Below are 55,830 nucleotides of genomic sequence, written 5' to 3' on the forward strand. Positions count from 1 at the left end.
ATTCGCGCGCCGGCAGGACCTCAGTGTCGATCCTGTAGATCTGGGCGAGTTGGTGAGGGAGATGACCGATCTCCTTAATCGATCAGTCGGCACGGGCATCGTGATCGAAATTCGCATTCCCGAGCGAATGGATCCGGTACTCGCTGACTCCAACCAACTGGAGCTAGCCCTTCTCAACCTCGTGGTGAATGCCCGGGATGCTATGCCCAACGGCGGGACGATCCGCATAGCGCTTCAGGTTGAGAACTTGGCGAATCAGGAGGGCGAACTCGCGGCGGGTCGGTACGGCGTGCTCTCCGTTGCCGACGAGGGCCACGGCATGGATGACGACACGCTGCAAAAGGCGATAGAGCCGTTCTTCTCGACCAAGGAACTTGGCAAGGGAACGGGCTTGGGCTTGTCGATGATTCATGGCCTCGCGCTTCAGCTTCAAGGAGCACTGCGGCTCACCAGCACGCCAGGGAAAGGCACCAGAGCCGAACTCTGGATTCCGGTTTCGGACGACAGCCCTGTCGTGTCCAAGGACACGGAGGTCGCGGAACCGGACCAAAAGGTAGGACCGCTACGCGTTCTTCTCGTGGACGATGATTTCTTGATCGCCATGAGTTCGGTCGACATGCTCGTCGATCTGGGCCACGAGGTGGTCGAGGCGCATTCTGGAAAGGAGGCACTCGCCCATCTTAAGGACGATGGGCGCTTCGACCTGCTCATCACGGATTATTCTATGCCGGAAATGACGGGGGGAGACCTCGCAAATGCCGCGCGCGACCTATTTCCCGATCTTCCAATTCTCATTGCATCGGGATATGCCGAGCTGCCACCCGGCATCGATTTCGACGTGGCGAGACTCGCAAAGCCCTACAGTCAGCAACAACTCGCCGTGGAAATCGAGAGTGTCCTCAGGGGTCTAATTTAGACCAACGCGGTAGGTGATGAATGGCTTTGGCACAGTGCCGATCGTGACGTCCTCTTGTTAGACGCCCCCCAACTTGGGTGGCGCGCCATTGCTTCTACTTGATCAAGCTCAAGCGACTGCAGGCGATTTGACAAGTGACGGGTGCCGGCCGTGACGAACATTCTCACCGCCATCGCTATTTCAAATAATTCCGCCTCGTCGCTGACGCCGCCACGAAACTCATCCATCAGAAAGCTGCCAAGGGATCGGCAAGCGAAGCAGCCATACAACTGGAAAACCAGAATTCCGCTCGATATGTCAAAGTTCCTTTCCATTGAGCCTTCAGAGGCGCACAATGTGATCATCGCTGGACTTTAAGAAGGGCTCCGGCGGCTGGAAGATCAAAATGCGCTTTCGCCCCACTGGAGGAGATTGCGCCATGTTCGTTCCGCGGCAATCCGGATACATACTTCCTGAAGATTTCACTGTAATTTCCACGGTCTATGAGAAGGTCTTGAGTGCGCGCGCGATAAGCCGCCAAAGCGACGAGGGAGAGTGGCTGGCCCGATACACCCTCGAATTGTTCATGACCGGCACGCGTGATGCGCGGGAACTCGAAACGCATTTGAAGGAGTTCAGCCTCACGATGAGGGGCAGCGGCAACTCCAGCGTAGTAGATTTGTTGCCTGATTTGTCGGCATGGGCGCGGAGCCTGACTACCTCGCCGAGTGAGGCGACTGCTCTGACTGAACAAACGCTCGAATACGCCATCGACCATGTAGAAGAATTTATTGCGACCTCGGATGTCAGAAGGTGGTTGGTTGGCCTGATGGTGGAGCTCCGCCTGGGGCGTCGACCGCGGTAGAGATCAATTGAGCTGGTAAACGTCGTCCTTATCGTTTCGCTCGCCGACCCTCTTAGATGACGGATGTGCAGCGTGCGGTCATGGGTCCATGCTCGGTAGGGGTTCGGAGAAAATGGCGCCCCTTCGTTTCAGCAACTGGCGGGCGCTTCGCCGGCATCGCGTCGAGAAGCTCGCGAAGCTGCACGGTTTCCCTTTTGTTCCATCCGGCACCGTAGCCGCCAGCCTACACGAGTTCCGCGCCCTTCTTTGCCGCCAGCAGGAGTCGGCCAATGGCGCCAGTTACTGTCGCGCCCCATAGCCGACGATCACCAGGTGTCGCGAGGCACGCATTTGATCTTCTGACGCTCCGGCCGGCGCCCCGATCGATAGGGCGCGTCCCCCTGCTTGGCTTGATCCCTTCGAGCCCGTGTTCGCACGCGACGCGGAAGAACGCGACGCCGTAGGCGTGCACTTCCTCCGAGAAGCGGATCGCGCCAGTCCTCCCAGATACGATCGGTTTCGAGCAGTTGCTGTCGTTCGGCAAGTGGCATCATCCCGAGATAGATACGGAAGAACGAAGGCAAAGAAGATGATTTCGGCGGCATCGTGCCGGCTCGGATGCCTGCCAACCGCGCGTTGAAGCAGGCCGAAGTGGGAGCGGCCCTGGCCGTCGAGAACAACCGCCTCGCCATCAAGGATCATCGTCGCCGAGCTCGCGCGCCTCGGCGACGATCCTGCCGACTTTTTCGTCCAGTGGTAACCGCCACGGGTGATTGCCATCACGTTGGCCGCTTCAACATGGCGAGCCGATAGCCGTCCCACCTCCAAGGCGTCCTAGCGGCGGCCAGTCGACCAGGGTTGCACCGCGGCGTTGCAGGGTCAAAAGGAGGAGGCAAGTGCCTGGGCCTCGTTTAGCCGATCCGAGCCAGACTATGGTCTGGGCAGCCGGCAAGACCTAAGTTTAAGTACATGCGACTGAAGTCTGACCCTGGAACGGTAATTCCCCAAGAACGTTTGCAAAGTGTTCCCTCTTTGAGAGCAGGGAATTCAAAACAGATGGAGACGTACATGAAGAAGGTTGTCAGTTCTGCCCTTGCAGGTTTGTTTCTGCTTGGGGCTTCCGGCTTTGGTTTTGCTCAAACCGTCCTAGTCACGCCAGAGCAGGAAACGGTCGTTCGCGAATATGTGAAGAAGAAACCCCTCGCTTCCATCAATCTTCCGGGCGTTGAGCTTAATGTGGGCTCCGCACTCCCCGAGACGGTGGAATTGCACACCCTTGATGCGCCGGACATCAAATATCGCTATGTGGTCATCGATAATCGCACCGTGCTGGTAGATCCAGGCACTCGCAAGATCGTTCGCGTGATCGAATGACTGAAAGCACGTCCCTTCCTTTCGGGGAAGGGACGGCACTTTGCAGCTACCGAAGTAAGAACGGCGATAAGAGATGAGATCGAGGAGATGGTCTGCATGGACTTTAGTCCCATAATCGGTCCGCAAAGGTCTTAATCCGTAGTCGTCCTATATCATCGCGTTACTTTAGCTTCAGCCTGTGGGCAATCCATCCAGTGCTCCATAGGCCGACAACGGCGCCGGGGCAGCCTACCCGCCCTTCGGTTCGTTCTGGTGTCGTTGCCGACAGGAGGATCGACAATGTACGAACCATACTGCTACGGCGAGCCACCGCGAAAATTTTCTACAGGATTTCCCATCGGTATCCTGCTCTTGGCGATGGTTGTCATCGGAGCCTATCTGTTCGTGGGCAGCACGCTCTCGAACGATCCTCAACAAACCAGTGCCATTGTTCTTCCGACACCCGCCCCAACGTCAAAATAGCCTTGAGCTGCAGCGAGGGAGCAACCATGAGATTGATGCATTTAGGTCGAGCCCGTCTGGGGATGGCTTTACCCCGGTATCGCCCTCAGCTGCGTCAAGCCAGAGAACCTTGCCTCCTAGATCTTTTCGAGGCGTACGCGCTCGCCGCGACGACGCTCGACGACCTGATGCAGGAGTACCCGGCGCGCGTAGAGCTGATCAGCGAATACAGACAGGTGTGCTCGGACCTGCAGGCAGAGGTCGTCGTCCTCCTCACGCTCACAGATGAGCGACTATTTTCATAAGATTGAGGGCGCCCGCCTCTTGCAAGTATATTTTCGATTGGAAATGTGGATTCAATTGTCTTTAGCGAACGAGAAGCGCCGATGAAGTTCCGCCTCTTCGCAGGTGCAAGTTTTTTCTTGCTTGGGGAACGCAAGACTATCTTTGACGAAGCGTCCCAGCAGATTTTCCAACTCAATGAGTTGAGCGCCTTTCTTACCTGCCTCCTCGCCGAGCCCGCCCGGGCGCATCAGTTGGAAGACGCCCTGGTGGCACGGGGCCTAAGCCGAGCGCGTGCGCACGCGTCGGTGCAAGACTACCTGGCGTATTTGTCACGATGGAATCTGCTGGAGATCATGTTTGATGAGCACGAGGGCAATCCACTAGACACCCAGACATTTGATTTCGAAGGTACTGCCGTATCGCTCGCCTTCTATGATCAAGAGCTTCGCGACCTCGTTGTCCCGATTTTCGCCCACAATAGGGCAGATCCTGCTACCTCACACACGGCTGCGTACGACGTCGCGCGTTTTGGCAAGCGCGTATGCATCAGCCGACATCGTTCGTCGGGCATGATTGTTGCTGGCTTGGAGGTTGCCCCAGCGATCAAGGCGCTCGTGACAGACGAAATTCTTGCTAACCTTGGCCTGAATGTCGCACTTCACGCGGCATTGCTCGTCAAGAACGGCAAAGGCCTCTTGATCTGTGGCGCGGCGGGGGCCGGCAAGACGACACTCGCCATGGCATTGCTCGCGGCAGGTTTCACCTACGGCGGAGATGATATCGCGCTTATGGACGAAGATGGCCTGCTCGTGGGAGTGCCCTTCTCGCCCGCGTTGAAGCAGGGGTCTTGGGGGCTGCTCGGCCACATGTCGGATGCAATTCTGGCAGCGCCAATCCATAGGCGGCTCGACAATAAGCGTGTGCGCTATCCGACAGGGCTGCCCTATGCTGCAGACGAGCGGGTTCAGCCTGCAGCTGTCGTGCTGATCCGCCGTCGTCGCTCCGGGCGGCCAGTCGAGGTTTGCGACGTTGAGCCCATACGTGCCCTTGCGGAACTACTGGCCGGTGCGCACACGCCAGAGCGTCGCCTCGCCTTGCCGCAGTTTCAGCGGCTCCTCGATATGGTTTCACAGGCGCGCACCGTCGAGCTGACCTACTCTTCCCTCGATAGAGCCGTGGAGACATTGAGGCGCCTTCATGACAGGCAATAGCTGGCGCGATCTGGTTACGCTCGCCTCCTGCCTCAACGGGCAGATACCGAAAGAGGCGAACTGGGACGGGATCGTAGCCCTTGCGAACAGGAGCCTGACGATCACCTCACTTGCAGGCGTGGTGAAGGACGCCAAACCCCACTTGCCGGAGGATCTCTCTAACTATCTGTCGATGATATACCGGCGAAACACTGAGCGAAATTGCAGACTGAAGGCTCAGCTGGGCGAGGCGGCCGCATCTCTGAACGAGATCGGTATAGAGCCCGTCGTGCTGAAGGGAACGGCCATCCTTGCGAGTGCGGCCCCTGAAGCGCTTGGGGCACGGCTCCTGACCGATTTGGACATTCTTGTCCGCCCCCAGGATATGCGAGATGCATCAAAAGCACTGTGCCGTCAGGGATATGAGGTCGCGCTATCTTCCGGTGAAGGTTCCTGGCCAGGGAACGCGGAATATCATCTCCCGGTCGTCCTGATCCGTCCAACGGATGTCGGAAGCATTGATCTTCAGTGTCGACCGAAAGGGCCGGCCTCCTTCGGCGACGCGGAATGGCTTTATGGCGATAGTTGCGTGGTCGTTATTGGCGAAGGCCGTGTGCGCGTTCCAACGGCGTTTGCGCAGATCATTCTTTTAATTCTTCACGATCAGTTTCAAGATGGTGACTATTGGCGCGGGCTACTCGACCTGCGCCATCTGCTGGACATAGCAACGCTTGCCCGCGCGTCATCGGTCGACTGGAACGGACTTAAAGCGCTTTTCGCGAACGGCTATGAGAGGAACGCAGTCGAGACCCAAATCGTAACAGCCGCCGCGCTTTTCGGCCTTGACCGAACGGCTATTGGCGGAGTGGGATCGACGGCCAGGATCCAGTTTGCCCGGCGGCGATTTCAGCTCGGCTGTGGCTACCTGAGGCCTCCGCTCACGCTCCTCACTCTCATGTCGGAAGTTACCCACTATCGTTCCTGGGATCGTTTCGGGGGCGAGCCTTATCCTTCAATGCGCCGGGAGCTTGTGCGAAAGGCTCGCGAATTGCGGCGCAACTTCCGCGCGAAGCCTCCCGGAAAACTGTAGCCGATTGGGGGGACCTGTCGGGTTTGCAACCGAGCATTGACCGTGGGTAGATACGCGGAGTGCACCCCAGTTATATCTAAAGATATATGGATAACTCGTAGCTTTTAATGTAAAAGTAGTTATCTCTAATATAGGTGACATCCGTTGGACGGGTGGGAGGGCAGATGGCCGAAGAAATCAACCAATCACGAAGTGACCACGATCGGCGCGAGTTTCTGAAGGGCTGCGGTCGATTTGCGGTCGTAACCCCACCAGTCGTCACAATGCTTCTGTCAACTAGCCTGACGTCGCAAGCGATTGCCTCTTCCGGTGGTGGCGGTGGCGGCAGCAACGGAAACAATGGGTGGGGTAACGGCCCGAGTTCGACAAATAAAGGAAGCAGCCACGGGCGTGGTGTTTCGCAAGGGGGGCCGGGTGCCGGTCAATCGCAGAGCAGCAGCAAAATGAACGGACGTCCTTAGACCACATTTAGCTCGTCGTGAGTTCATGAGATGAAGCGGCGGTCACGCCGGTTGCCGCCCACGCCGCGGCAGTTGTGGCGCGGGAGTCCCACTTGGCAATCGGACTTTCCAAACGCAGCTTGAAAAGGTGTCTGCAATGAGAACTGGTTGGGCAGCATGCCAATCAGGGGGAATTTTTGTTGGCATATGCATCACCCCCAAGTGAGCGGATCCAAGCGCAGATAGAAGGCAAGGCGTTCACGATCAGGAGCGTCGATCCCCAAACTTGTGAACAGGATATCGAAAGCGCGCTTTGCTTCCGCTGGGGAAGCCCAGTTCTCGTCAGCGTTGGCGATCATCAGCGTCAAATCTGCATAGCGGTCCGCTTTTCCAAGTCGGTCAAGGTCAATCAGACCTGTACATTGCAGAGTTTCGGCGCTTACCATAAAATTCGGCATGCAGGGATCACCATGGCAAACCGTCAATTCGGTGCTTTCTTGCTCGAGACGTACCGTTAGCTCTCGTTCGATCCGAGCTAAGAGATCGGGCTGCGGCGTATGCTTGTCCTCGTCTGGTAAGAAGTCAGGATTAACGGCATTGCGGGAAACCACATCGACAGCGCGTGCCAACATTCCTGACAACCTACGCTCAAACGGGCAGTCCTCTGGCGACAGGCCGTGAACAGCGTTAAGTTGCTCCACCATCGACGGCCATGCCTTGAGCAAGTCGGATCCTGAAAGATCTGCTGCCGGCACTCCGGGGATTGCCGTCATCACCAGGCACGCGCCTTCCTGTTCTTCCCGCCAACTGATTACTTCGGGACAAGCCACACCTCGGCCTTGTAGCCAAATGAGTCGGTCGCGCTCCCCGGCAAGTTCGGTGCGATGAGCTGCAGCAGCAATTTTTGCGTATGCCTGCGCATTGGCACGCTGAAAAACGATATTGCCGGATTCTCCACCTCTGAATGGCAACCAGTTCGAGTGCAATTTTTCAAGAAAGACAAAAGCCAGATCCAACTGAGGCTCCTTTGATTTGACTGTAAATCGCCCCCCTCGACGGGATCACTAGGCACAATTCTCGCGCATGCTGAATCTCGCCACCGAAATACTCTTGCGAAACCTGCCGCTTGAGACCCGACGCTGTACGTCCGGTGCTTTACCATTGGCGTTCACTCTCTAAGAGCCTGGCGGCAGGTTGCTTGACGCAACCATTCGGTCCGGCGTTAAAACCGCCTGCGCTTACGGTACGCTCCAACTCAGCATTGGAAGCGAGATACTGACGTGGCTCATCGCGTGCGAATGACTTTGAAGATAGCGCAATGCTCCTCCGCGCCGTACCCTGCCTCCGCAGCGCTGCGAAAGAGATCAGCAGCAAATTCGGGAAACGCGGAACTGATGTTCAAATCATCCGCAATCTCCACGAGCCGGGAAATGTCCACACCAACTGACCTGATGGTGCTTTGAGGATCAGCGAATCTGCTCCCTGAAATAGCTCTCCCCATGTGGCGCACATCGTCTGCAAACATTGGTGACAGGGCAGCGATAGCTTCGCCAAACTCAGCGACGTCCATTCCTTCTGCCCCGTACATTGCCGCACCATGGCTGAAGCCAATCCAGTGTGCGGCGAAGTAGGAAAGGGCCGCATTGAAGAGAATCTTTGCACGCCCAATGTCTGTTCCGACGTGAGAGAGATTTGGAGCGAGCAGTTTCAAGATTTGCGCGATCGGGGTTAAGACACTTTCTCGCCCGGCGATAACAATGGAGGCGTCAGGTCCACCGATCTGATCGGGCCAGGCCGAAATTGCGCCGTCAAGATAGCTTCCTCCACGGGCCTCGACCCACTGCCCGAGATTGCGCGCTTGTTTCGGCGTGCCCGACGTGAGTTGGACGAGGGTCTTTCCTTCAATCAAATCAGTAGCGTGTGCTTCATCAAGGACGATCGACGTTGCAGCATAGTCTGAGAGGCAGACGATGAGCGTGTTGCTGTCAGCAATAGCAGCGGCTGGCGTTTCCGCCTTCAAGGCGCCGATGCGCTCAAGAGCGTCCGTTTTGCCTTGGCTTCGGTTCCAGACGGTGACGCTTTTGCCGGAAGTCACAAGGGCCTTGGCAAGCGCACTGCCCATATGTCCCAGCCCGATCACGGCTATGTCACTCATCACGTCATCCTTGACTAAGATGCTACATTTTGTAACCTACAGATTGTAGGATCCTGCGCAAGAGGGAAATGTGAAGCTCAAGAGAGATATGCGTCGCGAACAGATGCTCGATGTCGCGATGGAAATCGTCCGCAATCAGGGTGCGGATGAACTGACGCTCGGGACCTTGGCCGGAAAAGCAGGGGTCAGTCGCCCAATTGCTTACGAACACTTTTCTACCCGGGCCGGCCTCTTGGTGGCGCTGTTCAAGCGGTTGGAGGACAACTATGTCCACTGGCTCCGCTCTGCTCTCCGTGAAGCGCCAACTGACCTCACCGCCGTAGCTGACGTCATCAGCGACGCGTATTTCAAGTGCCTTGCCCAGTTTGGTCCAGAAGCTCTCGCAATCTCCGCCGCACTAAAAGGGACAGAGGAGATGGCCGCACAGCAACGGCTCATGCTCAACGTATACGTCGAGCTGATGTGTGACGCGCTTCGGCCGTTCTCCGGCCTAGAAGATGAGCGCTTGCGCCCTTTGTGCGTCGGTCTTCTAGGCGCAGCGGAGGCCCTTGCCTCCGAGGCACAAGCCGGGGCGATATCCCAGCAGATCGCCACGTCCGTATTAACGTCACTCATCGTAAGGGGTGTGGCTGATAGGCCCCACAAAGCTGGGTAACGTTCCTGTCGCAAAGCCCGGGAAAGAACGATGAACTTTGACAAGGTGCCCAGAAGGGCACGCAGGGTCTGCCCGATCCCTGACGCGGCCGGGCAGGTGAGACGTAGGCGCTGCATGAAAGCCGCACGACCATTCCGCAGCGAAGAAGGGGTATCACTTGTTGGAACGCTCCTACGGGTCGTTCCACCGCTCGATCCCGTTACCGTCGGGCGTCGACGCGGACAAAGCCGCCGCCCAGTTCCAGAACGGCGTCCTGACCGTGACGCTTCCAAAAACGGAGGATGCGCTGTCGCGTGTTAGGAAGATCGAGGTGAAGGCGACCTGACATCGACTTCACGGTGGTGAGATGCGGCGGGACACGGTACGACACCGTGTTGATGGCTGCAAACGCTGACATCGGGCCGCCGTGGAGATCCTTTGCCGGCTAGAATGAAATCCAGATGAACGGGCCGCTTATCACCCCTGATTTGGAAGCCCTTGAACACAAGAGACAAAACTATATAGAAGGTGCTCCAGGTGTAGAAGGAGATTTAAAATCAAGAAGTTGGTTCAATTCGCTATTGTCATTTTCCTGGCGGTAGTGGTGATGTTTGGTGGGCGCTGGTACATGTATGTCGCGTTTGGCGAAAGCCCTTATGACGAAGTAGGGATCGCGCTGAACGGCTATATGCCGCTCCCCTTGCGGAGCTGGGGCTGCCATAAAATACAGTCGAGGTTCGAAGGAAAACTTCCGCCTTACGGGTGCAGTGGACCTGATGGACGCAGCTGGCTCTGACTGAAAGTTTGAGCCTACGCGGTGCGGCTCGATCGTGGTCGCGCCGCTTCGACTAGCACGCAGCCGATCGGCATCACGCCCGCTACGCTCACCACCAAGATTGCCGAGCCGAAACCTGTGCGAACTGGCGGCACTGCTCGGTCGACGACCGATCCTGCCGTGAACAAGTAGGCCACGGCCTGAACACCAGCGTACAGGACGCTTAGAATCTGACCTGAAAGCTGTCTGCCGTCGCGCGGGCTTGCTGAACAGCTACGGAGCTGACCCGTCGCCGCTGCGATGCTGGTGCTGCTGTATGACCTCGCTGGCAGAAATTCTATTCGAAACATCCCGAAAGAGAGGCGCTTCTCGGTGGCAACCCCGGGCGGCCTCCATCGCAAATCAACATCCCTGCCTCTATTTTAACTTGCATGGATAACTTTAGTCGCACTAAAGTTTCGTCAGGTCAAGAAGATGCGGAAAGACAACATGAGTTCCAATGATCGGGAGGCGCAGCAGAAGGGCCCTGAGAGGTCCCATCTTTTTCCACCTGCCGTTTCACTAGGGCGTGCGCTTCGCCGGCGACGTAAAGAGATCGGCAAGACGATGAGGCAGGTTGCACGCGAGGCCGGCCTCAGTGAGGGCTTTATCAGCCAGATAGAGCGCGGTCTTTCCACGCCCTCGTTGATCTCGCTTTGCAACCTTGCCTCCAGTTTGGATACCAGTGTTGAGGCTTTTCTGCCGCAAGCGCCGCAGCGCAGCAACTCCATGGTCTCGCATGCTAGCGAGCGGCACAGCTACAGCATTGAGGCGGAAGAACGAGTGTACCAACTATTGCAGCGCGGTTTTCCAGGGGCGAAACTCAATAGTTGTATCACGCATATGCCTCCCGGCTATGTCTCCGATGTGACGCGTCACGAGGGCGAAGACTTCCTCTATGTCATCGAGGGTGAGATGCACTACGAGGTCGGCGATCGCGAGTATCTGCTCACGGCAGGGGACACACTACACTTTCCCGCATCGCTGCCACACAGGGCACGCAATGTCGGTTCCGGCGAGGCGCGGGAACTTTGGGTTGGCACGACGCGGATCATACCGGAGCGGTGATGGGGTCGGAACAGCCACTTCAGTTCTCCCAGAAATTGTCACGAGACCGATTGACAAGAGCCGCCTAAAAACTTTAGCCTGACTAAAGTTCCGGATTGAGTGGTGGAGGTCACTTCAAGGCGGGGCGCTTCGTCGGTGCGGTATCTGCGTCACAGGACCGGGGCGGAAGCGGACAGGCATTTCAAAACAACGCAACGCGGGGCAGGCGGTGACAGGAGAAACCCTTCACGCCTGAAGGAGGAAAAATGCGCGTGAAAAAATTGATCAACGGCGCGGCGCTCGCGCTGGCGTTGGCGACCGGCCAGGCCCTGGCCGAAACGCCGAAGGACACGCTCGTCGTAGCTGATGCCATCGACGATATCATCACGCTTGATCCGGGCGAGGTGTCGGAGGTTGGCGGCGTGCTTACGGCAAATCAGATCTACCAGCCGCTTTTGACTGCAGCGACCGACGATTCTAGCAAGATCATCGGCGTGCTCGCCGAAAGCTGGACGGCGTCGCCGGACGGCAAGACCCATACCTTCAAGATGCGTCCGGGGCTGAAGTTCGCCTCCAGCAATCCGGTGACGGCGAGGGATGCGGAATATTCGCTGCGCCGCGTCGTGCAGATGAAGTCGCGCTCTGCCTTCATCCTCACCCAGTTTGGCTTCACGCCTGAGAACGTCAAGGATCGCATCAAGGCGACTGACGACATGACGCTGGTCATCGAGATCGGCGACACCTATGCGCCGTCGTTCCTCTATTACTGTCTGTCTTCCTATGTCGGCGGCATCGTCGATTCCAAGCTGGTGCAGGAGCACGAGGTCAATGGCGACTTCGGCAATGGCTGGCTGAAGGTTGAGAACTCCGCCGGTTCCGGCCCGTATGTGCTGACGCGCTGGGAGCCCAAGCAGTCGATCATGTTGACCCGCAATCCCAACTATACCGGCGAGACCGGAGGCCTGGAGCGGATCTTCCTTCAGCATGTTCCCGAAAGCGCCGCGCAGCGCCTGTTGCTCGAAAAGGGCGACATCGACATAGCCAACAAACTCGGCCCGGATGATTTCGGCGCTATCGAGGAGAACCCGGACGTCGGCTTCGTCGACGGTCGTTCCGGAACCATCTACTACATGGGCTTGAACGTCAGGAACGAGCACCTGGCCAAGCCCAAGGTCGTGCAGGCGCTGAAGTACCTGGTCGATTACCAGGGCATCGCTGACACGATCTCGCGCGGCACGGTGGAAGTCCACCAGACGCTGGTGCCGAAGGGCTTCCTAGGCGAAATCGACTACAATCCGTACAAGCTCGATATAGAGAAGGCGAAGGCGCTGTTGGGCGAGGCTGGAATTTCGGGTGAGCTCACGCTGGACACGGTTGTCTGGAACACGCCGCCCTACACGGACTTCGCCCAGGCGATCCAGGCGACCATGGCGCAGGCCGGCATCAAGCTGAACCTTGAAGTGGTCGACGGCCAGCAGTGGCTGGAACGCTATCGCTCGTCAAACCTCGACATCTGGCTCGGCCTGTGGGGCCCGGACTATCCCGACCCGCACTCCAACGCCAAGGCCTTTGCCGTGAACAAGCAGGACGCACCGGACGGTTCCGCTGGCCTTGCCGATCGATTTGGCTGGAACGCTGGAAGCCTGTCGCAGGAGGCGATGGCGGCCGTGCGCGAGCAGGATACGGACAAGCGCCGGGTGATGTATGAAACCCTGCAGAAGGCACATACAGACACCTCGCCCTTCCTCTACATGTTCCAGCAGGTCCGAAAGGTCGGCGTGCGCAGTTCGATCAAGGGGGTCGTCCTCGGGCAGACCTTCGCCGACGACCGATACTGGAACGTAACCAAGTAGCCGTTCGAACCCATGTTTCGGCAGCGAACGGGGCTCCGGCGCCGGTCGCGGCCGAGATCAATCGCATTAGATCAAACGGAGTGGTTCGTGCCGGCAGTTCTCATCAACCGGGTTCTCGGTGTCACCGGCCGGATCCTCACGCTTCTCCTCACCGTGGGCATCACGCTCATTGGCCTGGTCGCACTCACCTTTTGCGTCGGCCGCGTTGTGCCGATCGATCCGGTCCTGTCGGTCGTCGGACAGAAGGCAAGCGAGGAGGTCTACCAGCGCGTCTTCCTCGAAATGGGCCTCGACAAGCCGCTCTGGCAGCAGTTCCTCGCCTATGCCGGAAAGCTCGTTCGGGGAGATTTTGGCACGTCTTTCGTCACTAACCGGCCCGTGCTCTCGGATCTTTCCGGCTTCTTTCCCGCGACGCTGGAGCTTGCGACGCTCGGCCTTCTCGCCGGCACGCTCATCGGCGTGCCGGCGGGTGTGGCCGCTGCCTATTGGCACGACAAATGGCCCGACTACGTGATCCGCTTTGTGGGCCTCATTGGCTATTCCGTGCCAATCTTCTGGCTTGGACTGGTCGGCCTCTTCGTCTTTTATTCCCGGCTCGACTGGGTGTCTGGTCCTGGCCAGATCGACGTCTTCTATCAGGGCATCGTCAAACCGGTAACCGGTTCGCTGTTGATCGACTCGCTTCTATCAGGCGAGTGGGAAGTCTTCAGCAATGCCTTGAGCCATATCGTGCTGCCGGCAGCGCTGCTGGGCTACTACAGCCTTGCCTACATCTCGCGCATGACGCGCTCGATGATGCTCGACCAGCTGTCGCGGGAATATGTGCTGACGGCCCGCCTCAAGGGGGCGACTGAATATCGCGCGGTGATGCTGCATGCGCTGCGAAATGCCGCCATACCGCTCGTCACGGTGATCGCACTTTCCTACGGCGGCCTGCTGGAAGGCTCCGTGCTCGTCGAGACGGTCTTTGCCTGGCCGGGCATCGGCAACTACATAGCCTCATCACTCTTCAGGGCCGACATCAACGCCGTGCTGGGCGGCACAGTGCTGGTCGGCGCCGTGTTCATCCTGCTCAACATGGTCTCGGACGTCGTCTACCAGATGCTCGATCCGCGCTCCAACCTTCGCCGCCGGTAGGAGGCCACCATGACCGCCATCAATCTCACCCATGCCGAGACCCGCCGCCAGCTTCGGCGCGCGCGCCTCGGTGAATTCACCAAATTCGCCCGCCGTTTTACCGGTAACCCGCTCGGCATGATCGGCCTTGCCATCCTCGGCGTGCTCATGGCGAGCGCAGTCTTCGCGCCCCTTTTTGCGACCCATGATCCCTACCTGCCCGATCTCGTGCATCGCCTTTCGCCGCCGAACGTTAAGAACTGGCTCGGCACGGACGAGCTGGGTCGTGATATCTTCTCCCGCATGCTCTACGGCGCCCGGCTGACACTGCTCATCGTGGGGCTGGTGGTGGCGACATCTGCACCGATCGGCCTCATCATCGGCGCGGTGGCGGGAACGTCGGGCGGCTGGGTCGATGCGGTGTTCATGCGCATCACCGACGTATTTCTTGCCGTCCCGAAACTGCTGCTGGCGCTTGCTTTTGTTGCCGCGCTCGGGCCTGGCATCGTCAATGCGGCGCTGGCGATCACGCTCACCGCCTGGCCGCCCTATGCGCGGCTGGCGCGGGCTGAAGCACTGATCGTGCGCGACAGTGACTATGTCAACGCCGTCAGGCTGGCCGGCGGGTCAGAGTTCCGCGTCGTCTTTCGCCATATCATGCCGATGTGCCTCTCCTCGGTTATCGTGCGCATGACGCTTGACATGGCCGGCATTATTCTGACGGCCGCTGGTCTCGGCTTCATCGGCCTCGGCGCGCAGCCGCCGCTGCCGGAATGGGGCGCAATGATCTCGACTGGCCGCAAGTTCATCTTCGATCAATGGTGGGTGGCAACGATGCCTGGTCTTGCGATCTTCATCGTTAGCCTCGGCTTCAACCTTCTGGGCGATGCCATGCGCGACCTGCTCGACCCGCACCTGAGGAGGCGTGCATGAGCGAGACGCTTGTCACCGTGGAAAACTTGCGCATCGCCTTTGCCGGCGAGGGCCGCACAATGATCGAGGCGGTCAAGGGCGTCTCCTTCGAAGTCGGCCGGGAAAAGCTCGGCATCGTCGGCGAAAGCGGCTCGGGAAAGAGTCTCTCCAGCCGCGCCCTGATGGGCGTTCTGCCGGAGCATGCGCGCGTCTCGGCTGATGTGATGTCCTTTGACGGCATCAATCTGCTTACGGCTTCGCCGCGCGTACGTCGGCAGTTGCGTGGCAATCGCATGGGCATGATCCTGCAGGATCCGAAATTCTCGCTCAACCCGGTCATGTGTGTCGGCAAGCAAATTGCCGAGGCGATCCGGCTCGGTGCCCGATCGCTGCCGGCAGCAAAGGTGCGCCAGAAAGTGCTTGACGTGTTGGAGGCGGTGCATATCCGCGCGCCGGAGCGCGTCTACGACCTCTATCCACACGAACTCTCTGGCGGCATGGGCCAGCGGGTGATGATCGCCATGATGGTGGTGCGCGAGCCGGAACTGCTGATCGCTGACGAACCCACCTCCGCCCTCGACGTTAGCGTGCAGTTGCAGGTGCTCGAGATCATGGACGAACTGGTCAGGCGCCGCGGCATGGGCCTTGTCTTCATCAGCCACGACCTCAATCTCGTCTCGCGCTTCTGCGACCGGGTCCTGGTCATGTATGCCGGCCGGATCGTCGAGACGCTGGATGCGCGACGCATGCACGAGGCGGTCCATCCCTATACGCGGGGCCTGCTTGCCTGCCTGCCCGCCATCGACGGGCCGCTGACACCACTGCCAACTCTCGCGCGCGACGCAAGCTGGGGAGAGGCTCGCCCATGATCCGCATCGACAATCTCAGCGTCCATTTCGGCAGCGCCGTCGCGGTGCAGAACGTCAGCCTCTCAGTGGAGAGCGGCGAGAGTTTCGGTCTCGTCGGCGAAAGCGGCTCGGGCAAATCGACCGTCTTGCGCGCAGTCATGGGTCTCAATCGCCATTGGACCGGTGATATCCACATCGGCGGTATAGATCGGCGCAAGGGAAGGCGGCGCGACCTCGTGCGCGTGGCGCAGATGGTGTTCCAAGATCCCTATGCCTCGCTTCATCCCCGCTACACGGTCGGCCAGGCCATCGCCGAGCCGATGCTGATCAACCGCATGTCGGATGTGGATGCGCGCACCGTCGAGTTGCTGGAGATGATCGGGCTGACGGCAGCGCACCGGTTTCGCTTCCCGCACGAACTGTCCGGCGGCCAACGCCAGCGCGTGGCGATCGCCCGCGCACTGTCGCTATCCCCAAGGGTGCTCCTGCTCGATGAGCCGACTTCGGCGCTCGACGTTTCGGTCCAGGCTGAAATCCTTAACCTCCTGAACCGCCTTCGTCGTGAACTTAAGCTGACCTTTGTCATCGTCAGCCACGATCTCGCTGTCATCTCCTATATGTGCGATCGATTGATGGTGATGCAGAACGCGCGCGCGGTCGAAACGCTGACGCGCGCGCAATTGCGCGCCGGCGACATGCAGCGCGGCTATACCCGCACACTCTTTCGCGCGAGCCATCGCGATCGTACTTCGGCCGAAGCTGGTTGTTGTGGATGAGCGCTCTGCGGCGCTTTTGCCAAAGCTCGTCCAGAATGTGTTCGTCTCATCCAGGCGTTGGCAGCGGACGGCATTGCCGTAGTGTTGGTCGTTTCGATCCGATTCTTGTGCAGAAGTAAAAGGACTTCACGTTAATAAACGTAACTGCATTTTTGTTAATTAACGTGCTCGCCTAATTAACAATGAGCACGGGGAAGTTGGTTCGAACCCCTTCAGCGCGCAGCAGCGCCTTGCAGGGCCAACGCCGATCCTCTTCGGCATGATCCCGTTATCGTCGCGGCATGACGACAGATGTTATGGTTCGACAGCGCCTAGCAGAGGCGGCTTCCGGCACAGCGAAAACTGCATCCTGTTGCGTGATGAGAGCAACAGCTTTTCCTGTTTCGGGCAGCCAAAGAGAACGTCATTCCTATAATCTATAAAAATTATGTATTTAATGTATTGTTGTCATCAACGTCGTGGAACCGCAAACCATGCCCTATCTGCTCAGCCTTCTCGACAAGAGTCCGGTCGATCCTGGTGGCACGCCGACACAGGCGCTGCATGCGACGGCTAACCTTGCTGCCAAGGCTGAAGAATGGGGCTACCACCGCTTCTGGGTCGCGGAGCACCACAACATCGCCGGTCTCGCGAGTTCCGCACCGGAAATCTTGATCGCTCATCTCCTCGCCAAGACGTCGAAGATCCGTATCGGTTCCGGCGGCGTCATGCTGCAGCACTATAGTGCCTACAAGGTCGCCGAGACGTTCAACCTGCTTGCCAGTCTAGCACCGTCCCGGGTCGATCTCGGTGTCGGCAAGGCACCCGGTGGTTTTCCGTTCTCGACCAGAGCGTTGCAGGCCGGAGTCGATCCGGCATTGCGGCCGAGCTTTCCCGAGCAGCTGGCCGACCTCAACCGCTATTTGCTGGCAGAAGGTAGCGAAGCTTCGGAGCTGTTGGCGACGCCGCTGCCGCCGGTCGCGCCGGACCGTTTCTTGCTGGGAGCAAGCGTCGACAGCGCATTGCTCGCTGCCGAAAAGGGCTGGAAGCTTGTCTTTGCCGGTCACCTCAACGGTGATCCGGAAAACCTGCAGAGAACCTTCGACGCCTATGAGCGCGCGACGAACGGCGATCGGCCGCTTCTTGCTCTCGCAGCTTTCGCAGCCGAAAGCGAACAGCGAGCGCGCGAGCGCGTCGCGGACCTGAAAATCTTCAAGGTGCTGCTTGCAAATGGCCAGAGCGTCAATGTCGGCAGCGAGGAGCAAGCTGCCGAATTCGCCCGCCAGGCCGGAATCGCCGACTACCGCGTCGAGGAGAAGACGCCGAGCGTGCTCACCGGAACTGCGCGGCAGGTTCGCCAGGAACTCGATGATCTGCACCGACGCTACGGCATAAAGGAATTCGTCATCGACACCCCCGCAGTCAGCGTCAGCGAGCGCCTCGCCTCGATCGAACTCATCGCGCGCGAACGGGTTTCTCTCGCCGCCTGAATTTTCCCTGAAGGATCTGCCATGACCAAGAAGAACGTGACTTTCGGTATGATGCTGCAAGGGCCGGGCGGGCACATGAACGCCTGGAAGCATCCAAGCGGCCCGGCGGACGCAAGCGTCAACTTCGACTTCTTCGTCGAAACGGCGCGAAAGGCGGAGGCCGCCGGCATCGCCTTTGCCTTCGTTGCCGATGGCCTCTACATTAACGAGCAGTCGATCCCGCATTTCCTTAACCGCTTCGAGCCGCTGACCATCCTGTCGGCGCTCGCCGCTTCGACGTCTAAGATCGGCCTGGTCGGCACGGTTTCGACCTCCTACAGCGACCCGTTCACCATCGCCCGCCAGTTTGCCTCGCTCGACCTCATTAGCGGTGGCCGTGCCGGTTGGAATGCGGTGACATCGCCGCTCGAAGGCTCCGGCCGCAACTACGGACGCGAACATCCGGAACATGAGCTGCGCTACGAGATCGCCGACGAGTATCTCGATGCGATCAAGGGGCTGTGGGACAGTTGGGACGACGATGCCTTCGTGCGTGACCGGGCAACCGGCGTTTACGCCGACAAGACGAAGCTGCGTCGGCTCAATTACAAGGGACGGTTCTTCCGGATCGAAGGGCCGCTCAACATCGAGCGCTCCAGGCAGGGACAGCCGGTGGTGTTTCAGGCAGGCGCCTCCGATTCCGGCGTCCGGCTTGCGGGCAAGCATGCGGATGCCGTCTTCACCAATGGCGGCCCGATCGACGACGCCAAGACATTCTACAAGCAGGTAAAGCAAAGTGCTGTGGCGCAGGGACGCAGCGCTGCCGAGATCGGCATCTTCCCGGGCATCGGCCCGATCGTTGGGGCTACGGCCGAGGAGGCGGAGGCGAAGTACCGCGCAATCCGCGATCTCGTGACGATCGAGGAGGCGTTGCTCTATCTCGGTCGCTTCTTCGATCATCACGACTTCAGCGCCTATCCGCTGGATGCGCCGTTTCCGGATATCGGGGATATCGGCAAGAACAGTTTTCGGGCGACGACCGACCGCATCAAGAAGACGGCGCGCGAAACCGGAGCGACCCTGCGCGAGATCGCGCTCGATGTCGCAACGCCGAGAACTGCCTTCATCGGCACGGCCGAACATATCGCTAAGGAAATCATCCGCTGGATCGACGAGGAGGCAGCCGACGGCTTCATCCTCGGCTTCCCGGTGATTGCCGAAGGTCTCGCCGATTTCGCCGCGCATGTGCTGCCGATCCTGGAACGTCGTGGCTATTTCAAGCCGAGGCTCGAAGGAGAAACACTGCGCGATCATCTGGGGCTCTCCTATCGCGAGAGCCGCTACGCCGCCCCGGCAGCGGATGTCGCGCGCGGAAGGGCCGTCGGGGCCTGACGGCGTCGGCGGAGACGGGCCCATGAACCTCATCCTCACCGATACCCAGAGATCTGCCGCGGTCGAACGTGGCCTTGCCACCTTCATCGACGAGGTCGTCGCGATAAGACGCGACCTCCACCAGCACCCGGAACTCGCTTTCCAGGAAAAGCGCACCAGCAGCGTGGTCGGCGATCTACTCGCCTCCTGGGGGTATGAGGTCAGCCGCGGTATCGCCGGAACCGGTATCGTCGCCACGCTCCGGGGTGGACAAGGCGAGAAGGCGATCGGCCTGCGCGCGGACATGGACGCGCTACCGATCGAGGAAGCGACCGGGCTAGCCTATGCCAGCCGCCACAAGGGGGTCATGCACGCCTGCGGCCATGATGGGCATACGGCGATCCTGCTCGCCGCTGCCCGGTTTCTCGCGACCGAGGGGCGTTTCGACGGCACGTTGAGGCTGATCTTCCAGCCGGCCGAGGAAATCGGTGCGGGCGCCCGCAAGATGCTGTCGGAGGGCCTGTTCGAACGCTTCCCCGTGGACGCGGTTTTCGGCCTGCACAACTGGCCGGGGGTGACGGCCGGCCGTTTCGGCTTCGTCGCCGGGCCGGCCATGGCCTCTGTCGATCAGGCAAACATTACCATCGTCGGCAAGGGGGGACATGGGGCCGAGCCGCATCTGACCGTCGATCCGGTGCTGGCGACGGCATCGCTGATCACTGCGTTGCAAAGCCTGGTGTCGCGCAATGTTGATCCGCAGGACATGGCCGTCGTCACGGTCGGCTCCATTCACGGTGGCCAGGCATCGAACGTCATACCCGAGAGCGTGTCGCTGAAGCTCACTCTACGCGCCTTCGACGGCGATGTTCGGCGCCTGCTCGGGGAACGTGTCCAGGCACTGGCGCGGGCACAGGCCGAGAGCTTCGGTGCAAAGGCTGAGGTCGACTACAAGCTGGGCTTTCCGGCGCTGGTCAACCACCCGGACGAGACGGCCTTCGCCCGCAACGTGGCGCTCCAGGCTCTTGGCCCCGAGGCGGTCGTCGCCGACTTCAGGCCGCGCACCGCCAGCGAAGACTTCGCATTCTTCCTGGAGGAGAAGGCCGGCAACTACGCCTTCGTCGGCAACGGCGACAGCGCGTCCCTCCACAGCGCTCAATACGACTTCAACGACGCGATCATCGCACCGGCGGCCCGCTACTGGGTTCGGCTGGTGGAAACCTTCCTCGCATGACGACCATGGGATGGCGAAAGACATGAGCGACACGTTTCTCTACACCACACCCCTCGATCCGCGTGCCAAGCCGCTGATCGACGAACTTATCTTTGAGTATGACAGCCGCTACGGCACCTACTTCAGCGAAGAAGGGGCGGCCGCCGAGATGAATCGCTATCCGCCGGAAGCTTTTGCGCCACCGTACGGCAACTTCGTGTTGTTGATCCGCGACGGGCAAGCGATCGGTGGCGGCGCCTTCAAGAACTACGACGACCGCACCGCCGAGTTCAAGCGCATCTGGACGCGGTCGGATTTGCGCCGCCAGGGTCTGGCGCGAAAGGTGCTGCTCGAGCTCGAAGCGCAGGCGGCGCGGCAAGGCTATTCACGCATCTATCTGACGACCGGATTTCGCCAGCCCGAAGCCGTCGGCCTCTACCTTGCAAACGGCTACACCGCGCTCTTTGACGTCAAGGCCGATCCCGAGGTCTACAAGACGCTGCCGTTCGAGAAGGACATCACGCATCTCCTCGTGTCGCTCGAGCTCATCGGCGACACGGCGCCGTCAAAGCCCCAAGCCGTGAACCACATCTAGCACCAACGGCCGCCTCAACAGATTTCAGGAGAGGAATCCATCATGGCAGTTCTGACCGATCTCGCCGGCGTGCCCGGCACCAGGCGGAGCAGCGAGCCGAACCCCGGCTACGCCCACTACCGCATCGTGCCGGCGCGCCACCCGGGGCGTGCGCTCGGGACGCTCTTTGCGGCTCTCGTCATTGCTGGCGTGCTTTATTCGGTCTTGACCAATCCGCGCTGGGGATGGCCGGTCTTCGCGCAGTGGTTTTTTGCCGAACCGGTCCTGGCAGGCCTCGGCCGCACCCTGCTTCTGACGGCGCTTGCAACCGTCTCCGGCTCGCTGCTTGGAACGGCTCTGGCGCTCGCCCGCGTATCGCGGTCGCCGCTGCTGTCGGGTCTTTCCCTCGGCTACATCTGGCTTCTTCGTTCCATCCCGCTGATCGTGCTGCTGCTGGTGCTCAACAATCTCGGCTATCTCTACGAGACGATCAGCATCGGCGTGCCATTTACCGACGCCGTGTGGTTCAACTACCCGACGACGCAGCTTCTCACCCCCTTTGCCGCGGCTTTTCTGGGGCTGACCCTAAACCAGGCTGCCTTCTTCGCCGAGATCGTGCGCGGCGGCATACTGGCCGTCGACCAGGGACAGCATGAGGCGGCAGCAGCACTCGGCCTGCCTCGCCACCGCCAGGCCTTTCGCATCGTGCTCCCGCAGGCCATGCGCTCGATCCTGCCCACGGGCTTCAACGAGATCATCGGTCTGGCGAAGAGTACGTCGATGGTCTACGTCCTGGCGTTGCCCGAGCTCTTTTATACGGTCCAGGTCATCTACCGCCGCAATCTCGAAGTCATCCCGCTGCTGATGGTCGCGACCGTCTGGTACCTGGTTATCATGACCGGGCTGTCGATTGCCCAGCACTACATCGAGCGCTATTTTTCAAAGGGGGCTGTCCGCAATCCGGTGCCCCTGCCGTTCCAGGCGCTGATCGCACGTTTCCGCCGACCGTTGCCGGATGTCGCGCCCCAGACCACTGCCGTGGTCAAGACCGGCTTTCGCGACGTGCAGGCCTTCCGCTCCGGCGGTGCCGTGCATGTGCATGGCATCTCCAAGAGTTTCGGATCTCTCAAGGTTCTGGATGACGTCGAGCTGAACCTTAGGGCAGGCAGCGTCACCGCCATTCTCGGTCCCTCCGGTTCGGGCAAGTCCACGCTGCTTCGAACGATCAATCATCTCGAACGCGTCGACGACGGCTTCATCTCGATCGACGATGAACTCGTCGGCTACAACCAGAAGGGCGATACCCTCTACGAGCTCAAGGAAAAGGACATCCTGAAGCGTCGTGCCGATATCGGCATGGTGTTCCAGAATTTCAATCTTTTCCCCCACTTGACCGTTCTCGAAAACCTGATTGAAGCGCCGCTCTACGTGCGCGGCCTTGGGCGAGACGAGGCGGTACGCATCGCCCAGGAACTGCTCGCTCGCATCGGCTTGAGCGACAAGATCAATGCCTATCCGCGCCAGCTCTCGGGCGGGCAGCAACAGCGCGTCGCGATCGCCCGTGCCTTGGCCCTCAAACCGAAGGTGCTGCTCTTCGACGAGCCGACCTCCGCACTTGATCCGGAACTCGTCGGCGAAGTGCTGGATGTGATCAAGGAACTGTCGCGAACCGGCACGACGCTGGTGATTGTCACCCATGAAGTCGGCTTTGCCCGGGAGGTTGCCGACACCGTGGTCTTCATGGAGGCGGGCCGGGTGCTGGAAGCAGGTCCGCCGGCCGAGATCTTCACGCATGCGAAACATCAGCGCACCCGCGAGTTCCTAGCGCGCGTTCTCTGAGGACCATGGCTGCCTGTCCCATAGGCGAGGCGCGCCGAAATTATCAACCAAGGATTGAAAAGGAGCAGAAAATGAGAATGCTTGACACTGCAAAGTTGCTGCTGGCTGGCGTCGTCACCGCTGCGACGCTCGGTATCGCCACGGCCAATGCCGAGGAAAAGTTTGACCTCAGCCCCGATACCTCCAACCGCATTCGTACCGAAAAGAACGAGGCGGCGGTCAAGGCGATCGCTCCCCACTTCAAGTTCGTGAACCCCGGCAAGTTCACTGTCGCCGTCAACCCATGGGATCCGCCAATTGCGACCTATGCCTCCGACTCCAAGACCGTGGTCGGTGCCGATCCGGATATCGCTTCGCTTCTCGCCGACTCGTTCGGGCTTGAGCTGGAGCTTGTTCCCGTCGCCTGGGCGGGCTGGCCGCTCGGCGTCAGCTCCGGCAAGTACGATGCTGTCATCAGCAACGTCACGGTGACGGAGGAACGCAAGGAGAAGTTCGATTTCTCCACCTACCGCAAGGACGTGCTTGGTTTCTTCGTCAAGTCTGACAGCAAGATCAACGAGATCAAGGAACCGAAAGACGTTGCCGGGCTCAAGGTCATCACCGGTGCCGGCACCAACCAGGAGAAGATCATCCTGGAGTGGGACAGGCAGAACGTCGCCGCCGGGCTGAAGCCGATCGAGGTGCAGTATTACGATGACCGCGCCGCCGGCGACCTGGCGCTTCAATCCGGGCGTGCCGATGTCGAGTTCAATCCCAACGCGACGAGAGCCTATGCCGCTTCGATCAAGAACGACACCAAGGTGGTGGGCATCGCCAGCGGTGGCTGGCCGCTGACCGCCGAAATCGCCGTCACGACGCGAAAAGGGGCGGGCCTTGCTGATGCCGTCACCATCGCGCTCAACGATCTCATCAAGAGCGGCAAATACGGCGAAGTGCTGAAGCGCTGGAGCCTCGGGGCCGAGGCTGTCGACGCGGCTCAGACCAACCCGCCCGGCTTGCCGAAGAGCGGTTCCTGATCCGACCTCAGCGGACCGGTGGCGTTGCCGCCGGTCCGGCTTCCGCACTTCATCCGGAGACCTACAGCATGAACGGCACGTCCCGCCTTCGCACTCTTCTTGCCGCCGCTGCGGCAGCTCTTCTTCATGTCGGCTCGGCGCAGGCCGATGCCGGCTTTGATCTCAGCCCCGAACAGCCCGGTCAAGTCCATGCCGTTCGCAATGAAACCGCGGTCGCGGCCATCCCCGCGGACTTCAAGTTCGTCACGCCAGGCAAGTTCACGGTCGCCGTCAGTCCGGGCGGGCCGCCGCTTGCCACCTATGCGACCGACGCACGCACGGTGATCGGCGCCGATCCGGAATATGCCGGTGCGGTCGCCAACAGCCTGGGCCTCGAGCTTGAGCTTGTCCCCGTCGCCTGGATCGACTGGCCGCTTGGATTGACCTCCGGCAAATACGACGCAGTTATCTCCAATGTCGGCGTCACCGAGCAGCGCAAGGAGAAGTTCGACTTTTCGACCTATCGCCGGGGCCTGCACGGCTTCTTCGTCAAATCCGATAGCGGCATCACTTCGATCAAGGAGCCGAAGGATGCAGCGGGTCTCAGGATCATCGTCGGCGCCGGCACCAACCAGGAGCGCATCCTGCTCAAATGGAGCGACGAGAACGTTGCGGCCGGTCTGAAGCCGCTGGGGTTGCAATACTACGACGACGAGGCGACGAGCCTCGTGGCGCTTGCCTCAGGTCGCGCCGACGTCATCGTTCAGCCGCATGCGCAGCTCGTCTTCATTGCCGCCCGAGACAACAACATCAAGCGTGTCGGTACGCTGAGCGCTGGTTGGCCGGAGCGTTCGGACGTGGCGATCACAACGCGCAAGGGCAGTGGGCTCGCCAACGCTCTGACGATCGCCACCAACGGTCTGATTGCGGATGGCACCTACGGCAAGGTTTTGGAGCGCTGGCACCTCCAGGAGGAAGCTTTGCCGAAATCCGAGACCAATCCACCCGGCCTTCCGAAATTCTAGGGAGCCTTGGCGTGACGCGAAACAAGATATCGATCAGTCATATCGGCTTCCTGAGCCCGGGCAACTACCCGGCGCACGACCCGTTGGATGGGCTGGAGAAGACCTTGGCGCTGCTGCAGTATGGCGAGGCGCTCGGTTTTGCCAGTGCCTGGGTGCGCCAGCGACACCTGGAGCCCGGCATATCGTCGGCGGCCGCTTTTCTTGCTGCCGCGACGCAAAGGACGAGCCGCATTGAGCTTGGCACTGCGGTTATTCCGATCGGCTATGAGAGCCCGTACCGGCTGGCAGAGGATCTCTCGACCGTCGATGTGCTCTCTCGCGGTCGTCTGAACATTGGTCTCAGCGCCGGCCGCCCCTTGCATGTCGATCTGATCGGCGACCTCGTCTTCGATGAGGGCTGGGAGAATTTCGACTTCACGCACGGGCGGGTTTTGCGCTTTGTCGATAATCTGCGCAGCCGACCGATCGGCGACGAAGACACCTTCATCAAGACGCCGTTCGGCCCGCAGCGCCCCCGGCTCCAGCCCCATGCCAAGGGACTGACGGACCGGATCTGGTATGGCGGCGGATCGCTGAAGTCTGCCGGATGGGCAGGGCGCAACGATCTCAACCTCCTAATCGGCAATGTCACGACCGGGGAAGGGACCGACGATTTCTTCGTCGCGCAGCGGCGTCAGCTCGAAACCTATCGCGCGGCGGGCGGTACGGAGAGGAGGGTCGCACTTGGCCGGGTCATTGTTCCGTTGGATGGTGCGGACAAAAAAACGCGCAAGCGCTATCTCGACTACGCGGCCGGGCGCACCGAACGAACGCTGACGCCGCAGGGAGAGCGGCGCACGCTCTATGCCCGCGACCTTGTGGGCACGTGCGACGAGATCCTCGAACGGTTGTTTGCAGACCCGCTCCTGCCGCATGTCCGCGAACTCAGGCTCGAACTTCCCTACGAATTCGAGGACGAGGATTACCGCCAGATCGTCCATGACTTTGTTGCCCGCATCGCTCCGGAGCTCGGATGGTCGCTGGCCGACCAGAAAGCAGCCTAGAAACGGGGGCTCCGATGTGGGGCCTCGCAATACAGGAAAATATGAGTGCCAAAGACGATCGACTACTTCTTCTCCATTGGCTCGCCCTGGTCCTATATCGGATTCGACACCTTCGTCGGCATTGCTAGCCGCAATGGCGCAGAGATCAGGCCGTACTTGACCACTGTCGTCGAAGAGAACGGGGGTATTTTCTCGCGAAATCGACCGGATGTCCGCCGCGCCTATGGGACGCGCGACCTCAAACGGTGGGCCCGTGTGCGCGGCAAGCCGCTCCTCTTGGAAAACCGACCGGTCCTCGCTGACCCGACGCCGTCATCGCTGATCGTGATTGCGGCCCTTGTCGACGGGAAGGACTGGATCGGCCTCACAAGCGCGCTGCAGCATGCCTTCTGGGCTAACGCCCAGGACATCGGCAGTCCGGATGTACGCGAAGAGATTGCGCAGGCCGCGGGTCTTGACGGCGCGGCTCTCGCACGGCGCGAGGCGGATGACGATGTCAAGGCAAAGTGGGCTGAGGATCGTAATCACGCGGTCGCAAGCGGCGTGTTCGGGTTCCCGACCTATCGCTATGATGATGAGCTTTACTGGGGACAGGACAACCTGTCCTTCCTCGAACGCCATCTGGCCGGTGATCGGCCATAGTTTCCCAATCGAGCCTCCTTCCTTCAAAGGCATGCGATCATGAATGACAAAGCAAACGCCGGCGTTAAGCCAGGTCCGCAAACTCAGTTGATCAAGGCTGGATATGATCCGGCCAGCCAGCGCGGATTTATCAATCCACCTGTCGTCCACGGGTCAACGGTGCTTTTTCCAGACGCGCTGACGATGGAAACGCACGGGCAGAAATACACCTATGGCACACGCGGCACGCCGACCACGGACGCGCTGTGCGATGCGATCAACGAACTGGAGGGGGGCGATGGCACGATCCTCGTGCCATCAGGTCTTGCCGCCGTCACGGTGCCGCTGCTTGCCTATCTCTCTCCCGGCGATCATGCGCTGATCGTCGATTCCGTCTATGGAAACGTCCGCCAGTTCTGCGACGTCATGCTGGCACGCCTGAACATCGAAGTGGATTACTACGACCCCTCGCTAGGAGCGGACATCGAGCCCCTTTTCAAGCCGAACACGCGTCTCGTGCACACTGAGGCACCGGGCTCCAACACGTTCGAGATCCAGGACATTCCCGCCATCGCCGCCGTGGCCCACCGTCGCGGCGCGCTCGTTACGATGGATAACACCTGGGCGACACCGCTCTATTTCAGGCCGCTCGACTTCGGGGTCGATGTTTCCATCCAGGCTTCCACCAAATATCCAGCTGGCCACGCCGACATCCTGTTCGGAACGGTGTCGGCGAATGCCGAACACTGGCCGCGCTTGACGGAAGTAAACGGGTTGCTTGGTCTTTGTGCCGCACCCGATGATGCCTACCAGGTCCTTCGAGGCCTGCGGACACTGGGAATCCGACTGCAGCGACACCAGACGAGCGCCTTTGAGATCGCCAACTGGCTTGAAGGTCGCAACGACGTCGCACGCGTACTGCATCCCGGCCTTCCGAGTTTTCCGGGGCACGAGATCTGGAAGCGTGATTTCAAGGGCGCGAGTGGTGTCTTTTCGTTTGTTCTTCGCGCAGAGCATGAAGACAGGTTTAAAGCGAAAGCCCAGGCGTTTTTGGATGCCTTATCGATCTTCGGCTTGGGATATTCCTGGGGCGGATTTGCTTCCCTCGCGCTTCACGTCAATCTTGGCGAGCGCAAGGTGACGCCCGTGCCGACTGACGGGCCGGTCCTGCGCCTTCAAATCGGACTGGAAGATGTCGACGACCTCAAGGCGGATCTGGAGCAGGCACTCGCGGCTGCTCGAGCAGCCTAGCAGGAGTGTTTTCATCGAAATCGTAATCGCCTCCATTTTTGGTGCGTTCAAAGTCGCACAATGTCTCGACCTCCACTTGAACCGCTTCCGCACGTGCCGGCGAGCTCTCTTTATTGGCTGAGATAGAAAAGGTCGAAGGCGCAGAAAATGATCTCGCCGGCATCGTGCAGGCTCGGCTTCTTGTCGACGGCGCGCTGCAGCAACCCGGAATACGAGCGGCCCTGTTGGTCGAGCACGACCGTCTCACCGTCGATGATGAGAGACGCTTACCCGAGCGTGCCCGCCTCGGCGACGATCGATCCGGACTTCTTCGTCCAGTCATTGGCACGCCAAGCAAGCTCGCTCGCAGTTCAGGTCAGCGCAGAGGAACATTCCGCATCCGCGGCCGTTGTTTGCATTGCTGATGATCCACTGCCCAACGGATCAAGGCGGGCCTTCATCGAAATTTTTAAGAATGGAGACCCTTTTGTGTAGCACGGTTGGTATAGCACGCGCGCTCTAGGCCCCGTCGAGAATGACGGGGCCGTTTCGCTTGCCGAATGGCGACTCTAGCGATCTCGCCTGCTTCCCAAGTGCGCCAGGCAAGCCAGCCAGATAGTCCGAACGAGCTGGACATGCTGCAACGCACGTTCGATCGAGTGTGCACCTAGTCCAGCATTGCGCGCTACGGGAGGCGCGCCGAGCAGTTGTCGTGGCATATCGTCGATCAGTTCCGCGAAGGGCTGACTGACGAAGACGCGCTATTTGAGAGCGCGATTTGGTTTGGGCAAAACTCCGACGCCTCGCAATATCACTCAGATGCATAGCGTTCTTACCCGCGCATGAGACCACGCGGTCGCCGATGAGGAACTCGTGACACTCCTGCCCGTTGTCGTTCCGAAAGGAGTACCTAAATGGCCACCAAGGATACCAATGCAAAGCCTGAGCAGGCGAAGCCGAAAGACATCCATCAACCCGCTGATCACAGAAAGCACCGCGACGAGGAGTCGATCGCACCGCCAGCCGTCCAACCTCCTGGCGCCAAGGATACGAGTGAAAAACCGGAGGTGAACCCCGTCACTGGCGTGGCGACCTAGATCCTTCGGGAACGTTTATCTGTTTTGGGAACTGCCTGGCACTTTGGACGTTTCTGCTATGCCGACGACCACACCCCCTGTGGTATCGGCGGGGCTCCATATCGTCCCCCGCAGTGGAGGCCCTGCGCATAGCGCACTCGGTGGCCTCGTCGAGAATGACGGGGTCATTGTGGTGATGGTTCGGCGGCGGCAAGCCTGCCGTTGCATCGATCACTCCCGATTTCTGGGCGTTGACTCTTCCGATTAACCAGAACATTATAAGAACATTCACGGGGATGCGGCCGCCAACCTGAAAACTGAAGACTGAACAAACTCTGGTGCAAACCGGAGAAGGAGAAGACATGCCCGCCCCTCAGGGACAAATCGAGAATGAAGAAGAGGTGGCGGACGAAGCCGCGGCCGCCGTTGCGTGGCACGAGGGCGACAAAGACGCCACGATCCGCACTTTGCTGGACGATTGCCGGCACCTTCGCCAGCAGCTTGTTTTGGCTGAAGGCTCGATGAGTGTTGGTTTTACCCGCGGCTGGCGTCCTCGCCCCGACCGCGAAGCGAGCAACCGGACATGAGCGACGAGGGCACACCAAAAAGGCGACCGAAGGCCCTTGTGTACACCTCTGCGAACACCCGGCCTGCAAAAATGGGGCGGCTTCGGCTTCGCCATCGGTAAAGGACCGCCCAAGTGGTTTTGCTTTGAACGCTGGTCTGAGACGTGGCCACATCCAAGCAAGCCGAGCGCCAGGCGCTCCTTTCGCCACGGCGGATAGGGCACACCGGACCTAACCGGTGCTTTGACGCGGTGGGCGCGCTTCTCGGAATGGTTTTGCGCGCGGATGCGCTTCGATGGCAGCGAAATCCGGAACTTGGGACTCTGGCAGACAAAGTATCGGACACTTCGATTCCGATCGGGTATCCCGACGACACAGTTCGCCCCATCGCGGATATCATGATTGCGACCGATACTGCGAGAATTCCCATCACCGATCCGATATCCGGGACTTTGGTCGGCCTTGTCGCCCGCAAGGACCTGCTTCGCCTCGGGCAGTCCCACAATCCGCTGAACTGGAACGGCGGCCCTATCTTGGAGGACCTTTTCGGGAGATTTGAACAGAGTTGCCGCCGATAAGAGTTCGTCGGGTTCAAATCTGTCAAGGCGGGCTTTCAACGCCGTGTTTGGGTGGCATCGAACAATTAGCAGGAACCTATAATGGTAGCTATGCAAAAAGAAAGCCTCGAGCGGCTTGGCTGAGGCTCAAAGGGAGATGCATGAACGCCATCAGATCGGGTCGGTGGTAGCGTTCATGTCCACCAAACTAAAGCTTTTCCGTGGCCCCTCAATTCCTCTTTCGGATGACTGATCGGTGCCAAAATGCTTAGCTACTGAGAGACTTGACCTGGTCGCAACTATATCGGCAGGAAAGCCCGGGGCTCTGTGAGCCCGACTTCCGCTAAGAACAGCCGGATAAACCGTTCCACGAACGGATTATTTTCTCACTCGGACTTGAAGCCTTGAGCTTCCTTCCAGCCTACAAGTCTTGTGGTGACGCTACTATGCGTGGCGTGCTTGACGGAATGGAGGGAAGCCTCGTGGAGGCATACCGCCTTTCGACTCAGGATCGCAGCCACGATCGGATCGCCGCGATGGTCGCGACCTGTTTGCCGCTCTTTCACGCTGCCGTTGTCCCGTATTCGGACCTAGCCAGATCGCTCGACCGCATCGCAGCCGCCGGCGTACCCATGGCCACGTCAGCAACGCTTCTGGCTATTCTGTCGCCGCTGTTGAAGAGCTCGGGTTATTTGAACGCTTGGGCGCGGTGGTGCTGTCATGAGGAGCGTGTCCTCAAACCTGAGCCTCGACCACCGGCGTGCTTCCGGGCTTCCTCACCTGCATCGGCCGAAAGTTTCCAGGTGTGGAACTGCAGGTCAGAAGCGGCTCGACGTCAGAGATCATCCGCGGACTGGAGGAGGATCCAACCGCGTCTCGCGACGACATCATCGACATTGCCAGATCGCTGGCGCGACCTGGCAGTTGAGGTGCGGGGGCTCATTGGCGATAGAGCGAGGCGGCGTTAAGTCCAATGAAGGTGTTCCATCTCATCGCCCGAAACGATTTGTTGGCACACCGTGGGCGCCCGGCTGCAGCGCGAAGACCGCACCTTCATGTTGGTTGCGGGCAAGATGCTCGACGCCCATCGTGAAGCGCGCCGACGTAACAAATAGGGTTTCGAACCGCGAACCGCCAAAGGTGCAGCTGGTCGGCCATGAACACGGTAGGTCGACAACGCGATCTATCCTACCATCGGGTGCAAATCGGACCACACATCCGCCGCCGGCGACGCGGCAATTCCAGATGAAGCCTTCAGCATCCACACAGGAGCCGTCCGGCAGACCACGTTGAAAACCAGAAAGTATCGTTTGCCTGTCGTTCAACACTATGGCGTGGGCGTCGAGAGAATAGCTGTAGATCGCGTTGTCTTCGGTATCCGCCGTGATGAGCCGACTATCGTCGGTCCAGATCAGGGTATTGGTAATACCAAACCGATCCTCGGAAACCGGACATAATTTTCCTCGCGCGTAGCGGTAGAGCCTCCCGGTCTTTGCAGACATCGCGATCGGCGTGCCATCGGCAGCGATGTTGTCTTGCATCGTGCCTACCCAGAAGGCCCCATCCGGTGCAACGACACCTTCATTCAATCGGTTGCCCGGCACGTCGGGCTCGACTTCCGCCACGAGACGGAGCTCGCCTCCAAACTCCCATAAGGCGATGGATTTCCGCAATCCGACGATAGCGCCGCCGTCGTCGCGAAGGCCAATTGATGTGACGAGGTCCTGGAACCTCCACTTTTCATGATTGCCGGTCCTCGGGCAGAGCCGGTGGATCGATTTTCCGACAATGTCGACCCAGCAAAGCTTGTGCGTTCGATCATCCCAGACCGCACTCTCGCCAACGATGTTTTCCGCCGCGAATGCCACGTCAACTTCGATTTTCATAAGCCCTCCGAGCTGTCCTCAAATTGGTTCTTGACACACAGCTTATCCATAAACTATGACTCGGTTCAATTCAACCTGTCCGACAGGTTTTACCAAACTGGGAGACGAAAATGAGTTTAACTCCAGTTGACGAAGAACAGTTTGCAGGAGGCAATCTCGTCAGCACCGCGATCGGCGCTATCACCCAGCACATTCGGGAGAACGAACTTGGTCCGGGCGATCGACTGCCGAGCGAGGCCACCCTATCGAAGGAACTCAGCGTGTCCCGGTCGGTGGTGCGTGAAGCTTTCAGGTCGCTTGCGACCATGCGGCTGATTGATCTCAATGTCGGAAAGCGTGCCACGGTGGCCCAACTCGACCACGGTGCAATGTCCTTGATGATCGAGCATGGTGTGCATACGGCCCAGATCAACATCAACCAGGTCTATGATGTACGCCGAACCATAGAAATGCGGACATCGACGCTGGCTGCGCTTCGTCGAAGCGACGCGGAAGCCCACACCATCCTTGCCCATGCAAGAGCGATGGAGACAAATTTCGCGGATGCGGACAAGGTTATGGAGAGTGATCTCGCCTTTCACCTGGAGATTGCTCGCGCCTCCAAGAACCCGATCTTCTCGATCATTGTCGGCGCATTCCAGGGGGTCTCCCGCCAGACCTGGCCGATCGGGTGGCGCAGCCGCGCGTCCGACGCCGACCGGCACGCCATGAACCAGATACATATCGACTTGGCCGGAGCAATTCTGGCTGGCGACCCCCAAGCCGCCAGCCAGCTCATGGCCCGCCATTTCGACGAAAGCGCAAAAGCACTGCTCGCGGCTGGAATCGCATAGGGGAAAACCTGATGAAAATTACGAGACTTGAGACGGTCCGCATCGCGGAACGGCCGAACCTGCTTTGGCTGCTGGTCCATACCGACGAGGGGTTGACGGGGCTCGGAGAAACCTTCTTCGGCGCAGAAACAGTCGAGACCTACATCCACGAGTACGTCGCCCCTCGTGTCATCGGGCGAAACCCGCTGCAGATCGATCTTCTCGCATCCGATCTCGTCGGTTATCTCGGGTTTCGCTCGTCCGGCGCCGAGGTGCGTGGAAATTCGGCATTCGACATTGCGCTCTGGGATATCTTCGGAAAGGCGACGGGCCAGCCGATCGCACAGTTGCTCGGCGGCTTCAGCCGCAATGAAATCCGCACCTACAACACCTGTGCGGGCACGGAGTACATCAAGAAGGCAACCGGTCAAACGACCGCAAACTACGATCTGTCGTCCGCCGGCGCCCGCAACTACGACGACCTCAACGGCTTCCTGCATCGCGCCGACGAACTGGCTCTGTCCCTCTTGGAAGAGGGCATTACGGCGATGAAGATTTGGCCGTTTGATATCGCGGCGGAAAAGTCGCGTGGTCAGTATATTTCGATGCCCGACCTGAAATCGGCACTGGTGCCATTCCAGAAGATCCGCGAGGCCGTTGGCGATCGCATGGACATCATGGTCGAGTTCCACTCGATGTGGCAGCTCTTGCCGGCAATGCAGATTGCCAAGGCGCTCGCACCGTACCAGACGTTCTGGCACGAGGATCCCATCAAGATGGACAGCCTCTCCAGCCTCAAGCGTTATGCAGCCGTCTCGCCTGCACCGATCTCCGCATCGGAAACATTGGGTTCGAGGTGGGCTTTCCGAGACCTCCTGGAGACCGACGCCGCTGGCGTGGTCATGCTGGATATCAGCTGGTGTGGCGGCTTGTCGGAGGCGCGCAAGATCGCGGCGATGGCGGAGGCGTGGCACCTTCCGGTGGCCCCCCACGACTGTACAGGTCCCGTCGTTCTTTGCGCATCGACGCATCTGTCACTGAACGCGCCCAACGCGCTGGTCCAGGAGAGCGTGCGGGCCTTCTACAAGACCTGGTATCGCGACCTCGTTACCGCGCTTCCGGAAGTTCGAAACGGGATGATCACGGTTCCGCCGGGGGCCGGTCTCGGCATGGAGCTTAATCCCGACCTCGAAAAGGCATTTACGGTGTCCCGTCGAACTTCGAGCGGGGACTAAGACCGGGTTCTTTCGCAATTCTGCAGCTTAAGGAGGAGCAAGCATGCGAACAGTATTGATTGGGAGTGCATTGGGGTTGGCGCTTTTTGGTTCGACCGCGCTTGGCGCGTCGGCGGAACCGTTGAAGATCGTCTTCACGCATCATTCGTCGGCTTCAAACACATTCTGGCAAGCGGTCAAAAAGGGTTACGATGACGCCTGCGAGAAGATCGGCGCAAGTTGCCAGATGGTGTTTACCCAGACAGAGGGCTCGGTTGAGCAGCAACTCTCGAATATGGAAGCTGCGCTGGCGAGCAAGCCTGACGCCCTTCTGACCTCCATCGTCGATGACAAGGCCTTTGATGACGTCATCGCTCGGGCCACCAAGGACGGCGTGGAGGTCATCGGCGTCAACGTCGACGACAGCGAGGGGGCGAAAGGAAACGCGCGGGTTGCTTTCGTCGGACAGGGTTTCCGGCGCGCCGGATACTCCCTTGGGAAGGCCATGTCCGAGAATTTTCCGAAGGAGGGACCGATCAAAGTGTTGGTCGGAATTTCCGCGCCCGGCCAGAACTGGTCGGAGGCACGCGGGCAGGGCGTCATGGATTTCCTTACGGAATTCAAGGCCGCGAACCCCGGTCGAGAAGTGTCCTGGGAACGGATCGACAGTGGCACGGACCTTGCCGTGACATCAGATCGTGTCGGCGCCTATCTCAATGCGCATCCCGACACCACCGCCTATTTCGATACCGGATTCTGGCATGCCGCGGTGGCAAGAGTTTTGAAGGATCGTGGGGTCGCGCCAGGTCAGGTGCTTCTGGGTGGCTTCGATCTGGTGCCCGAAGTCGTCCAACAAATGCAGACGGGCTATGTTCAGGTCCAGGTCGATCAGCAGCCATACATGCAAGGCTTCATGCCTGTAATGCAGGTCTATCTTGCCAAGAATTTTGGCCTCGCCCCGGCTGACGTCGATACGGGGCAGGGGATCGTCCGCCCGGCTGATGCCGACAACATCATGGACCTTTCAGCACAGGGCCTGCGGTAGACGCGTTTCTGCGAAAATCGGAGGGTTTTCGCAGAAAGAGCCTGTTGATGGAAGCATGTGCTTTGCGCGTCGAACACGGCGCGCAAAGCAATGAATTTGGCCGGCAGGCCCGCGAAATGGGCTGCCCTGCCGCACGGGAGCATGCGATGAAAAGAATGCTGAAAATCTACATGGAGAAGCCGGAACTCGCGGCGCTCCTTCTCCTCTTTCTGCTCGTAGTTCTCTTCCAGATCCGATCGGGAGGCGTCTTCTTGAGCTTTGAAAACCTGCGAGGCTTCTTTGGGATCCTCCCGGAGATGGCGCTGGTTGCCATCGGTGTCACTGTTTTGATGATCTGCGGAGAATTCGATCTTTCTGTCGGCGCCGTTTTCGCGCTGATGCCGATGACGATGGCCGTCTTGATGGCCAGTGGGATCTCGTTCCCGATGGCACTGGTCGCGGGCCTTCTCGTTTGTGTAGCGATAGGACTGCTGAACGGCTATTTGACCATCCGTTTTGCGATCCCAAGCTTTATTACTACGCTTGGCATGATGTTTGTGGCCAGATCGCTTACGGTCGTCATCTCGGGGGGCTTTCCGCCGCTCTTGCCGGCCGATCTTCCCACGTGGCTCTTCACCAGTTTTGTTGGGCCGGGCCAATTGTTTCGTATGTCGTTCATCTGGTTCCTGGTCATTGCCGTTCTGGTGTCGCTGCTCCTTAGCCGGACAAATTTCGGCAACTGGATCAGAGCGACCGGCGGTTTCCTACCGGCTGCCGATGCCCTTGGGATCCCGACTGCGCGCGTCAAAATAGCTTGCTTCATTCTTTGCTCGGTGCTGAGCGGCTTTGCCGGGCTCATTCAGGTGCTTCGCCTCGGGTCGCCGCTGCCTTCGATCGGCGAGGGCATGGAACTCCAAGCGGTTGCCGCGGCTGTCATTGGTGGTACCGCGCTCAATGGCGGTGTTGGGGCCGTCTTCGGCGGCATCATTGGCGTCATTCTCATTCGCGTGATCGACAACGGTCTCATCCTCAGTCAGGTCGACGCCAATTGGTTCAAATTTGCGATCGGCTCGCTGACGATCTTCGCGGTCGTCGCCAACTCGTGGCTTCGAAGGCGGGCAAAATCGATCAAGGTGGAGGTCTGAGCCATGAACGGTCCTATCGTATCCGTCCGGAATCTGCACAAATGGTACTCAGGCGTTCATGCTCTGAGAGGCGTCTCAGTCGAATTCGCACGCAATGAGGCCGTTGGACTGATCGGCGACAACGGCGCCGGCAAGTCCACACTCATCAACATCCTTTCCGGCGTCCAGAAACAGGACGAGGGCAGCATCTTCGTCGAGGGAAAAGAGGCTGCCATATCGAGCCCGCGCGACTCCATGCGGCTCGGGATCGAGACCATCTATCAGTACAACTCCATGGTCCCGACCATGTCTATCGCGCGCAACCTGTTTATTGGTCGCGAGCCGGTGAAATATTCGCTCTTCGGTCTCGGGGTTCTGGATTTGCGCAAGATGCGCGAGGAAAGCGTCCAGGCCATCGCAGACGTCGATCTTCATCTGCGCTCACCTGACGCCTTGGTCGGTGAACTCTCAGGCGGGCAACGCCAGGGGGTGGCGATCGCCCGTGCCATGCATTTCAAGTCGAAGGTGATGATCCTTGACGAACCGACGAACCACTTGTCGGTCAAGGAAACAAACAAGGTCATCGGTTTCGTTCGTTCGTTGAAGGAACAGAATGTTACCGGCATCTTCATCAGTCATAACATGCATCACGTCTTCGAATCCTGTGACCGGGTGGTCGCCATGGCGCGTGGGCAGATTGTGCTCGACAAGCGTGTCAGCGAGACGTCGATCGACGAAGTCCAGTCCGTACTTTGAGGGGAACGCAGATGAAACCACTTCAGGGAAAAGTGGCGCTTGTCACGGGCGGCCTTGGCACACTCGGTCGAGCGCAGGCCCGTAAACTCACAGCGGAAGGCGCCACTGTCATCGTACTCGACCGTCCTGGCCTCCAGGTAGATCTGACGGAAAATCTCGGCGAAAACGCGCGCTTTCTCGGATGCGATCTGAACGACCTCGCGAAAACCGAGGATCTCATCCGGTTGGAGGCCGAAGCCTCAGGCGGCATCGACATTCTGATCAACAATGCCGCCCTCATAATCAATAAGCCGTTCCAGGAGTTCAGCTTGGCGCAGTACGAGGACCAGATCCGCGTCAACTCGTCGGCTGCGTTTGCAGCCGTTCGAGCCTGTGCCGACCTGATGAAACGCAAAGGACGCGGCAAGATCCTCAACTTTGCTTCCATTACGCTCAATGGCCAGTGGGACGGCTATGTGCCCTATGTCGCATCGAAGGGCGCAATGATCGGGCTGACGAAATCGTTGGCCCGCGAACTTGGACCGTTCGGGATCAACGTCAACGCGATTTCGCCCGGAGCGGTGGTTTCTGAAGCAGAGAACCGGGTATTTGCCGATCGGCTACAGGAATACAACGACTGGGTCCTCGAGCGGCAATGCCTGAAATCACGTGTTAAGCCCGAGGACGTCGCGGAACTCGTTTACTTCCTCGTCTCATCCGCTTCGGACATGATCACTGGACAGAACTTTGCCATCGACGGCGGTTGGTAGATGGTTGTCGAGCGGATCGATGTCGAGAACAGCAAGGCTCGCTTGCAGCTAATCCCGGCGCTTGGCGGCGGGATCGGACGCCTTGATGTGAGGCATCCATCAGCCGAGTGGATTCCGGTGCTCAGGCCGTGGAATGGCCGAGTGGAAGATGGTCCCTTTGAACTGGGCTGTAATGTGCTTGTTCCATTCTCCAACCGCATCTCACGCGGCGGCTTCGAACATGACGGCGCTTTTCATCCCATTCCACCTAACCTTGCCGGCCAGCCATTCCCTATACACGGGGACGGCTTTCAGCGGTGCTGGCGATTGCTTGCTCGCAACGGCGAGACCGTCGAACTGGAATGCGATGGGGCGATCGGCCCATTTCGCTATCGGGCAAGGCAGGTCTTCACTCTTTGGCCCGAAAAACTCGACATAAAGCTCACGGTTCACAACATGTCGGGACAACCACTCCCCTTTGGCATCGGATTCCACCCGTGGTTTCCGCGAAATGTGGGGACTCGACTGCAATTTAGCGCCGCGGAGGTCTGGCTGGAGGACAGAGAACACTTGCCGACAGGTCGCCGAAAGCTTTGCGAAGTTCCAGACTGGAATTTCGGCGACGGGCGGGCGTTGCCCGACCAGTGGATCAACAACGCTTTCGGCGGGTGGGCTGGAGAGGCGGTCATCATGCAAGGAGACGGCGCGGCCTCCGTCAGGATTTCGGCCTCCGATAATCTCGGCTATGCGCTGCTTTATACCCCGAACGCAGATGCGGACTTCTTTTGCTTTGAACCGGTTTCCCACCCGGTGGACGCACATAACCTCGCGGGCGGGCCAGGCCTGAGGATACTTGAAGATGGCCAGGAGCTGACTGGTTCGATGACTTTGGAATGGGAAGAAGCATATGGAACTCGATAAGAATGGCACCTTCGTTGGTCGCGTGTGGCTGTCGGAAGAAAAGGGGCCCATCCTGGTGACAGTCCGGGCCGGTGTGGTGTTCGACATCACCACAAAAGAAGCGCCAACAATGCGCGATCTCTTAGAGATGGATGATCCTGTCGAGTTCGTGCGGGCACGACAGGGAAGGGCGATTTGCGCGCTGACCGAGGTCCTCTCAGTGGCACCTAGGGCCTCCGAGGCGCCCCGGCTACTCGCACCATGTGACCTTCAGGCCATCAAAGCCTGCGGCGTGACATTCGCACGCTCGATGCTTGAACGGGTAATCGAGGAGCGTGCCGCAGGAAACCCAGACCTCGCCTCCAAGATCCGTGAACGCGTGACGGTGCTTGTCGGCGACAGCCTGCGCGACCTCAAGGCCGGGTCCCCGGAGGCGGCCAAGGTCAAGGAGGCCTTGATCGAGGAGGGCGTCTGGTCGCAATACCTCGAAGTCGGAATCGGTCCTGACGCCGAAGTCTTCACCAAAGGGCAGGTCATGTCGGGGGTTGGGTATGGAGACGAGGTAGGTCTGCACCCGATATCGAGATGGAACAACCCCGAGCCGGAGATCGTGCTGACTGTGGACAGCAAAGGCCGGGTAAAAGGAGCGACACTCGGCAACGATGTGAACTTGCGCGACGTTGAAGGCCGTTCGGCGCTTTTGCTTGGCAAAGCGAAGGACAACAATGCCTCCTGCGCGCTAGGGCCGTTCATTCGGCTGTTCGACGAGAGCTACACGATCGACGACGTGCGCCATGCCGACCTCGATCTGCGTATAGAAGGCGAGGATGGCTATGTACTGAAGGGCAGGAGCTCGATGAAGGAGATCAGTCGCGATCCACTCGATCTGGTATCGCAGACGATCGGCACCCATCACCAGTATCCCGATGGCTTCATGTTGTTCATGGGCACGCTGTTTGCGCCCGTCGAAGATCGTGACGTCCCGGGTCAGGGCTTTACGCACAAGCTCGGGGATGTCGTGACAATCTCAAACGCCCAGCTGGGATCCCTGTTGAACACGGTGCGATTGTCAACCGAGTGCAGTCCCTGGACTTTTGGCGCATCGCACCTGATGCGCAATCTCGCCGCACGGCAGCTGATCTGAATGGAACCGACCATGACTTTGCACCAGAACCTGATAGCCGGCGAATGGGTCGGCGGTGACGGGGTTGCCAACATCAACCCGTCCGATACCAACGACGTGGTCGGCGAATACGCCCGCGCGTCAGCCGAGGATGCGCGCGCAGCGATCGCTGCCGCCAAGGCGGCGTTTCCGGCCTGGTCGCGCTCGGGTATTCTCGAGCGCCACGCGATCCTGAGGAAGACCGCCGACGAGATCCTTGCCCGCAAGGACGAACTCGGGAAGCTCTTGTCGCGTGAGGAAGGCAAGACATTGGCCGAAGGCATCGGCGAGACGGTGCGCGCCGGCCAGATCTTCGACTTCTTCGCCGGCGAGTGCCTGCGGTTGGCGGGCGAGGTGCTGCCGTCGGCAAGACCCAATATCGGCGTCGAGATCACCCGCGAGCCGGTCGGTGTCGTCGGCATCATCACGCCCTGGAACTTCCCGATCGCCATTCCCGCCTGGAAGATCGCGCCGGCGCTTTGCTACGGCAACACCGTCGTCTTCAAGCCGGCCGAACTGGTGCCCGGCAGTTCCTGGGCGATCGTCGACATTCTTCACCGCGCCGGCCTGCCGAAGGGTGTCTTGAACCTCGTCATGGGCAAGGGCTCGGTCGTCGGCCAGGCGATGCTCGACAGTCCGGACATTCACGCCATCACCTTCACCGGCTCGACCGGCACGGGAAAACGCGTGGCGCTGGCCTCGGTCGAACACAATCGCAAATACCAGCTGGAAATGGGCGGCAAGAACCCCTTCGTCGTGCTCGATGACGCCGACCTCAATGTTGCAGTGGAAGCCGCGGTCAACTCCGCCTTCTTCTCGACCGGCCAGCGTTGCACGGCATCTTCGCGCCTCATCGTCACCAAGGGCATTCATGATCGCTTCGTGGCGGCCATGGGCGAACGGATGAAGGGGCTTGTGATCGACGACGCCTTGAAGGCCGGCACCCAGATCGGTCCGGTGGTCGATGAGAGCCAGCTCAACCAGGACACCGACTATATCGCCATCGGCCGCCAGGAAGGCGCAAAGCTTGCCTTCGGCGGCGAGCTTCTGAAGCGCGACACGCCCGGCTTCTACCTGCAGCCGGCGCTGTTTACCGAAGCGACGAACGCGATGCGCATTTCTCGGGAAGAGATCTTCGGGCCGGTCGCGTCCGTCATCCGCGTCAAGGACTACGATGAGGCGCTCACTGTCGCCAACGACACGCCCTTCGGTCTGTCCTCGGGCATTGCCACCACCAGCCTCAAGCACGCGACCCATTTCAAGCGCAATGCCGAAGCCGGCATCGTGATGGTCAACCTGCCGACTGCGGGCGTCGATTTCCACGTGCCCTTCGGCGGCCGCAAGGGCTCGTCCCACGGCTCGCGCGAGCAGGGGCGCTACGCCGCCGAGTTCTACACCACCGTCAAGACGGCCTACACGCTTAGCTGACTGGTCCTTGCTGCCATAAAGCAATTCGGCGGCTTGGCCGTGGGCGAAGCGTTTCGTTTGTGCGTCAGGGCGACACGGATTTCTCAACGTCGGAAGGCAATTTTGTTTGCCTGGGCGCAAGTGCGCTCTCATCCGAATGCCGCTCTATGTTCGCGACAACGTCGTCGGGCGTCAGGGTCTTGCCGTTGTGGAACTGCACGCCTTTGCGGATTTTGAACGTCCAGGTTCTGGCGTCCGACGAGGCGCTCCATTCTTCGGCAAGAACGGGAGCCGATGGCGGTTCTGAGTCGGCGTGAAATCGAGAGGGGGCCTTGGCGGATTTCGATCCGCCAAGTTTTCTGGCACTCAACAAAGCCGACGGAGGTTGACACGAAAATCATATCCGTTATTCTGGATATATGGATAGCAATACAGCAATCGCGGCGCTTGCCGCACTCGCCCAGTCTACCAGGCTCGAGACGTTTCGACTTCTCGTCCGACACGAACCCGATGGCATTCCTGCGGGCGAACTCGCCCGGCTTCTCGATGTGCCGCAAAACACCATGTCGGCGCACCTTGCGACGCTGTCGCGTGCGGGCCTGGTTTCAAGCGAGCGGCAGAGCCGTTCGATCATCTATCGGGCGGACCTTCAGGGGCTGCGCGACCTGACCCTCTTCCTGCTGAAAGACTGCTGCGGCGGCTCGGCGGAACTCTGCGCGCCGCTCATCGCAGAACTCACACCCTGCTGTGCTCCCGAGGTGAAGCTGTCATGAGCGACATCAGGCTGGAGCCAGTCACGGGGAGCGATCCCGAACTGAAACTGGCGCTGTCGGCTTCCGGTCTTCCAACCGAAGACCTCGAAGACACTGGGCGCTCGTTTTTCAGGGCGGTTTCCTCAGATCGCGGCACGGTTGGCTATGCTGGCATCGAGGCGTGCGGCGACGACGTGCTTCTCAGGTCGATAGTCATCTTGCCCGAGCATCGTGGCAAGGCGCTTGGAAAATCGCTGACCAGGGAAACCCTGAAGACCGTCAATGTGAGCTCGGAAGTCTTCCTGGCGACAACCTCCGCCGCACCGTTCTTTGAAAGCCTTGGCTTCGTTGTGGTCGAGCGGGCCGATGTGCCGCCCGCCGTTCTCGCAACCCGTCAACTGTCGGGCATCTGCCCGGCATCGGCAACGATCATGAAACTCGACAGACCTCCGATTTAACCACGGAACACGACCATGACCGACAAGACTTACAACGTGCTCTTCTTGTGCACGGGCAATTCCGCTCGTTCTATTCTCGCCGAATCCATCCTCAACAAGGAAGGCGGCGGGCGCTTCCGGGCGTTTTCCGCTGGCAGCCAGCCCAAGGGCGAAGTCAATCCACATGCCCTGAAGGAACTGGACGTCCTCGGCTATCCGGCGACCGGCTTCTCGTCGAAGAGCTGGGACGTTTTCGCACAGCCAGGCGCGCCCGAAATGGACTTCATCTTTACCGTCTGTGACAGCGCGCACGGCGAGGCCTGCCCGGTATGGATCGGGCATCCGATGACGGCGCATTGGGGCGTCGAAGACCCGGCTGCGGTTGTCGGCTCCGAGGTCGAAATCCAGCGCGCCTTCGCGCAGGCCGCTCGCTTCCTCAAGAACCGCATCATGGCCTTCATCAATCTGCCTCTGGCCTCCATCGACCACCTGGCGCTCGAGCAGCACGTCCGTCAGATCGGTTCGCTCCAAGGCGCTTCCGTCAAGTCCGCAAAGGTCGAGTGAAATGTCTACGTTCGAACGCTACCTCACCATCTGGGTCTTCCTTTGTATCATCGTCGGCGTCGCCCTCGGTCATCTGATGCCCGGTGTTTTCCAGGTCATCGGTGCGGCAGAGGTCGCGAAAGTGAACTTGCCCGTCGCCATTCTGATCTGGCTGATGATCATCCCGATGCTCATCAAGATCGACTTCCGCTCGTTGGCGCAGGTCAGCACGTATTGGCGTGGCATCGGCGTGACCCTATTCATCAACTGGGCCATCAAACCGTTCTCCATGGCGCTGCTCGGCTGGCTGTTCGTGGGCTGGCTGTTCCGTCCTTATCTGCCGGCCGACCAGATCGACTCCTATATCGCTGGCCTCATCATCCTCGCGGCCGCCCCCTGTACCGCGATGGTGTTCGTCTGGAGCAACCTGACGCGCGGCGCGCCGCTGTTCACGCTGTCTCAGGTGGCACTCAACGATGCGATCATGGTCGTCGCCTTCGCGCCGATCGTCGGACTGCTTCTCGGACTGTCGGCTATCACCGTACCGTGGGACACGCTCGTTCTGTCGGTCGTCCTTTATATCGTCGTCCCGGTCATCATCGCTCAGGTCCTGAGAGCGCGGCTGACCGCCGATGGCACGGCGAACGCGCTAGACGCCATGCTGACGAAACTGCAGCCGCTTTCGCTCCTCGCCCTGCTCGCGACGCTCGTTCTCCTCTTTGGCTTCCAGGGCGAGCAGATCATCGCACAGCCGACGATCATCGCGCTGCTGGCCGTGCCCATCCTGATCCAGGTCTATTTCAACTCAGGCCTGGCCTATCTCCTGAACCGGATGTCGGGCGAGCGCCATTGCGTTGCCGGGCCTTCAGCACTGATCGGAGCCAGCAACTTCTTCGAACTTGCGGTTGCCGCGGCCATCAGCCTGTTCGGCTTCCAGTCAGGTGCTGCGCTGGCAACCGTCGTCGGCGTGCTCATCGAAGTTCCCGTGATGCTCACGGTCGTCTGGGCCGTGAACCGCACCAAGGGCTGGTACGATGCAGCTCCCGCTGTCTCCCGGAACACCATCACTGAAAGGACATGACAATGGACGCCACCATCTATCACAACCCCGCCTGCGGCACGTCCCGCAACACGCTGGAGATGATCCGCGCAGCCGGGATCGAACCTGATATCATCGAGTATCTCAAGTCACCGCCGTCGCGCGACGAGTTGGCAAGGATGATCTCCGATGCCGGATTGACCGTCCGACAGGCGATCCGCGAGAACGGCACGCCTTACGCGGTACTGGGTCTCGACGACCCGAAGCTGACGGACGACCAGCTGCTCGACGCGATGCTGAAGGACCCGATCCTCATCAATCGTCCGTTCGTCGTCACGCCACTCGGCACCAGGCTTGCGCGACCCTCCGAGGCGGTGCTCGACATCCTGCCGGATGCCTTCAAGGGTGCCTTCTTCAAGGAAGACGGCGAGCAGGTCCTCGATCAGGAGGGCAAGCGCGTTGTCTGAGACTTTTCCCGCCTTGCAGGAGCGGCATCTTCGCCAACCTGACATCGACGCGTTGCGTCCGGCGTTCTCGGCGCACAAGCCGCGCATCCTGATCCTCTACGGCTCGCTCCGGGAGGTTTCCTACAGTCGGCTGCTCGCGCACGAAGCCAGACGCCTTCTCGAGCGGTTGGGGTGCGAGGTGCGGATGTTCGATCCGAGGGGGCTGCCGCTTCCCGACGAGGCGCCGGTCAGCCATCCGAAAGTGCAGGAGCTGCGCGACCTGTCGCAATGGTCGGAAGGCCAAGTCTGGGTTAGCCCCGAGCGCCACGGCGCGATGACGGGCATCATGAAGGCCCAGATCGACTGGATTCCCCTGTCGCTGGGATCGATCCGGCCGACGCAAGGCAAGACGCTGGCGATCATGGAAGTCTCCGGCGGCAGCCAGTCCTTCAACGCCCTGAACCAGATGCGCGTGCTCGGCCGCTGGATGCGGATGATCACGATCCCCAACCAGTCGTCGGTCGCCAAGGCCTACCAGGAGTTCGACGCCGACGGCCGCATGAAGCCGTCGTCCTACTACGACCGCGTCGTGGATGTCTGCGAGGAACTGGTGAAGTTCACGCTGCTGACACGGGACGCCTCGGCCCACCTTACAGACCGCTACAGCGAGCGGAAGGAGCACGCGGCCGAGTTGGAGAAGCGGGTGTCACTGAGATCGATTTAGTCAAAGGCCATCGGCAATGTTCCGATAGCGGCCATCTTGCACTCGCAATGGCCGCTGTTTGGCCAAAGCGAACCAACGCCTTGTCCGCTTATGGCGGCCCATTGCAGCCTTTCGAAAGACTGACCTAGCGCTCATGACGCAAAACTATGCACGAGGCGATATTTCCAATAGGCTATTTAGCAATGGATGACGGGCGTCATCTGAAAGCATTCGTTGCCGAGGCACAAAGTGTGACCATACAGCTTCGATCAACCCTCACCTGTCCCAATTGCGGCCAGCGGGCTACGGAAACGATGCCCACCGACGCCTGTCAGTTTTTCTATGATTGCAATGGATGCGGTATGATGCTCCGGCCAGAATCCGGGGACTGCTGTGTGTTCTGTTCCTTTGGCGACGTGCCTTGCCCGCCAATCCAGGAGGCCAAACATAACAACGGAGCCGCAAGTTGTTGCGTCGGTTCCTAACGTGGGATGAGAGGCAAGGCTGACATCCCATCGGGCTATGCCGGCGCATTCCGGGCGATAGACAAGCGCCCACGCTGCTCCCTCACGGACGCCGAGGAGTTCCACGATGAGCGAAGACGCCTTCAACATGTCGATCCGCAAGTTCCTGAAAGAAGTCGGTGTCACCTCGCAGCGTAAGATCGAAGAGGCCGTGCGCGAGGGGCAGTTCGGCGGCGAGAAGCTGAAGGTGCGCATGACGCTGACGGCGGAGGGCACTGGTCTCAACCACGTGGTGAACGGTGAGATCGACCTTCCATAGGTCTGGCGAAAGCATGGATCGAAACGCCCAGGCCGATACTCATCAATGAGACCAAGATCGGTCAGGCATCGCGCCCGCACTAAGCCGGAAGCTTCTATCTCCCCACCGAGCCAAGCCTAGAGCCCGCGCACCTCTGCCAGAAGATCGTTCTCGACGAGCATGACGTTCGTCGGACGGACTTCACGTGCGCGACATGAGCAGAACAACTGGCATCCGCACCCCGACGCTGCAATAATTGAGCTTCATCGAGGGAGGCAATGATGCGGAAGAGTGCGCCGGATTTCAGCCTTGAGGGCAAGGTGACTTTGGTGACGGGCGCGAGCCGTGGCATTGGACGTGCTTGCGCACTTGCCTGTGCTGCAGCAGGTTCAGATATTGTCTTGGGGGTCCGCGATGTCGCAGCGTCCGCGGGCCTGATCGCCGAAATCGAGGGCGCGGGACGAAAGGTTCTCCCTGTTGAACTGGACATTCCCAACAAGGCCCATATCGCACAAGCCGTCGACGCGGCGGTTTCTGCATTCGGTCGGATCGACGTCCTCGTCAACAATGTCGGCGTGGCCCCGGGCAATCTTGCGGAACTCGTTGAGGAGAAGGACCTTGACGAGATACTCGATGTCAACATCAAGGGCACCTTCCTGATGACACAGGCAGTGGGCCGTCACATGATCGCGCGAAATGGTGGCCGGATCATCAGCATTAGCTCACAGGCCGGTACGGTCGCACTGCGCGGTGAGGCAATCTATTGCATGAGTAAGGCGGCAATTAATCACCTCACGCGCTGCCTTGCAGCCGAATGGGCACGCTATAATGTCACCGTAAACACCGTATCGCCGACATTCATCCACACGGATGGTACAGCACCGTTTTTATCCGATGCCGAAAATCGCAAAGCGACGGTCGATCACATTCCACTCGGCCGGATCGGGGAAACCGATGATGTGGTGGGTGCCGTGGTCTTCCTTGCATCGCCGGCTGCGAGCCTGATCACCGGCGCGAACCTGCTGGTGGACGGCGGATGGTCCGTCGCCTGAGGCCACGGGGCCGAACTCGAAAAGCGCGTCAATGATCCAGGGAAGAAATCCTGTCAGCCGTGCCGCCAGACCTTCACGGCTGACAGCAACAAGATCACGGCGAGTGCGGGAAGGAGGATCGAATTCGGGACAATGCCGAGGAGTAGACCGCCGACAAACGTCCCCACCACCGATCCCGCGGCCATGATGAGGACGAACACCCTGTTGCGACCCAGAACCGAAAAGCTCTGGTCGCGGCTGTAGCGGGTAAAGCCCACCAGCATTGTGGGAAGGCTCACCGCCAGTGAGAGGCTACCGGCGAGCTTGATGTCCGCGCCGAAGAGCAGAACCAACGTCGGAATGAGCAACTCGCCCCCGGCGACGCCCAGCAGCGACACAACGATGCCGATCACGAAGCCGGCGGATATTCCGGCGACAATCTGCCAGTTTCCGGTCAGAAGCGGTTGACCCGCCGAGGTGCCGTGGCCAAGCACCAGCACGACGGCGATCGCGACAAGAAGAACGGATATCACCCTGTAGAGGGTCTCAGATTTCAACCGTGTGCCCATCCTGCGCCGAACCAGGCACCGATCAGGCTTCCTGCAAGATGGTTCAGTACGATCGGCCAATTCGATGCGATCTGACTGAAAGGGATCGTGCCAGCTCGAAAAAGCAGGGCGGAGGACACGACGACAAGGCTCATTGCCTTGTTCAGGATCACCGCCTCGAGGCCCGCGAAATTGAATGCGCCGATGAGCAGCGGCAGACGGAATTCTGCCCCTTCAAGCCCTATCAACCCGCCGAGTGCGCCGATGGTGGCTCTGCCGCCGAAAACGGCCGGATGACTGCGTGACGTCGTGGATTTGATCTGAGTGTTCACGGAGGCTCGGCTTTCATGGCGGTGATCCGCGGACACTTATGTACGCTCCTCCATTATCGGGCAACGCGGTCGCGACGCACCGATAAAGCGACAGCCACGAACGCCAGGATTCCAAGCGTACCCAACGCGGCGATGACGAAAAGCGAGATGGTTGTTCCGACGTGGTTCATAGCGGCCGCGAACGCAAACGGGGCGGCCGCGCCAGTCGCCAACCTTGCCGCAGCCATCTTGCCCGTGATCGCGCCATAGCCAGCGGACCCGAAGAGATAGAGGGGCAAGCTCCCCTGAGCGATGCTGTTGATCCCCGACCCAAGACCAAGACAGATGGCGAAAGCCACCGCACCTGGCAGCCAATCACCTGACACCCCGAGTATTACCGCGCCACTGACCATGAGAGCGGCAGAGACAATCGCAAGCGCGGGCGGCGACAGGCTCTTTCCGAAGACCATGTTGATCAGGCGGCTCATGACCTGGGCCGGACCAAACAAGGAACCGATCACGACCGCCGCACTGCCAAGTCCGATCGCGCCGAGCATCGGCACCATGTGGGCAAGGATCGCGGCGAGGGTGAAGCCCGAAAGAGAGAAGGCAAAGGAGACCAGCAGCATGCCACGGCGACGCGCCTGGGGTTCGAGAGCGCCGGCAACGACCTCGCGGGTTCTTGTCTCGTCCGTTTTGGAACTCAGCCTTCCGGCACGCATGATCCAGTAGTGTAGGGGCATGCAGACGATTAGGTTCAGGACGGCGAACACCAGATAGATTTCCCGCCAGGTCAGATATCCGGTCAGTGTCGCGGCGATCGGCCAGAAGATGGTGGAGGCAAAGCCGCCGATGAGTGTCAGATAGGTGATGCTGCGGGACGCGGTGCGAGGTTCGCTTTCGACCAGTGTTGCGAAGGCCGCCTGATACTGGACCATCCCGGAGGACACTTCGAGGAGGACAATCGCAAGGACAAAGAGCGACACAGACGGCGACCATGCACAAAGCACCAGCGTTAACGCCGCAAGGGCCGACCCCAGCGTCATCACCGTTGCCGCACCGATCTTGTCCATGTGCCTGCCGATGAACGGAGCAGACAGGCCGCCGATGAACAGCGAGACCGAGAAGACGGCGAAGACCCGCTCCAGGCTGATGCCAAGGTCTTTGGCCATTCCGGGTGCGAGGATGCTGAAGGAATAGTAGAGAGTGCCGTAACCGATGATCTGCGTGACACCGAGAGCGGAGACGATGCCCGCCGGAACCTTGATCGTATGCAATGACGTGTTCCTTGACGGGCTATGCTTTGCTCGAACAGCAACTGGCGGATCGCTCGACGGACCCGCGGATGCCGGGATGCCCCGCGCAGCAGTCTTCCATCAGGAAAGTCACCAGATCGGCCAGCGTGTCGTAACTTGCGTTATAGACGATCGAGCGGGACTCCCGGCGTTGGGAGATGAGGCCTGATCTTTCGAGTTCCTTGAGGTGGAACGAGACGTTTGATGGAGAGACGCCCATGCGTTCGGCAATCGCGCCGGCGGCCAGACCTTCAGGGCCGGCGATGACCAGGGTCCTCACGATGGAAAGTCGGGTTTCCTGTGAAAGCGCGGCGAAGGAGGAGAGGGCTTGACGATCATCCATATTTCAATAATCCTTGAATCATTGAAATTGAGGATAGCCACAAATGGGCGCGATCGACAATAGCCAATCCGACAAAACCGATATCTCGCTTGGGGAGTTGCTCGGCAGAGCCGCAGAGACACCGGACCTGCCCTTGGTCTTCCTGTATGACGGAAAGCCCGTGAAGCCCGGCTATCACGTGACCGAGGTCAAGGCTGGCCAGTTCTCCGCGCTTGATTGCGGGGCAAATCCGGAAGCCTGGTCGGAGATTTTCGTGCAGCTGTGGGACATCGAGGAGGGCGAGCGGACCCATATGACGGCCGGGAAGTTCTCGGCCATCGTCCGCAAGGTTTCCGAACACGTTCGTCTCGACGGCTCCGCAAAGCTGACCTTCGAAGTGAGCGATGGCGTCCGGCCGATGCAGTTGTTCTGCGCGAACGCTCCTGTCGCGGAAGACGACACTCTCCAGGTCGCGTTGACGCCACGGCCTGCGAGCTGCAAGCCTCGGGACCGCTGGTTGGCCGAGAAAGCCGCTACGGAAGCCTCGTGCTGTAGTTCATCCGCTTCCAAATGCTGTGGCTGAGGTGGGAACCATCCCCAAACGAGATGCCGTCGGCAGCGAGGCGCTCTCAGGGGCGCCCGCCGGAAGCTGAGTTCTGCCGCCGCATTCGCCGGCTGTGAACAGCCCACCGCCCGAACATCGCCGCAGCATCACCGCGAGCGTGCCCCTTCGCTGAAAAACCGAGAGCTCAGGTCATGTGGCCGGTACTGTCGCGGTCGATATCCTCTCAACAATTCGGGCCTTTTCCACGCCATCGCATTCGACCTCCCATCTCTTGATGTCTTGACTCAAAAATAACTAACTAGTTACATAATTGTGTGACGAATGTTCTTGCGAATTGGGAGGTTCAAGTGAAGATTTACGGGATGCAGCATGTGGGGTTCACTGTGCCGAACCTCGAAGAGGCTGTCCGCTTTTTCGAGGTGATCTTCGGAGCGGTGACGTGCCTTGAAACAGGCAAAGTGGAAGCTGACGACGCGTTCATGCTTCGGCGCCTCGGTGTTCCCTCGGGCAGACGGATAGAGAACATCAAGGTTCTAAGGGTCGGGAACGGCACGAACCTCGAGATATTCCAGTACTCCGGCGAGACCGGCGAGGAAGAGCCGCTGAAGCGCAACAGCCAGACCGGTGGCTTTCACTTAGCCTTCGAGGTTGACGACTGCGAACGCGCGGCAGAGCGGCTTCGTGCCGCCGGCGTCGATTTGCTTGAAGGGCCGACTCTTGTCGAAAGCGGCGCGATGGCCGGGCTTACCTGGCTCTATCTCAAAGCTCCCTGGGGGCAGTTTTTGGAGATCGTCAGCATGCCGGGACCGCTCGGATACGAAAGCGCTGGCGGTCCTCGGCAGTGGTCGCCCGTCAGCGGCAGCTGACTCCCGGCCGTAGTCGCTGCATCTCAAGCGGCCAATCAAAATCACAGACATGAGAACCCCTGGCCAAAAGCCGGAAAGGAAAGCCGTGCCTCAAGAAATCCTGATAAGCACAAAGCAGACATTTGTGCTCGGCAACTACGAAGACGGTGCGCTACTGCCCGGTCAGATCCGTGGGCGAACGCTCTGTACTCTGATCAGTCAGGGCACGGAGCTTGGCTGGGCCAACGGTGACGTGTTTCCCATCCGGCCGGGCTATGCGGCTGTCTTCGAGGTGACCGAGATCGGAGAGGATGTCGATGGCGTCAGCGTCGGTAACCGGCGCTTTGCAATGGGGCAGCATCGTTCCACGCAGACCCACGATGCCCGACACACTCTGGCGTTGCCGGATGGATTGTCCCCGGATCGCGCCGTTCTCGCCCGCTTGATGGGGGTGTCGATGACGAGCCTGATGACGACGAAGGCGCGTCCGGGTGACCGCGTGGTCGTTTCGGGGGCGGGGCCGGTTGGCTTCCTGGCTGCGCACCTCTTTGCGATCGGCGGCTATCGCGTGACGGTGGTCGATCCGGATCCGGTCAGGCGCGCTCAGGCCGGTCGAAGCGGAATTGCGGATTGCCGAGCGTCTATAGGCGACGCATCGGACCTGACCGGAAAAGTCGCCCTCGTCGTCGATTGTTCAGGTCATGAGGGTGCCATCATCGATGCTTGCCGTCTTGTCCGCAAGCTTGGTGAAGTCGTCATGGTTGGTGTTCCCTGGAGGCGGGCGACCGAATTTTCTGCGCACGAACTCATGCAGGCAGTCTTCTTCAACCTGGTGACGCTGCGCTCAGGCTGGGAATGGGAGGTTCCGATGCTCGGTCGCGACTTCGTTTGGGAAGAACTGCTCGAAGGGTACAACAATGCACCGCATAGCGTCTTCGGTGGCTTCTCGCGCGCGCTCGAATGGCTGTCTGAAGGCCTGATAGCGGTTGAGGGCCTGATCCGCCACGTGACGCCAGACGATCCCGCGTCACTCTATTCGGACATTGCGCGGCGCGCGATTGAGCAGCCGTTCATCGTTATCGATTGGGCCTAGCCAAGCGCCGGGCCGATATGCCCGGCTATCGTTCGTGTATGTGCCTGGCGCGACGCGTTAGGCACATACCAGGCGCATGATGGTGTCGACGTTGAACTGCAGTCGTTCGTCAATCGCTTCCTTGGCCATGAGATCACGTTCGAAAATGATCGATCCGGTGAAACGGTTGGTCAGGTAGTAATAGCCGATCGCTGCAATGGTGATGTTGAGCTGCACAGGGTCGACGCCCGACCGAAACACGCCCTGTGCCGCGCCGCGTTCGAGAATGTCGCCGACCATGTTGACGAACTTGCGGCTGGCGGCCTTGATGACCTCGGACTTCTTCAAATGCTTCGCGCGGTGAAGGTTCTCGCTGTTGACCAGCGTGATGAACTCCGGGTTCTTCAGGTAATATTCCCAGGTGAACTGGACGAGTTTGGCAAGCGCCGCCTTCGGTTCCAGGTCGTCGAGCTTGAGTTTTTGTTCAGCCGTTCGGATGTCGATATAGGCATCTTCGAGAACGGTCTGGAACAGCCGCTCCTTGCTCTCGAAATAGTGGTATATCATCCGCTTGTTGGCGTTGGCCTTCTCGGCGATCACGTCGACCCGCGCGCCTCCCAAGCCATTCTTCGCAAACTCTTTCTTGGCCGCGTCCAGAATGCGCGCCTTCGTTGCCTCGGCGTCTCTGATGCGTGGCTTTCGGGCAGATTTTTCCGTGTCTTCGTTCGTGATGCTCAAAGCCCTTCCTCCGTCGCCCTCGCGCCTGCTGCGCTGAAAGTCATACACGCCGGAAAGCTGATCCGTCAAAGCGGTTCGTCAGGTCGGTCGGCGCTTGTGCCCATTAAAAGCACTTGACTCGGGGTTTTGTAAAGAAGTAACTAGTTAGTGCGTTAAGTGGGACTGACGAGGGCCGGAGGAGGCCAGGGCGACAAGCGTGCGCCGCCACCTGCGAACCTGCATTTTCAACCCGTGTGGGACGGGGAACGCTCACCGAGGATATGGGAGGATTGGCATGTCGACCTTTATTAAGGATTTTATCGAACGCGAGACGGTAAGCCGTCGCAACTTCTTGTTTGCCGCTGCAGCCGGCGTTGGCGCCATGACGGTGCCGATGGCGTTCGGTCGCGGCACGGCGCAGGCTGCATTGACGGATCCGGCAATTGCCTGGAGCTATCGCGACAGGGCGTCTGCCTACTGGAATTCGGTCGTTTCCGGGGGCGAGGCTTTCGTGGAATCGCTCGGCAAGCCGAAGAGCGCACTCGTCAGCCTGATCAACGAGGGGTCTACGGAAAAGTCGCTCGCCGACATCAAGGCGTTTCTCGCCAAGAACAACGGCAATTGCGCGATCGCCTGCGATGCAAACGACAGCCCCAACGCCAGACCCGTTGTCGAGGCGGTTCAGGCAGCGGGCGCCTACATTTCAACGATCTGGAACAAGACCGACGACCTGCATCCTTGGGATTTCGGCGACAACTACGTTTCCCATATGACCTGGTCGGATGAGAAGCCTGCTGAACAGACCGCGCGGATCCTGTTTGAGGCGATGGGTGGTGAAGGTGGTGTGGTGCACCTCGGTGGCATCGCCGCCAACAACCCGGCAGTCGAGCGCCTGAACGGCCTCAAGAACGCACTCAAAGATTTCCCGAACATCGAGTTGCTCGATGCGCAGCCGGCCGACTGGGACACGCAGAAGGGTGCGGCCCTCATGGCGTCGTTCCTGACCCGCTACGGCGACAAGATCAAGGGCGTACACTGCGCCAACGACAACATCGCCTATGGTGTCATCGAGGCCCTGCGCGCCGAGGGTATCGAGGACATGCCGATCGTTTCCTATGACGGCAATCCGGAGGCCGTGCAGATGGTGCTGGACGGCAAGCTCCTGGCGACCGTCTTCACCAACCCGCACTGGGGCGGCGGCATCAGCGCGGCACTCGCCTATCACGCGGCGATCGGCAGCTTCAAGCCGTCCGAAGAGCCGAAGGAACACCGCGAGTTCTACGGCCCGACGATCCTGGTCACGGCCAAGGATGCCGCCGAGTTCAAGGCGAAGTATCTCGACTCCGTCCCGACCTACAATTGGACGGATTTCTGGGGGCCGTCCAACGGCCAGATCCAGTACTGAAATTTCGACCAGCTGGGCGGCAGCCTGTGTGCCGCCGCCCCGTTCCCCTTGTGACTTTCTAAAAGAGGGGTGTCTGACGTGACACGTCGCCTATCGCGCGAAACCTTGATCAAATGGGCGCCGCTTCTGGTGCTGATTGCGCTGGTGATCTTCTTCACCGCGCTCAACCCGACTTTCTTTTCCTCGCGGAACTTCGCCCGCATCGCGATTGCGGCAGCTCCGGCACTCATGGTTGCCGTCGGCGTCACCTTCATCATCGTCATGGGATCGATCGACCTCTCGATGGAGGGAACGGTCTCCCTCACGGCCGTGGCCTTTGCGTTCATCTTTGCCCATTTCGGTGGCTCGCTCGCCCCTTCCGGTTGGGTCGCCATTCCGCTTGTTCTCCTTCTCGGCGGCGTGATCGGACTGCTAAACGGGCTTGTCCATGTGAAGCTGAAGATACCGTCCTTCATGGCGAGCCTTGCCATGGGCTTCGTCGGGACGGGGGCCGCGATCCTGCTCACCGGCGGTGACATCGTCAAAGTAAGCGACGCGACCTTTCGGGGCCTGCTGACGGTGCGTTTGTTGGGTTTCCCGCTAATGGTCTACGTCGCTGCCTTCTTCCTCGTCGTTGCCTGGTTCATTCAGACCCACACCACGCTTGGCCGCAACTTCTACGCGGTTGGCGGCGGTGAGGATCTCGCGCATGCCTCGGGCCTCAATGTTACCCGCGTTCGCGTGACCGGCTTTGCGCTTGCCGGCGTCTTTTACGCCATTGCCGCAATCCTCGTGGTGGCGCGCATCGGCCAGGCGGAATCGGTGACCGGTGCGAACTTCATGTTCGTCTCCATCACGTCGGTCGTTGTCGGTGGCGTGGCGCTCTGGGGCGGCATCGGCGGCGTCTGGAACGCACTTGTCGGCGTGCTGATCGTGAACGTCATCGACAATGGCATGGTCGTCATCGGTCTGCCCGACTTCATCCAGGACGGCATGCTCGGCCTGCTCGTCATTCTTGCCGTCGTGCTTTCGACCGACCGCAAGATGCTTTCCTTCGTCAAGTGAGGCACGCCATGTACGAGCTCAAGGCTGTCGACAAGAAATTCCCCGGCGTTCACGCGCTAAAGGCAATCGACTTCCACATCAAGCGCGGCGAGATCGTCGGACTTGTGGGGGAGAATGGCGCTGGCAAATCCACCTTGATGAAGGTGATCTATGGCGCCTACCAGCCCGATGGCGGCAAGGTCCTTATCAACGGAACGCCCGTTCGCTTTGCCAATCCGCGCCAGGCGATGGAGAAGGGCATCGGGATGGTGTTCCAGGAGCAGTCGCTGATCCCGAACCTGACCGTCATGGAGAACATCTTCCTCGGCTATGAACGACAGTTCACCCGCTTCGGTGTCGTCGACTGGAAGGTTATGGCGAAAGCCGCACGCCGTCAGCTTGCCAAGGTGAAACTCGATATCGATCCGGCGATGGTGACGTCGAAGCTTTCCTTTGCCCAACGTCAGCTCGTCGAGCTCGCCAAGGTGTTGACGCTCGAAGAGCGCGTGGAGGGGGATCTCGTCATCCTGCTCGACGAGCCGACCTCGGTTCTTTCAAAGGAAGAGGTGCAGCTGCTGTTCAAGCTTGTGCGGGAACTGGTGACGCGGGCCTCGTTCATCTTCGTCTCGCATCGCATGGACGAGGTGATGGAACTTTCCGATCGCATCTACGTGATGAAGGATGGTGAGGTCGTGGACGTCGTCGACCGTGGTGCTGCCCCGGCCGAGGCCA

Annotated in this window: 58 protein-coding genes and 5 pseudogenes (2 of these 63 cut by a window edge); 53 read left to right on the forward strand and 10 right to left on the reverse strand. The window is 59.9% G+C overall.

Annotation, left to right across the window (positions count from 1 at the left end; translation table 11 throughout):
* On the forward strand, positions 1-916 hold the final stretch of the coding sequence (locus BLU15_RS20425; protein ID WP_244546786.1) for an ATP-binding protein. Its footprint begins 1,145 nt before the window's first position; the window shows 916 of its 2,061 coding nt (coding positions 1,146-2,061); its start codon lies off the left edge, out of view; the stop codon is at positions 914-916.
* Here the strand turns inward: BLU15_RS20425 and BLU15_RS20430 are convergent.
* Positions 913-1,230 (reverse strand): hypothetical protein, encoded by a 318-nt coding sequence (locus tag BLU15_RS20430; RefSeq protein ID WP_090297551.1) that lies wholly within the window; start codon positions 1,228-1,230, stop codon positions 913-915. The genes BLU15_RS20425 and BLU15_RS20430 overlap by 4 nt on opposite strands.
* 104 nt (positions 1,231-1,334) lie before the next feature.
* Between BLU15_RS20430 and BLU15_RS20435 the strand changes: the two genes are divergently transcribed.
* The 6 genes from BLU15_RS20435 (at position 1,335) to BLU15_RS40030 (ending at position 6,580) form a co-directional block, all read left to right on the forward strand.
* Entirely contained in the window at positions 1,335-1,760 is a 426-nt protein-coding gene (locus BLU15_RS20435; RefSeq protein ID WP_090297553.1) for a hypothetical protein, read from the forward strand.
* Between the two features lie 1,047 nt (positions 1,761-2,807).
* Positions 2,808-3,113, forward strand: a complete 306-nt coding sequence (locus BLU15_RS20445) for a DUF1236 domain-containing protein (protein WP_090297556.1) — start codon at positions 2,808-2,810, stop codon at positions 3,111-3,113.
* Between the two features lie 279 nt (positions 3,114-3,392).
* Positions 3,393-3,575 carry a hypothetical protein gene (locus tag BLU15_RS39015; protein ID WP_143034237.1) on the forward strand — a complete coding sequence of 61 codons (183 nt, stop codon included), beginning with the start codon at positions 3,393-3,395 and terminating at the stop codon, positions 3,573-3,575.
* Positions 3,576-3,940: 365 nt separating this feature from the next.
* On the forward strand, positions 3,941-5,050 hold the full coding sequence (locus tag BLU15_RS20455; protein ID WP_090297559.1) for a phosphoenolpyruvate carboxykinase (ATP): 1,110 nt from the start codon (positions 3,941-3,943) through the stop codon (positions 5,048-5,050).
* Positions 5,037-6,119, forward strand: coding sequence for a nucleotidyltransferase family protein (locus BLU15_RS20460; RefSeq protein ID WP_090297561.1), 1,083 nt, complete (start codon positions 5,037-5,039; stop codon positions 6,117-6,119). The genes BLU15_RS20455 and BLU15_RS20460 overlap by 14 nt, the downstream gene beginning before the upstream one ends.
* A 164-nt stretch (positions 6,120-6,283) precedes the next feature.
* Positions 6,284-6,580, forward strand: a complete 297-nt coding sequence (locus BLU15_RS40030; protein ID WP_090297565.1) for a hypothetical protein — start codon at positions 6,284-6,286, stop codon at positions 6,578-6,580.
* 191 nt (positions 6,581-6,771) lie between these two features.
* Here BLU15_RS40030 and BLU15_RS20470 read toward each other — a convergent pair whose 3' ends face one another.
* On the reverse strand, positions 6,772-7,575 hold the full coding sequence (locus tag BLU15_RS20470) for an APH(3'') family aminoglycoside O-phosphotransferase (RefSeq protein ID WP_090297568.1): 804 nt from the start codon (positions 7,573-7,575) through the stop codon (positions 6,772-6,774).
* Positions 7,576-7,844: 269 nt separating this feature from the next.
* Positions 7,845-8,714 (reverse strand): NAD(P)-dependent oxidoreductase, encoded by an 870-nt coding sequence (locus BLU15_RS20475; protein ID WP_090297571.1) that lies wholly within the window; start codon positions 8,712-8,714, stop codon positions 7,845-7,847.
* A gap of 70 nt (positions 8,715-8,784) precedes the next feature.
* Here BLU15_RS20475 and BLU15_RS20480 point away from each other — a divergent pair, with 70 nt between their 5' ends.
* From BLU15_RS20480 to BLU15_RS20570, 18 genes and pseudogenes are all read left to right on the forward strand, one after another.
* A complete protein-coding gene (locus BLU15_RS20480; protein WP_244546787.1) occupies positions 8,785-9,369 on the forward strand; it encodes a TetR/AcrR family transcriptional regulator in 585 nt (194 codons plus the stop codon).
* Between the two features lie 148 nt (positions 9,370-9,517).
* Positions 9,518-9,694, forward strand: a pseudogene (locus BLU15_RS20485) (Hsp20/alpha crystallin family protein); the annotation flags it as partial.
* Between the two features lie 918 nt (positions 9,695-10,612).
* The gene (locus tag BLU15_RS20495; RefSeq protein WP_176960317.1) at positions 10,613-11,230 is read left to right on the forward strand and encodes a helix-turn-helix domain-containing protein; all 618 of its coding nucleotides are present in this window, start codon (positions 10,613-10,615) and stop codon (positions 11,228-11,230) included.
* A 245-nt stretch (positions 11,231-11,475) separates the two neighbouring features.
* Positions 11,476-13,062, forward strand: a complete 1,587-nt coding sequence (locus BLU15_RS20500) for an ABC transporter substrate-binding protein (protein ID WP_090297586.1) — start codon at positions 11,476-11,478, stop codon at positions 13,060-13,062.
* Positions 13,063-13,149: 87 nt separating this feature from the next.
* The gene (locus BLU15_RS20505; protein ID WP_244546788.1) at positions 13,150-14,199 is read left to right on the forward strand and encodes an ABC transporter permease; all 1,050 of its coding nucleotides are present in this window, start codon (positions 13,150-13,152) and stop codon (positions 14,197-14,199) included.
* A gap of 9 nt (positions 14,200-14,208) precedes the next feature.
* Entirely contained in the window at positions 14,209-15,111 is a 903-nt protein-coding gene (locus tag BLU15_RS20510; RefSeq protein ID WP_090297591.1) for an ABC transporter permease, read from the forward strand.
* Positions 15,108-15,959, forward strand: a complete 852-nt coding sequence (locus BLU15_RS20515; RefSeq protein ID WP_090297593.1) for an ABC transporter ATP-binding protein — start codon at positions 15,108-15,110, stop codon at positions 15,957-15,959. Before BLU15_RS20510 ends, BLU15_RS20515 begins: the two co-directional genes overlap by 4 nt.
* Positions 15,956-16,714, forward strand: a complete 759-nt coding sequence (locus BLU15_RS20520) for an ABC transporter ATP-binding protein (protein WP_090297596.1) — start codon at positions 15,956-15,958, stop codon at positions 16,712-16,714. The genes BLU15_RS20515 and BLU15_RS20520 overlap by 4 nt, the downstream gene beginning before the upstream one ends.
* A gap of 473 nt (positions 16,715-17,187) precedes the next feature.
* On the forward strand, positions 17,188-18,183 hold the full coding sequence (locus BLU15_RS20525; RefSeq protein ID WP_090297599.1) for an MsnO8 family LLM class oxidoreductase: 996 nt from the start codon (positions 17,188-17,190) through the stop codon (positions 18,181-18,183).
* 21 nt (positions 18,184-18,204) lie between these two features.
* Positions 18,205-19,554: an LLM class flavin-dependent oxidoreductase gene (locus BLU15_RS20530; protein WP_090297602.1), complete on the forward strand. Its 1,350-nt coding sequence runs from the start codon at positions 18,205-18,207 to the stop codon at positions 19,552-19,554.
* 22 nt (positions 19,555-19,576) lie between these two features.
* Complete coding sequence (locus BLU15_RS20535) at positions 19,577-20,764, forward strand: M20 aminoacylase family protein (protein WP_090297604.1); 1,188 nt, start codon at positions 19,577-19,579, stop codon at positions 20,762-20,764.
* A gap of 10 nt (positions 20,765-20,774) precedes the next feature.
* Positions 20,775-21,338, forward strand: coding sequence for a GNAT family N-acetyltransferase (locus BLU15_RS20540; RefSeq protein WP_090297607.1), 564 nt, complete (start codon positions 20,775-20,777; stop codon positions 21,336-21,338).
* A 42-nt stretch (positions 21,339-21,380) separates the two neighbouring features.
* A complete protein-coding gene (locus BLU15_RS40765) occupies positions 21,381-23,156 on the forward strand; it encodes an amino acid ABC transporter permease/ATP-binding protein (protein WP_090297610.1) in 1,776 nt (591 codons plus the stop codon).
* 71 nt (positions 23,157-23,227) lie between these two features.
* Positions 23,228-24,172 (forward strand): ABC transporter substrate-binding protein, encoded by a 945-nt coding sequence (locus BLU15_RS20550; RefSeq protein ID WP_090297613.1) that lies wholly within the window; start codon positions 23,228-23,230, stop codon positions 24,170-24,172.
* Positions 24,173-24,240: 68 nt separating this feature from the next.
* Entirely contained in the window at positions 24,241-25,176 is a 936-nt protein-coding gene (locus BLU15_RS20555; protein WP_090297616.1) for an ABC transporter substrate-binding protein, read from the forward strand.
* An 11-nt stretch (positions 25,177-25,187) separates the two neighbouring features.
* On the forward strand, positions 25,188-26,219 hold the full coding sequence (locus BLU15_RS20560) for an LLM class flavin-dependent oxidoreductase (protein ID WP_090297619.1): 1,032 nt from the start codon (positions 25,188-25,190) through the stop codon (positions 26,217-26,219).
* 45 nt (positions 26,220-26,264) lie between these two features.
* The gene (locus BLU15_RS20565; protein WP_090297622.1) at positions 26,265-26,861 is read left to right on the forward strand and encodes a 2-hydroxychromene-2-carboxylate isomerase; all 597 of its coding nucleotides are present in this window, start codon (positions 26,265-26,267) and stop codon (positions 26,859-26,861) included.
* A 39-nt stretch (positions 26,862-26,900) separates the two neighbouring features.
* Complete coding sequence (locus BLU15_RS20570) at positions 26,901-28,091, forward strand: cystathionine beta-lyase (RefSeq protein ID WP_090297624.1); 1,191 nt, start codon at positions 26,901-26,903, stop codon at positions 28,089-28,091.
* Positions 28,092-28,201: 110 nt separating this feature from the next.
* Here the strand turns inward: BLU15_RS20570 and BLU15_RS40660 are convergent, their stop codons facing one another.
* Positions 28,202-28,327, reverse strand: coding sequence for a hypothetical protein (locus BLU15_RS40660; protein WP_256386628.1), 126 nt, complete (start codon positions 28,325-28,327; stop codon positions 28,202-28,204).
* A 657-nt stretch (positions 28,328-28,984) separates the two neighbouring features.
* Here BLU15_RS40660 and BLU15_RS20575 point away from each other — a divergent pair.
* From BLU15_RS20575 to BLU15_RS40865, 4 genes and pseudogenes are all read left to right on the forward strand, one after another.
* Positions 28,985-29,167 (forward strand): hypothetical protein, encoded by a 183-nt coding sequence (locus tag BLU15_RS20575; RefSeq protein ID WP_090297626.1) that lies wholly within the window; start codon positions 28,985-28,987, stop codon positions 29,165-29,167.
* A 341-nt stretch (positions 29,168-29,508) separates the two neighbouring features.
* On the forward strand, positions 29,509-29,733 hold the full coding sequence (locus tag BLU15_RS20580) for a hypothetical protein (protein ID WP_060608598.1): 225 nt from the start codon (positions 29,509-29,511) through the stop codon (positions 29,731-29,733).
* 224 nt (positions 29,734-29,957) lie between these two features.
* Positions 29,958-30,271: pseudogene (locus BLU15_RS20590) on the forward strand (CBS domain-containing protein); the annotation flags it as partial.
* Positions 30,272-31,125: 854 nt separating this feature from the next.
* Positions 31,126-31,197 (forward strand): annotated as a pseudogene (locus BLU15_RS40865) (transcriptional regulator); the annotation flags it as partial.
* A 61-nt stretch (positions 31,198-31,258) separates the two neighbouring features.
* Here the strand turns inward: BLU15_RS40865 and BLU15_RS20595 are convergent.
* Positions 31,259-32,155 carry an SMP-30/gluconolactonase/LRE family protein gene (locus tag BLU15_RS20595; RefSeq protein ID WP_090297631.1) on the reverse strand — a complete coding sequence of 299 codons (897 nt, stop codon included), beginning with the start codon at positions 32,153-32,155 and terminating at the stop codon, positions 31,259-31,261.
* Between the two features lie 110 nt (positions 32,156-32,265).
* Between BLU15_RS20595 and BLU15_RS20600 the strand changes: the two genes are divergently transcribed.
* The 9 genes from BLU15_RS20600 to BLU15_RS20640 all read left to right on the forward strand — a co-directional run bounded on the left by BLU15_RS20600 (position 32,266) and on the right by BLU15_RS20640 (position 41,303).
* Entirely contained in the window at positions 32,266-32,988 is a 723-nt protein-coding gene (locus BLU15_RS20600; protein WP_058330197.1) for a FadR/GntR family transcriptional regulator, read from the forward strand.
* Positions 32,989-32,999: 11 nt separating this feature from the next.
* On the forward strand, positions 33,000-34,202 hold the full coding sequence (locus BLU15_RS20605; protein ID WP_090297635.1) for a mandelate racemase/muconate lactonizing enzyme family protein: 1,203 nt from the start codon (positions 33,000-33,002) through the stop codon (positions 34,200-34,202).
* Between the two features lie 43 nt (positions 34,203-34,245).
* Complete coding sequence (locus BLU15_RS20610; RefSeq protein ID WP_090297638.1) at positions 34,246-35,226, forward strand: sugar ABC transporter substrate-binding protein; 981 nt, start codon at positions 34,246-34,248, stop codon at positions 35,224-35,226.
* 146 nt (positions 35,227-35,372) lie between these two features.
* Positions 35,373-36,350, forward strand: coding sequence for an ABC transporter permease (locus BLU15_RS20615; RefSeq protein ID WP_090297831.1), 978 nt, complete (start codon positions 35,373-35,375; stop codon positions 36,348-36,350).
* Between the two features lie 3 nt (positions 36,351-36,353).
* Entirely contained in the window at positions 36,354-37,085 is a 732-nt protein-coding gene (locus BLU15_RS20620; RefSeq protein ID WP_060520100.1) for an ATP-binding cassette domain-containing protein, read from the forward strand.
* A gap of 11 nt (positions 37,086-37,096) precedes the next feature.
* The gene (locus tag BLU15_RS20625; protein WP_090297641.1) at positions 37,097-37,834 is read left to right on the forward strand and encodes an SDR family oxidoreductase; all 738 of its coding nucleotides are present in this window, start codon (positions 37,097-37,099) and stop codon (positions 37,832-37,834) included.
* A complete protein-coding gene (locus BLU15_RS20630; protein WP_090297643.1) occupies positions 37,835-38,734 on the forward strand; it encodes an aldose 1-epimerase in 900 nt (299 codons plus the stop codon).
* Positions 38,721-39,857 carry a fumarylacetoacetate hydrolase family protein gene (locus BLU15_RS20635; RefSeq protein ID WP_090297646.1) on the forward strand — a complete coding sequence of 379 codons (1,137 nt, stop codon included), beginning with the start codon at positions 38,721-38,723 and terminating at the stop codon, positions 39,855-39,857. The genes BLU15_RS20630 and BLU15_RS20635 overlap by 14 nt, the downstream gene beginning before the upstream one ends.
* A 12-nt stretch (positions 39,858-39,869) precedes the next feature.
* Positions 39,870-41,303 carry an aldehyde dehydrogenase family protein gene (locus BLU15_RS20640; RefSeq protein ID WP_090297834.1) on the forward strand — a complete coding sequence of 478 codons (1,434 nt, stop codon included), beginning with the start codon at positions 39,870-39,872 and terminating at the stop codon, positions 41,301-41,303.
* Positions 41,304-41,367: 64 nt separating this feature from the next.
* Here BLU15_RS20640 and BLU15_RS20645 read toward each other — a convergent pair.
* Positions 41,368-41,577: pseudogene (locus BLU15_RS20645) on the reverse strand (ABC transporter substrate-binding protein); the annotation flags it as partial.
* 124 nt (positions 41,578-41,701) lie between these two features.
* Here BLU15_RS20645 and BLU15_RS20650 point away from each other — a divergent pair.
* The 9 genes from BLU15_RS20650 to BLU15_RS20690 all read left to right on the forward strand — a co-directional run bounded on the left by BLU15_RS20650 (position 41,702) and on the right by BLU15_RS20690 (position 47,016).
* Positions 41,702-42,055 (forward strand): ArsR/SmtB family transcription factor, encoded by a 354-nt coding sequence (locus BLU15_RS20650; RefSeq protein ID WP_034801535.1) that lies wholly within the window; start codon positions 41,702-41,704, stop codon positions 42,053-42,055.
* Positions 42,052-42,492, forward strand: a complete 441-nt coding sequence (gene arsN2 / locus BLU15_RS20655; protein ID WP_090297649.1) for an arsenic resistance N-acetyltransferase ArsN2 — start codon at positions 42,052-42,054, stop codon at positions 42,490-42,492. Before BLU15_RS20650 ends, arsN2 begins: the two co-directional genes overlap by 4 nt.
* 15 nt (positions 42,493-42,507) lie before the next feature.
* Positions 42,508-43,035 (forward strand): arsenate reductase ArsC, encoded by a 528-nt coding sequence (locus BLU15_RS20660; RefSeq protein WP_090297650.1) that lies wholly within the window; start codon positions 42,508-42,510, stop codon positions 43,033-43,035.
* A gap of 1 nt (position 43,036) precedes the next feature.
* Entirely contained in the window at positions 43,037-44,095 is a 1,059-nt protein-coding gene (arsB, locus tag BLU15_RS20665) for an ACR3 family arsenite efflux transporter (protein ID WP_090297652.1), read from the forward strand.
* 2 nt (positions 44,096-44,097) lie between these two features.
* Positions 44,098-44,520 (forward strand): arsenate reductase (glutaredoxin), encoded by a 423-nt coding sequence (arsC, locus tag BLU15_RS20670; protein ID WP_176960318.1) that lies wholly within the window; start codon positions 44,098-44,100, stop codon positions 44,518-44,520.
* Entirely contained in the window at positions 44,495-45,223 is a 729-nt protein-coding gene (gene arsH / locus BLU15_RS20675; RefSeq protein ID WP_244546795.1) for an arsenical resistance protein ArsH, read from the forward strand. Before arsC ends, arsH begins: the two co-directional genes overlap by 26 nt.
* Positions 45,224-45,459: 236 nt before the next feature.
* Positions 45,460-45,687 carry a GDCCVxC domain-containing (seleno)protein gene (locus tag BLU15_RS40050; RefSeq protein WP_090297836.1) on the forward strand — a complete coding sequence of 76 codons (228 nt, stop codon included), beginning with the start codon at positions 45,460-45,462 and terminating at the stop codon, positions 45,685-45,687.
* A gap of 106 nt (positions 45,688-45,793) precedes the next feature.
* Positions 45,794-45,985 carry a DUF6494 family protein gene (locus BLU15_RS20685; protein ID WP_090297658.1) on the forward strand — a complete coding sequence of 64 codons (192 nt, stop codon included), beginning with the start codon at positions 45,794-45,796 and terminating at the stop codon, positions 45,983-45,985.
* A gap of 260 nt (positions 45,986-46,245) precedes the next feature.
* A complete protein-coding gene (locus BLU15_RS20690) occupies positions 46,246-47,016 on the forward strand; it encodes an SDR family NAD(P)-dependent oxidoreductase (RefSeq protein WP_090297839.1) in 771 nt (256 codons plus the stop codon).
* A 53-nt stretch (positions 47,017-47,069) separates the two neighbouring features.
* On the opposite strand, the pseudogene BLU15_RS20695 reads toward BLU15_RS20690, so the two are convergent.
* The 3 genes and pseudogenes from BLU15_RS20695 to BLU15_RS20705 all read right to left on the reverse strand — a co-directional run bounded on the left by BLU15_RS20695 (position 47,070) and on the right by BLU15_RS20705 (position 49,492).
* A pseudogene (locus BLU15_RS20695) lies at positions 47,070-47,875 on the reverse strand (sulfite exporter TauE/SafE family protein).
* A 53-nt stretch (positions 47,876-47,928) separates the two neighbouring features.
* On the reverse strand, positions 47,929-49,131 hold the full coding sequence (gene arsK, locus BLU15_RS20700) for an arsenite efflux MFS transporter ArsK (RefSeq protein ID WP_090297659.1): 1,203 nt from the start codon (positions 49,129-49,131) through the stop codon (positions 47,929-47,931).
* A 19-nt stretch (positions 49,132-49,150) separates the two neighbouring features.
* Complete coding sequence (locus tag BLU15_RS20705) at positions 49,151-49,492, reverse strand: ArsR/SmtB family transcription factor (RefSeq protein ID WP_090297661.1); 342 nt, start codon at positions 49,490-49,492, stop codon at positions 49,151-49,153.
* A 43-nt stretch (positions 49,493-49,535) separates the two neighbouring features.
* On the opposite strand from BLU15_RS20705, the gene BLU15_RS20710 reads away from it, so the two are divergent.
* From BLU15_RS20710 to BLU15_RS20720, 3 genes are all read left to right on the forward strand, one after another.
* The gene (locus tag BLU15_RS20710) at positions 49,536-50,054 is read left to right on the forward strand and encodes a DUF6428 family protein (RefSeq protein WP_090297663.1); all 519 of its coding nucleotides are present in this window, start codon (positions 49,536-49,538) and stop codon (positions 50,052-50,054) included.
* A 329-nt stretch (positions 50,055-50,383) separates the two neighbouring features.
* Positions 50,384-50,902: a VOC family protein gene (locus BLU15_RS20715; RefSeq protein ID WP_034801555.1), complete on the forward strand. Its 519-nt coding sequence runs from the start codon at positions 50,384-50,386 to the stop codon at positions 50,900-50,902.
* A gap of 85 nt (positions 50,903-50,987) precedes the next feature.
* On the forward strand, positions 50,988-51,974 hold the full coding sequence (locus BLU15_RS20720) for a zinc-dependent alcohol dehydrogenase (protein WP_090297666.1): 987 nt from the start codon (positions 50,988-50,990) through the stop codon (positions 51,972-51,974).
* Between the two features lie 57 nt (positions 51,975-52,031).
* Here the strand turns inward: BLU15_RS20720 and BLU15_RS20725 are convergent, their stop codons facing one another.
* Positions 52,032-52,691 carry a TetR/AcrR family transcriptional regulator gene (locus tag BLU15_RS20725; protein WP_089045975.1) on the reverse strand — a complete coding sequence of 220 codons (660 nt, stop codon included), beginning with the start codon at positions 52,689-52,691 and terminating at the stop codon, positions 52,032-52,034.
* 274 nt (positions 52,692-52,965) lie between these two features.
* Between BLU15_RS20725 and BLU15_RS20730 the strand changes: the two genes are divergently transcribed.
* The 3 genes from BLU15_RS20730 to BLU15_RS20740 form a co-directional block, all read left to right on the forward strand.
* Positions 52,966-54,075 (forward strand): sugar ABC transporter substrate-binding protein, encoded by a 1,110-nt coding sequence (locus BLU15_RS20730; protein ID WP_060520394.1) that lies wholly within the window; start codon positions 52,966-52,968, stop codon positions 54,073-54,075.
* A 78-nt stretch (positions 54,076-54,153) separates the two neighbouring features.
* A complete protein-coding gene (locus BLU15_RS20735; protein WP_034801603.1) occupies positions 54,154-55,119 on the forward strand; it encodes an ABC transporter permease in 966 nt (321 codons plus the stop codon).
* A gap of 8 nt (positions 55,120-55,127) precedes the next feature.
* Positions 55,128-55,830, forward strand: partial view of a sugar ABC transporter ATP-binding protein gene (locus BLU15_RS20740; protein ID WP_090297669.1) — the beginning only. The gene runs 803 nt beyond the window's last position; 703 of the gene's 1,506 nt are visible here — the first part of the coding sequence; it begins with the start codon at positions 55,128-55,130; its stop codon lies off the right edge, out of view.

The organism is Ensifer sp. YR511 (assembly GCF_900103045.1).
In the GTDB taxonomy this organism is placed as follows: Bacteria; Pseudomonadota; Alphaproteobacteria; order Rhizobiales; family Rhizobiaceae; genus Ensifer; species Ensifer adhaerens.

What these genes read in the sequence shown, in the direction of transcription:
- BLU15_RS20430 (WP_090297551.1), bottom strand. Translation starts at nt 1,230, where the DNA reads ATGGAAAGGAACTTTGACATATCGAGCGGAATTCTGGTTTTCCAGTTG.
- BLU15_RS20435 (WP_090297553.1), top strand. Translation starts at nt 1,335, where the DNA reads ATGTTCGTTCCGCGGCAATCCGGATACATACTTCCTGAAGATTTCACT.
- BLU15_RS20445 (WP_090297556.1), top strand. Translation starts at nt 2,808, where the DNA reads ATGAAGAAGGTTGTCAGTTCTGCCCTTGCAGGTTTGTTTCTGCTTGGG.
- BLU15_RS39015 (WP_143034237.1), top strand. Translation starts at nt 3,393, where the DNA reads ATGTACGAACCATACTGCTACGGCGAGCCACCGCGAAAATTTTCTACA.
- BLU15_RS20455 (WP_090297559.1), top strand. Translation starts at nt 3,941, where the DNA reads ATGAAGTTCCGCCTCTTCGCAGGTGCAAGTTTTTTCTTGCTTGGGGAA.
- BLU15_RS20460 (WP_090297561.1), top strand. Translation starts at nt 5,037, where the DNA reads ATGACAGGCAATAGCTGGCGCGATCTGGTTACGCTCGCCTCCTGCCTC.
- BLU15_RS40030 (WP_090297565.1), top strand. Translation starts at nt 6,284, where the DNA reads ATGGCCGAAGAAATCAACCAATCACGAAGTGACCACGATCGGCGCGAG.
- BLU15_RS20475 (WP_090297571.1), bottom strand. Translation starts at nt 8,714, where the DNA reads ATGAGTGACATAGCCGTGATCGGGCTGGGACATATGGGCAGTGCGCTT.
- BLU15_RS20495 (WP_176960317.1), top strand. Translation starts at nt 10,613, where the DNA reads ATGAGTTCCAATGATCGGGAGGCGCAGCAGAAGGGCCCTGAGAGGTCC.
- BLU15_RS20500 (WP_090297586.1), top strand. Translation starts at nt 11,476, where the DNA reads ATGCGCGTGAAAAAATTGATCAACGGCGCGGCGCTCGCGCTGGCGTTG.
- BLU15_RS20510 (WP_090297591.1), top strand. Translation starts at nt 14,209, where the DNA reads ATGACCGCCATCAATCTCACCCATGCCGAGACCCGCCGCCAGCTTCGG.
- BLU15_RS20515 (WP_090297593.1), top strand. Translation starts at nt 15,108, where the DNA reads ATGAGCGAGACGCTTGTCACCGTGGAAAACTTGCGCATCGCCTTTGCC.
- BLU15_RS20520 (WP_090297596.1), top strand. Translation starts at nt 15,956, where the DNA reads ATGATCCGCATCGACAATCTCAGCGTCCATTTCGGCAGCGCCGTCGCG.
- BLU15_RS20525 (WP_090297599.1), top strand. Translation starts at nt 17,188, where the DNA reads ATGCCCTATCTGCTCAGCCTTCTCGACAAGAGTCCGGTCGATCCTGGT.
- BLU15_RS20530 (WP_090297602.1), top strand. Translation starts at nt 18,205, where the DNA reads ATGACCAAGAAGAACGTGACTTTCGGTATGATGCTGCAAGGGCCGGGC.
- BLU15_RS20535 (WP_090297604.1), top strand. Translation starts at nt 19,577, where the DNA reads ATGAACCTCATCCTCACCGATACCCAGAGATCTGCCGCGGTCGAACGT.
- BLU15_RS20540 (WP_090297607.1), top strand. Translation starts at nt 20,775, where the DNA reads ATGGCGAAAGACATGAGCGACACGTTTCTCTACACCACACCCCTCGAT.
- BLU15_RS40765 (WP_090297610.1), top strand. Translation starts at nt 21,381, where the DNA reads ATGGCAGTTCTGACCGATCTCGCCGGCGTGCCCGGCACCAGGCGGAGC.
- BLU15_RS20550 (WP_090297613.1), top strand. Translation starts at nt 23,228, where the DNA reads ATGAGAATGCTTGACACTGCAAAGTTGCTGCTGGCTGGCGTCGTCACC.
- BLU15_RS20555 (WP_090297616.1), top strand. Translation starts at nt 24,241, where the DNA reads ATGAACGGCACGTCCCGCCTTCGCACTCTTCTTGCCGCCGCTGCGGCA.
- BLU15_RS20570 (WP_090297624.1), top strand. Translation starts at nt 26,901, where the DNA reads ATGAATGACAAAGCAAACGCCGGCGTTAAGCCAGGTCCGCAAACTCAG.
- BLU15_RS20575 (WP_090297626.1), top strand. Translation starts at nt 28,985, where the DNA reads ATGGCCACCAAGGATACCAATGCAAAGCCTGAGCAGGCGAAGCCGAAA.
- BLU15_RS20580 (WP_060608598.1), top strand. Translation starts at nt 29,509, where the DNA reads ATGCCCGCCCCTCAGGGACAAATCGAGAATGAAGAAGAGGTGGCGGAC.
- BLU15_RS20595 (WP_090297631.1), bottom strand. Translation starts at nt 32,155, where the DNA reads ATGAAAATCGAAGTTGACGTGGCATTCGCGGCGGAAAACATCGTTGGC.
- BLU15_RS20600 (WP_058330197.1), top strand. Translation starts at nt 32,266, where the DNA reads ATGAGTTTAACTCCAGTTGACGAAGAACAGTTTGCAGGAGGCAATCTC.
- BLU15_RS20605 (WP_090297635.1), top strand. Translation starts at nt 33,000, where the DNA reads ATGAAAATTACGAGACTTGAGACGGTCCGCATCGCGGAACGGCCGAAC.
- BLU15_RS20610 (WP_090297638.1), top strand. Translation starts at nt 34,246, where the DNA reads ATGCGAACAGTATTGATTGGGAGTGCATTGGGGTTGGCGCTTTTTGGT.
- BLU15_RS20615 (WP_090297831.1), top strand. Translation starts at nt 35,373, where the DNA reads ATGAAAAGAATGCTGAAAATCTACATGGAGAAGCCGGAACTCGCGGCG.
- BLU15_RS20620 (WP_060520100.1), top strand. Translation starts at nt 36,354, where the DNA reads ATGAACGGTCCTATCGTATCCGTCCGGAATCTGCACAAATGGTACTCA.
- BLU15_RS20625 (WP_090297641.1), top strand. Translation starts at nt 37,097, where the DNA reads ATGAAACCACTTCAGGGAAAAGTGGCGCTTGTCACGGGCGGCCTTGGC.
- BLU15_RS20630 (WP_090297643.1), top strand. Translation starts at nt 37,835, where the DNA reads ATGGTTGTCGAGCGGATCGATGTCGAGAACAGCAAGGCTCGCTTGCAG.
- BLU15_RS20635 (WP_090297646.1), top strand. Translation starts at nt 38,721, where the DNA reads ATGGAACTCGATAAGAATGGCACCTTCGTTGGTCGCGTGTGGCTGTCG.
- BLU15_RS20640 (WP_090297834.1), top strand. Translation starts at nt 39,870, where the DNA reads ATGACTTTGCACCAGAACCTGATAGCCGGCGAATGGGTCGGCGGTGAC.
- BLU15_RS20650 (WP_034801535.1), top strand. Translation starts at nt 41,702, where the DNA reads ATGGATAGCAATACAGCAATCGCGGCGCTTGCCGCACTCGCCCAGTCT.
- arsN2 (WP_090297649.1), top strand. Translation starts at nt 42,052, where the DNA reads ATGAGCGACATCAGGCTGGAGCCAGTCACGGGGAGCGATCCCGAACTG.
- BLU15_RS20660 (WP_090297650.1), top strand. Translation starts at nt 42,508, where the DNA reads ATGACCGACAAGACTTACAACGTGCTCTTCTTGTGCACGGGCAATTCC.
- arsB (WP_090297652.1), top strand. Translation starts at nt 43,037, where the DNA reads ATGTCTACGTTCGAACGCTACCTCACCATCTGGGTCTTCCTTTGTATC.
- arsC (WP_176960318.1), top strand. Translation starts at nt 44,098, where the DNA reads ATGGACGCCACCATCTATCACAACCCCGCCTGCGGCACGTCCCGCAAC.
- BLU15_RS20685 (WP_090297658.1), top strand. Translation starts at nt 45,794, where the DNA reads ATGAGCGAAGACGCCTTCAACATGTCGATCCGCAAGTTCCTGAAAGAA.
- BLU15_RS20690 (WP_090297839.1), top strand. Translation starts at nt 46,246, where the DNA reads ATGCGGAAGAGTGCGCCGGATTTCAGCCTTGAGGGCAAGGTGACTTTG.
- BLU15_RS20705 (WP_090297661.1), bottom strand. Translation starts at nt 49,492, where the DNA reads ATGGATGATCGTCAAGCCCTCTCCTCCTTCGCCGCGCTTTCACAGGAA.
- BLU15_RS20710 (WP_090297663.1), top strand. Translation starts at nt 49,536, where the DNA reads ATGGGCGCGATCGACAATAGCCAATCCGACAAAACCGATATCTCGCTT.
- BLU15_RS20730 (WP_060520394.1), top strand. Translation starts at nt 52,966, where the DNA reads ATGTCGACCTTTATTAAGGATTTTATCGAACGCGAGACGGTAAGCCGT.